We start from the raw sequence: 57,671 nt of genomic DNA on the forward strand, positions 1-57,671 counted from the left end.
GCAATGCCGAACGCGCCCCCGAACCAACATGCCGCGATGCCGGCGCCACCCTGCCAGAAGCCGGCGCGGTTGACGTAGTCGCCGGGCCGCCCGATCTGCGTGGCCACCGCGCGGTCGAAGCGCACATTGACACTGGCGCTTGCTGCCATGCCGACGGCATGCCAGCCATTGCCGGTCACCCGAACACCGGGCTGATCCATGGCCACAGCCGCAAGGCACGGTTCGCCAGCCGCGTTCCAACAGCTCACGACGGCGTGGCTCACGCTTGCGGCGCCCGAGCACCAGGCCTTGGTGCCGGTCAGGCGAACGCGATGGCCCTCTGTCGCGTCGAGCACCACACGCGCGTCGGGCGGCTCCGCGCACCAGGTGCCCCAGCGCGCACCCACGGGTGCGGCCGACGCGGCGCCGAGTTCGGCGAGGATGGCGAGAGCATCGGTATGCCCTTCGAACAGCTTCACCAACGAAAGGTCATGGGCTGCCACATCGGCCAGCACACGCCAGCGCGCCAGGGTCTGGCCGGCACCCGGTCTTGGCAGCACGTCGATGCCCGCGTCGACCAGATGCTTCAGCGCGAGGTCGCAACCGTAGCGAAGCTGCAGTTGCCGCAAGGCATCGGCGAGCGCGGGTTCGGACATGTGAAGTAGCGGCTATCGTTTGGAAGATCAAGCTTCTAGCACCCGCGCAATGACCCGCGCGTAGTCCATTCGCCCGCTTCGGCTGGATGTTTCCTTCGTCGGGCCCGGATTGTCCGTCGCCTACAGGACCGCCGCGCTTCTCCTGACGTGATGTGTCAGGCCCGCTCTCTATCTTCAGCGCTTGGCAATCCGATCTGCAACGACACGAGGGCTCGACCATGCTAGGTATCGTCATTCCGGCGCACAACGAGGAGCAACTGATTCGCGAATGTCTGTCTGCGGTGCGCACCGCATCGCAGCATCCCGCACTGATGGGAGAGCCCGTGGAGACGATCGTGACGTTGGACGACTGCACGGACGCCACCGGCATCCTGGTCTCTTGTTGCGGTGCCGCGACCGTGGCCATTCGCGCGCGAAATGTCGGCATGGCTCGGGCCGTGGGTGCGACGGCTCTCCTGGCAAGGGGAGCGAGATGGCTGGCCTTCACCGATGCCGATACGCTGGTTTCCGAAGACTGGCTTGCGGCTCAACTTTCTCTTCAGACGGACGTTGTATGCGGAACGGTGTCCGTGCTGGACTGGTCGCCTCACGGCCGCCATGCGGCGCTGCTCCAGACGCACTTCCAGGAGACCTATTTCGACCGGGAATCCCATCGCCATATTCATGGCGCAAACCTTGGCGTGTCAGCGGCGGCATATCTTCGCGTCGGCGGATTCAGGCACCTCGCGTGCAGTGAGGACGTCTCCCTGGTGAATGCGCTGGTCGGCGCCGGCTGCAGCGTTGCCTGGAGTTCGCTGCCGCGGGTTGTGACCAGCGCGCGCACCGATGCGCGGGCGCGCGGCGGTTTTGCAGGCGCGCTGCTGAACGCCGTGGCGCAACGCCTGGCCGAATCCACGGGTTGCGCGATGCGGCCGGCCATTGCTGCTGGCGCGTGATGCCATGACATTCCAAGATCGCAGCCGCGGGTGAGGCACTCCATTGGTCATGCCCGGGCAGCGGGGATCGATGATCAAGGAAACCGGATATGGATCTCGGGAAACTTGTCGTCGTAGAACGCGAGCCTTGCCTTCAGAGCCCGGTGCTCGTCGTACGGGTCCTCGTAGGTCCAGACGGCGTCTTCCAGCCGCCTTTCTCCGAGATTCAAGCCGTAGTAGTTCGCCACACCCTTGAACGGGCATTCGGTGGTCGTTTTCGAGCGTTCCAGTTTCTCCATGCGGACATCGGAGCGCAGGAAGTAGTAGCGCACGGGAGACTTGTCTTCGTCAACCTTGATGACGTCGCTCGAAGTGGCCAGGACAACACCCTCCACTTCGACTTCGACAGGCCGATGAAGGTGTTCTTCCCGGACCTGGTGATCGGGCCATTTTTGATGGCCAGGGGATTGGCTCATTTGCATGCTCCTAGTGGGACGGCTTCGCGCCGGAAGCTCGGCCTGGGCGAACTCGCTTCGACTGGCCACCGCCCGCCGCACCGCTTGCGGCCGATTGACTGGAGCGGTCGGGCTCGGCCGGCTGCGAAATTCGTGCGAGAGGCTCACCGGCTTGCGATGCCTGGCCTTTCGCGGCGGCATCGCCGAGGGACAGGACGCCGACCAGGCGCCTGTCCCGGTCGATCACCGGAAGACGGCGAATCTGTAACTCGCTCATCGTGCGCAGGGCTTCTTCAACGGTGCTGTCATCGAAACACCAGCGGACCTCTCCGGTCATGATCACGTCCAGATGCGTACGGTCAGGCGACAGCCTTTGGGCGACGCCACGCACCGCGATGTCGCGGTCGGTGATCACGCCGACGAGACGCTCCCCATCGCATACGGGCAACACGCCCACATCCAGTTCCTCCATTGCCTGTGCGGCATCGCAGAGCGTGTCCGTGGGGGCGGCCGTGCGAACACCGCGTGTCATCAATTCGTTGACTTGGGTCAAGGTGAACTCCTTGGGTCGATGCGTCCAGCCTCGCGGGCGACATGCCCGCGATGAGAAGCCGACGCAACTTCAGGCCACGGTAGCGGGGCGACGCGGCGCCGTTGTCAGGCCATGAATGGGGTCGAAGTGGGAATTGGCTGGCGTGTGCGAGCGTCGGTGGTGGCCTGTCGGTACCGCGCATCGGCGATGTCGCCACTTGTTGCGATGCGTGATTCGCACTGGTATGTGGATACGGAGCTCTCCTACACAGTTCGTTTTGTCGCCGTTTCATCGTCCGATTTCCCCGCAACTCGATTGGAGAGCCCACGATGCCCACTTCCCGACGCGCAGAGCCAGATGCCTGCAGCCTCCTCGACGCCGACCACCGCAGCGTCAAGAAGATGTTCAAGGAATACGAGGAACTCGCTCATTCGCGCGCCGCTTCCTCGGAGCGGAAAAAGCGCGAGCTTGCCGACGAGATTTGCATGGCGCTGACCGTCCACGCTCAGATCGAGGAGGAAATCTTCTATCCCTCGCTGCGCGAAGCCATCAAGGAAACGGACCTGCTCGATGAGGCCGAGGTCGAGCATGCCAGCGCCAAGGACCTGATCGTGCAGATCCAGGAGGCCACCGATGTCGACGAAAAGTTCGACGCCAAGGTGATGGTGCTGGGCGAATACATCGATCATCACGTGAAAGAAGAGCGCAACGAGATTTTCGTGAAGGCGCGCGCCGCCCGTGGCCTCGACCTGGTCGCCATGCGCGAGCAGCTGGCTGCCCGCAAGGAGGAGCTGATGGAAGAGCTTGGCGCCACGGCCTGAGTTCCTGTCGTCGCTTCACCAAGCCGGAAACGTGCAGGAGCGCAAGCTTGGCAAGACCATCCGGACGAACGGCGAGGCCGCGCGGCGAAATTCGCATCGGGATTTCCGGATGGCGCTACGCACCATGGCGCGGGCGCTTCTATCCACCCGGGCTGGCGCAGCGAAAAGAACTTGCTTTCGCCTCCCGGATGCTGCCGAGCATCGAACTCAACGGATCGTTCTATTCCCTGCAGCGCCCCGAGTCGTACCGGGCATGGCACGACGAGACGCCCGACGACTTCGAGTTCGCCGTCAAAGGGTCGCGCTACATCACGCACATGCGTCAGCTTGACGACGTGCACACGGCACTGGCCAATTTCTTCGCATCGGGCGTGCTGGCGCTGGGCAAGAAGCTGGGGCCTGTGCTCTGGCAGCTTCCGCCACGCATGCGCTACGACCCCGACCGGATGGAGCGCTTCCTGTCGCTCCTGCCGCGTGATGCGAAGTCGGCGGCGGCGTTGGCCCGGAAACACGACGATCAGGTGAAGGGCCGGTCTGTGCTGAAGGCGGCTCGCGGGCTTCGAATCCGGCACGCCATCGAGGTGCGAAATCGCAGCTTTGTCGATCCCGGGTTCGTTGCCACGCTGCGCCGCCATGGCGTGGCCCTGGTGGTGGCCGACACCGCGGGAAGGTGGCCCCTGCTGGAGGACATCACCGCGGATTTCGTTTATGTGCGGCTGCATGGCGACAAGGAGCTCTATGCCAGCGGATACAGCGATGCAGCACTCGATCACTGGGCGGCGCGCATCGACGCCTGGCGCAAGGGTCGCCAGGTGCCCGATGCCAGGCTGGCTTCGACCACCGCCGCGCGGCGCGGCAGGCGCGACGTGTATTGCTACTTCGACAACGACACCAAGGTGCGCGCTCCCTACGATGCCGCCCACCTGGCAATGCGCCTTGGCCTTGCCACCGGCCTGGGCGACGACGACAAGTTCGCGACGAAGTTCGATGCAGGCAGCACCGAACTTGCTGCGGCGTCCTACAAGAGCGCCTGATCTCGCGCTTTACGTTTTGACTCCCTTCGAACCCAACCACGTACAAAACCATGGCCAAACAACCCAAGGCGAGTGCGCCGCCTTCCGTCGCACTCGATGCAGCCCGCGCCGCGGCACGCAACACTGACAGCGGCCCCGCGCACCCGGCGCCGCCTGCTGCAGGCAAGGGCGACATTCCCGCGCAAAAGGCGATCGACACGCAGGCACTTGCCGCGGCAATGCCCGCCAACAGCAACAAGCCGCTCGAACACACACCGTCCGCGCCCGTCGGCCTCAGCGCAAAGCCAGCTTCGCGTCTGCCCACCGGCAGCACGCCGTCGGAGTCGAATGCATCCGGCAAGACGGGGGCGGTGGCGCCCGAAGGCACGAATGCCACCATCGGCACCCTGGACCGTGTGCGCGTCGATTCCAGTGGCGAACGGCTCACCACCAACCAGGGCGTGCCGGTTGCGGACAACCAGAACTCGCTCAGGGCCGGCGCGCGAGGGCCGGTGCTGCTGGAAGACTTCATCCTGCGCGAGAAGATCACGCACTTCGACCACGAGCGCATTCCCGAGCGCATCGTGCATGCGCGGGGCTCGGGCGCGCACGGCTTCTTCGAGTGCTACGAGCCGCTGACGAAGCACACCAAGGCAGCGCCGTTCCAGGCGGCCGGCAAGGTGACGCCGGTGTTCGTGCGCTTCTCGACCGTGGCCGGCGAGCGCGGCTCCAAGGACACGGCGCGCGACGTGCGCGGCTTCGCCGTCAAGTTCTACACCGACGAGGGCAACTGGGACCTGGTCGGCAACAACATGCCGGTGTTCTTCATCCAGGACGCGATGAAGTTCCCCGACCTCGTGCATGCCGTGAAGCCCGAGCCGCACCATGCGATGCCGCAGGCGGCCTCGGCGCACGACGCCTTCTGGGACTTCGTCTCGCTCATGCCCGAGAGCACCCACATGCTGATGTGGCAGATGAGCGACCGCGCCATTCCGCGCAGCTACCGCACGATGCAGGGCTTCGGCGTGCACACCTTCCGGCTTGTCAACGACGCGGGCGAATCTGTGCTCGTGAAGTTCCACTGGCAACCCAAGCTCGGCACGCATTCGCTGGTGTGGGACGAGGCGGTGAAGATCTCCGGCGCCGACCCCGACTACCACCGCCGCGACCTGTGGGAGGCCATCGACGCCGGCGAGTACCCCGAATGGGAACTGGGCCTGCAGATCTTCACGGAAGAGCAAGCTAGGCAATTCAGCTTCGACATCCTCGACGCCACCAAGATCGTTCCCGAGGAACTGGTGCCGGTGCAGATCGTCGGGAGGATGGTGCTCAACCGGAACCCCGACAACTTCTTCGCCGAGACCGAGCAGGTCGCGTTCTGTGCGGCGCACGTGGTACCCGGCATCGATTTCACCAACGATCCGCTGCTGGCGGGACGCATCCACTCCTACGTGGACACACAGATCACGCGCCTGGGCGGCCCAAACTTCCATGAGCTGCCCATCAATTCGCCGATTGCACCGGTTCACAACAACCAGCGTGACGGCATGCACCGCCAAGCTGTCCATCGCGGGCGCACGGCATACGAGCCCAATTCGCTCGGCGGCGGCTGCCCGTTCCAGGCCGGCGCTGCACAGGGCTTCGTGAGCATCGCGAAGCGTCTCGATGCCAAGGAGAGCAGCGACAAGGTGCGGGCCAAGCCAGAGAAGTTCGCCGACCATTACACGCAGGCCACGCTCTTCTTCGAGAGCCAGACGCCCGAGGAACAGGCACACATCGCCGCCGCCTTTCGCTTCGAGCTGTCCAAGGTGACGGTGCCAGCGGTTCGCGAGCGCGTCGTTGCAAGCCTGCTGAATGTGTCGTCCGAGCTTGCGGCCAAGGTGGCGCAAGGGCTGGGCATGGAACTGCCCGCGCCACTGCCCAGGGCGCTGGAAACACCGGCCACGCCCGAGGTCGACAGATCGCCCGCGCTCTCGTTGATGGCTCGCCCGGGCGAAGGTGGCATCCGAACGCGCAAGATCGCAATCCTCGTGGCCGATGGCGCAGAAGGCGCATCCATCGGCAAGCTGGTGACAGCGTTGGTGCAGGCGGGCGCCGTGCCACGGTTGATCGGGCCGCGCCTCGGTACCTACATCGCCGCGGGCGGAGAGAAGCTCGAAGCCGATGCCAGCATGGAGAACAGCCCCGGCTTCCTCTTCGATGCGCTGGTGCTGCCCGACGGCCTCGCGGCCACGGAGGCGCTGGCCGCCGTTGGCCACTCGATGGAATTCGTGAAGGACCAGTACCGACACTGCAAGACCATCCTCGCACTCGGTGCATCGCAGGCCCTGCTGGCCGAGGCCGGCATTCCGATGAGCTTGCCGGACGGATCGGCCGACCCGGGGCTGATCCTTGCGGATGCTGCGCATGCGGACACGGCCGCGAGCGACTTCATCGCCGCCGCAGGCATGCATCGCCATCCGGCACGTGATTCCGATCCGCCTCGGGTTTGAGCATCGCCGTGGAGAACCACCCGGCAACTGCGCCCGGGGCCGATGACCTCAGGCGGCCCGGCATGGCGCAAGGAACACGGGAGGCGTTGTCGGCAGAGCACCAGGGGTTCTGGAGGAAGCTCGGCCCCGGTCTGATCACCGGTGCGGCCGACGATGATCCCAGCGGCATCGCCACTTACACCCAGGCCGGCGCCAGGTTCGGCTACAGCTTGGGCTGGACGCTTCTGCTGACCTATCCACTGATGGCGGGCATCCAGCTCGCGAGCGCGCGCATCGGCCGGACCACGGGGCGCGGGCTGACCTCGGCCTTCGCTGTGCTCTGGCCGCGTCCGGTGGTGATGGCCGCAGTGATGCTGCTGCTCGTCGCCAACGTCGTCAATCTCGCGGCCGACCTGGGGGCCATGGCAGAGGTCATGCGACTCGCGATCGGCGGGCCGGAGGCCGCGTATGCACTGGCCTTCGGAGCGATCTCGCTCGGCTTGCAGGCCTGGCTGCCTTACCGCCGCTACGTGCGCATCCTGAAGTGGCTGACGTTATCGCTGCTCGCCTATGTCGGTGTTGCCATGGTTGCGAATGTGGACTGGGGGGCGGCGTTCGCGGGCGCCTTGCTGCCGCGCATTCAGTGGGACTCCGAGACGGTCAGGATGGTCGTGGCGATTCTTGGGACGACGATCAGTCCGTACCTTTTCTTCTGGCAGGCGGCGCAGGAGGTCGAGGAGATCGAACGGGTCACGCAGGACCAGCCGCTCACGAAGGCACCCCGCCAGGCACCGGCGCAGTTGCGGCGGCTGCGGTTCGATACCTGGCTTGGCATGGGCTTTTCCAACGGCATCGCTTTCTTCATGATGCTGGCGGCGGCCGCCACACTGCATGCGGACGGCCAACTGAATATCGAATCGACGGCGCAGGCCGCTGAGGCGCTGCGGCCGGTCGCGGGCGATGCGGCCTTCGTGCTGTTCGCGCTCGGCATCCTGGGCACCGGGTTGCTGGCCTTGCCGGTGCTTGCCGGGTCCGCAGCCTATGCCTGCGCCGAATTTCTGAAGGTGCGACGAGGGCTCGAGAAACCGGTGGGAGCCGCGCCGGCGTTCTACGCAATCCTCGCCGCGGCCATGGTGTGTGGCATCGGCATCAGTCTCGTCGGCGTCGATCCGATGAAGGCGCTGGTGTGGGCGGCCGTGATCAACTCGCTGATGTCGGTGCCGATCATGGTCGGCGTGATGCTTGCAGCGGGAAGTCGCAGGCTCATGGGTGAGTTGCTGCTGCCGCTGGGGTGGCGTGTGCTGGGTTGGGCCGCCACCGCCGCCATGGCAGCAGCGTCGGTCGCGTTCATCTTCATGAGCCTGGCTTCGTAGATGCCGTCTCGGGTTGGATATCGTACGCAAGCCGGACCTCCTCCAGGCATTGCTGCGCGTTCGCGAAACACTCTCGAAGGTGCTCTGGTGTTGGTTCAGGATAGCCAGGCGGGGGGCGCAAGGCGTTGCCGAGCCTTTCCCATGCAGCTTCCCACGACAGTTTGGCAATAGCACGCGACTCGGGAGAGGCAGGCATCAAGTGCTCCAACGATTGAAAGGCCGATGATGAGCGTGCCGGACGTATCAGGCAAGGGCGATGAAGAGGCCTCGAACGAGAGGCTTCACAGCGGCGTCTGCGCGATGGTGTGCACAAAGCAAAGCTTGTGCCCCTCGGGGTCGAGGCAATACGCCGCATAAAAGTCCGGCGCGTATCGTGGTCGGAGGCCCGGGGCACCCTGGTCCAAGGCACCGTGCGCGAGGGAAGTTGCCCAGGCGGCATCGAACACGGACCGCGAGGAGGCCAGAAAACTCACCTGACTGCCGTTGCCGCACGAGGGGGCTTGGCCGTTGACCGGAGCCCCGATGACGAACTGCGGCCAGCGCCGGCCCGGGTGCTGCCAGTAGACACCTGCCGCCCCGACGTGCGAAAGATCGACGGCCCGCCGGAGTTCGAAGTGCGCAAGCACGGGATCGTAGAACTCGCACATCCTCGCAAGGTCTCTCACGCCGATCTGTATGTGGGCGAACATGTTCAGCGTCACCTCTTGGCGGCTTTGCCCCGTAGCGGAACCAGGCGGATGCGCGACGCCGCCGTCGTAGGCAGCTTCTGGAACTTCTCCAGCTGGCGCAGCACGGTGTCGTTTCGCGCCACCGATTGCGAAGCCACGCAGTCCCGCGGCACCACCACGGCAAGATCGCGCATCACCGCCTCCATGGCCGTCGCGAGCACGCACTGGTCGCTGGCCACGCCGGTCAGGATCAGGCGGCGTGCTTTCAGGTGCTGCAGCAGCAGCTCGAGCGGCGTGCCGAAAAAGGCGGAGTGCTTGGGCTTCAGCACGAAGTAGTCGTCGGCCTGGGGCTGCAGCGCGCTCGTGATCGCGGCACCCGCTCCCCCCTCGTCCAGCGACAGTTCCACCAGCGACGGGAAGTCCGAGCGCCAGCGGCCACGGTTGTCGTTGGCATAGATGACGGGAACGCCTGCGTTGCGGCAGCGGGCCTTGAGCGCGGCGATGCGCGGCGCAATGGCCGCAGCGGGCGGCAAGAGCTTCTGCGCGTCGGGAAAATCCCAGCAGTTGATCATGTCGATGATCAACAGCGCGGTGTGTCCTGCCGCGTTTTCGGGAGCGAGTACGCCGGAGGATCTGGAAGAGCGCGCAGGCATGAGCGGCAGTTCCGACTTCAGGCCCGCCGCTCCTGCAGCCGCATCACCTTGTCGAGCGTCAGCGGGTAGTCGCGGATGCGCACGCCCGTGGCGTTGTAGACCGCATTGGCTACTGCGGCGCCCGCGCCGCAGATGCCCAGTTCGCCCACGCCCTTGATCTTCAGTGGGTTGGTCTTGTCGTCTACCTCGTCGAGGAACACGGCCTCCACCGCCGGGATGTCGGCATGCGCGGGCACGTGGTATTCCGCCAGGTCGTGGTTCACGAAAGCGCCGTATCGCGGGTCGATCACCGCGTCTTCGAAGAGTGCGGAGCCCACGCCCCAGATCATCGCGCCGGTGGCCTGGCTGGTGGCTGTCTTCATGTTCAGGATGCGGCCTGCGGCAAACATGCCGAGCATGCGGCGCAGGCGGATCTCGCCGGTGTCCATGTCAACCGCCACTTCGGCAAAGTGCGCACCATAGGCCTGCTGCGAGAACTTCTTGCCCATGTCGCCTTTGCCGATCTGTCCGTCGGCGCGCAGGCCGATGGTGCCGGCCAGCGCACCCAGCGTTTCGCAGCGGGTTCTGGTGCTGGCGCGTCCGTCTGCGAACACCACCTCGTCAGGCTTCGCGCCGAGCCGGCGCGCCAGCTGCCCGCGCAGATTGGTGCAGGCGTCGAACAGCGCCGAGCCCGCACTCGCCGCGCCCCATGAGCCGCCCGATCCGGGCGTTTCCGGAAAGTCGCTGTCTCCGAGTTCCATGCGAACGTTCTGCACCGGCAGGCCGAGCATCTCGGCCGCGACTTGCGTGAGCACCGTGTAGCTGCCCGTACCGATGTCGGTCATGGCCATGCGTGCCGTAAGCACGCCCTGACGGTCGAGCGATACCGTGCACTTCGCGTCCATCAGGTAGTTGTTGCGCGTGGCGGCGGCAAAGCCCATGCCGATCAGCCGGCGGCCTTCGCGCACCGTGCCCGGCACCGCATTGCGGCGGCTCCAGCCGAAGCGCTCGGCGCCCTCCCTCATGCAGCGCGCCAGCTGCCGCGTGGAGAACGGAATGTTCTTCTCCGGGTCCATGGCGGGCTCGTTGCGCAGCCGCAGCTCGATGGGGTCGAGCCTGAGCTTCTCGGCCAGCTCGTCCATGGCCTGTTCGAGTGCCAGCATGCCGACCGCCTCGCCGGGCGCGCGCGTGGAATCGGAAACCGGCAGATCGAGCTTGACGACCCGGTGCGTGGTGAGCCGGTTCGGCGCGGCGTAGAGCGAGCGCGTCTGGGCGCTGGCCGTTTCGTAGAAGTCGTCGAAGCGCGCGCTGTGCGAATGCGAGTCGTGTGCGATGGCGGTGAGCCTGCCGTCGGGCGTGGCGCCCAGGCGCAGGCGCTGGATCGTCTGGCTGCGGTGGGTGGTGAAGTGAAACATCTGCTGCCGCGTGAGCGCGGTCTTCACCGGGCGCTGCAGCTGCCGCGCGGCCATGGCGGAAAGCATCAGATCGCCGTACACCGGCAGCTTGCCTCCGAAGCCGCCGCCGATGTAGCGGCTCACGATGCGCACCTTGGAGGGCGGGATCTGCAAGGTGTTGGCAACGGCGTTCTGCGCACTTTCCAGCAACTGCGAGGCGCAATGCACCGTCACGCGGTCGCCGCTCCACCATGCGAGGGTGGCGTGCGGCTCCATCTGCGCATGGATGTGGTGGGGCGTGGTGTAGGTCGCATCGACCTGCACCGGCGCGGCCGCGAAGGCGCCGTCGAAATCGCCGATGCGGCTGTCGGCCTTCTGCATCTCGTCGTCCTTGGGCTTTTCGGCCTTGCCGCGCGCGGCGGCGAGATCGTATTCGCCAGGCTCGGCGTCGTAGCGGATGCAGATCAGCTGCGCGGCCGCGCGCGCGATCTCGAAGCTCTCGGCCACCACGAAAGCCACGGCCTCGCCGTAGTAGCGCACCTTGTCGTTCGCCAGTTGCGGCGTGGCGCGTGCGAAGCGGTCCTTGGCATCGATGGGACCCCACGGCGCCTGCTTCGGCGCATTGCGGTGCGTCATCACCAGCAGCACGCCGGGCGCCTTCTCGGCGGCCGAAGCATCGATCTCGGCGACCGTGCCCCTGGCGATGGTTGCTTCGACGATGAAGCCATAGGCTGGCTTGCCCGGCGCCTCCTGCACCTCGTGGGCGTAGGGCGCCTTGCCGGTCACTTTGAGGCGCCCATCGACGCGGTCGATGGGCTTGCCGATCAGGCTGCTGCGGTTTTCGTCGATCGGATTGCGGGCGGCGGGTGCTGTCATGTCCATGGCGTGTCTTTCTCAGGCTGTCCGTGCGGCTTCGTCGATGGTGATCTGCAGCGTGCGGCGCAGCAGCGGGAGCTTGAAGTCGTTGTGGCCGAAGCCGCGCGCACCCGCCAGCACGGTGTCGCTGGCAGCGTTGACGGTGGCTTCGTCGAGCACGGTGCCAGCGAGGCGGGCCTCGGCCGCTTCCACGCGCCACGGCTTGTGCGCGAGGCCGCCGAAGGCCATGCGCGCCGAACGGATGCGTCCGCCGCTGGCATCGACGATCGCAGCTACCGAAACCAGCGCAAAGGCATAGGAGGCGCGGTCGCGCACCTTGCGGTACACGTGGTGGCCGGGCAGGGGCGGCGGCAGGGTCACGGCGGTGATCATTTCGCCGGGCTGCAGGTTGGTGTCGATGTGCGGCGTGTTGCCGGGCAAGCGGTGGAAGTCGGCAATCGGAATCACGCGGCGCGTTCTGCTGGGCATCACCGTCTCCACCTGGGCGTCGAGCACGCGCATGGCCACCGCCATGTCCGATGGATGCGTGGCAATGCATTGGTCGCTCGCGCCCAGCACCGCATGCATGCGGTTGTAGCCCTGCAGTGCGGCGCAGCCCGAACCAGGCTGGCGCTTGTTGCAGGGGCGGGCGGTGTCGTAGAAGTAATAGCAGCGCGTGCGTTGCAGCAGGTTGCCGCCGGTGGTGGCCTTGTTGCGCAACTGGCCCGATGCGCCGGCAAGCAGCGCGCGGCTCAGCACCGCATAGTCACGGCGAATGCGCGCGTCCGCGGCCAGGTCCGAGTTGCGCACCATCGCGCCGATGCGCAAGCCGCCGTTCTCGCCGGGCTCGATGCGGTCGAGGCCGAGGCGGTTGATGTCGACCAGATGTGTCGGCGTCTCGATCTGCAGTTTCATCAGGTCGAGCAGGTTGGTGCCGCCGGCGATCATCCGTGCCCCGGGGCGGGCGGCCGCAGCCGCCGCGGCGGCGGGCGTGCCGGCGCGTTCGTAGGTAAAGGCCTTCATGAGCGCTCTCTCGATGCGTCCCTGATCGCGGCAACGATGTTCGGGTAGGCGCTGCAGCGGCATAGGTTGCCGCTCATGCGCTCGCGGATTTCCTCATCCGTCAGCGCGACGTTGCTGCTGTCCAGGTCGCGCGTGACATGGCTTGGCATGCCCAGCCTCGCCTCGGCCAGCATGCCCGCCGCCGAGCAGATCTGACCCGGCGTGCAGTAGCCGCACTGGAAGCCGTCGTGCTGAAGGAATGCTTGCTGGAGCGGGTGCAGCGTGTCGCCTTGCGCCATGCCTTCGATGGTGGTGACGGATTGGCCGTCATGCATCACGGCCAGTGTGAGGCAGGCATTGGTGCGGCGGCTGTCGATCAGCACCGTGCAGGCGCCGCACTGGCCATGGTCGCAGCCCTTTTTCGAGCCTGTCATGCGAAGGTTCTCGCGCAGGGCATCGAGCAGGGAGGTGCGGGTGTCGACTTCAAGGTGATGCGCCTGCCCGTTGATCTGCAACTGCACCTGCATACGCTGTGGCGGCAACTCGGCAGCTACCGGGGCTGCCGCGGGAGTGGCCTGCGCATGTGCCATCAAGGGGGCTTGGGCGCCCACGAGCAGCGCGCCTGACTGGAAGATGGCGCGGCGGGTCAGGCGGCCGGCACCGTGTTCGTCCGCGCCGACCAGGGGGGTCTCGAATTTCATGTGGGAATCTCCAGGCGGCGCGGGACGAAGGGGGCGAAAAACACGCGCCTGAAGAAAATCCTAGAAAGCGCCTCGCGGCCCGCAACGCGCGTTCGCGCTGTCGTGATGTAGGCACAGGCCGACGGTGGCGCCGTGCCTCGGGGGGCCCCTCTCAGGCGGGCATGCGCAGCCGAAGCGCATAGCGATCCAGGTAGCTTGAACGCGGCGCCTCGGGGTGACCATCGATGTGCTCCGGCATCTCAAAGATGCAGCTCGACCTCTACGCGCGAGGCGCGTTGCCGCGGCTCCTCGACGGCCACGACGATCCGGCCTTCCATCCGCTGGAATCGCAGGTCCAGATGGCTGCGCCCGACATTGAGCCGTTCGACGCGCACGTGCTCGATATCGGCGGGAAGCTGTGGCTTGACGATGCGCACCTTGTTTTCCATGGCATCGATGTCCAAGCCAAGGCAGGCTTGCAGCAGCCTGAACGCGGAGCCGGCTGCCCATGCGGCGGACCGGCAGGCTTGCCGCGGAGGCTCTAGCCATGGTCGAGCCCTACGTCGTGCCGGGGGTGAGCACGGAGACGCTCGACCGGATCTGCAACGACCACATCGTGAATGTCCAAGGCGCCATTCCAGCGAACGTGGGGTATCAGGGGTATCCGAAGACCGTCCTCACTTCCGTCAACCAGGTGGTTTGCCACGGCATCCCCTCGGCCGACAAGATTCTGAAGAAGGGCGACATCGTCAACATCGATGTCGCCGTCATCAAGGACGGCTGGTTCGGCGACACCAGTCGCATGTACTTCGTCGGAGCTCCCAGTGTGTTGGCTCGGCGCCTTGTGGAGACGACGTACGAAGCAATGCTGGCCGGAATCCGGCAGGTCAAGCCCGGAGCGACTCTGGGCGATGTTGGCCATGCCATCCAGTCGGTTGCCCACCGGGAGCAATTCAGCGTGGTGCGTGAATACTGCGGGCACGGCATCGGCCAGATCTACCACGATGAGCCGCAGGTGCTGCACTATGGGCGACGCGGGGAAGGGTTCAGGCTGGAGCCGGGGATGGTTTTCACCATCGAACCGATGCTCAACGCAGGCAAGCGCGAAACCAGGCAATTGCCTGACGGATGGACGGTGGTGACGAAGGATCGGTCTCTGTCCGCCCAGTGGGCGCACATGGTGGCTGTAACGCCCGAAGGCTATGAGGTGCTTACGCCCTGGCTTGGAGGCACAGGCGCCTACGCGCCGGTTTGATACTCAGCCTGGGCGAGAACGCTTCACTTTTCGTGTCGCGCGACAGCTGTTGAAATCCATGCCGAGCGGTTGAAAACTGCCAACGAATTCATTAAAAAAGAAAAGGCGCCCGGCATTGCCAGGCGCCTTTTCTTTTTCTTTTTTCTTACTCCGAGGCTCGTCCGCCTGAATTTTCCGCCTCCCCAAATTTGCAGGCCATGGTTTTACGCAAGCGCGCATTAGGCGGAATTACTACGTCGAGCAGGTCGTGTTTCAGCGGAAATCCGCGACCCTGTCTTGCACCTGAACGCCGTAGGGGAGACAGGATGTTGCACTTCAGATTTGACTCAGCCTTCTCTTTGAGTTTGCATAATAAGTTTTTGCCGAAAATGCGGCGCGGCTGCGTCGCCAAATTGGGCGAAAACAGAACAGATTTTCGTAATTGAATCGGCCAATCAATTCCGAAGTTCTCGTCTGTCTGCGTCAACAAATTTAAATAGTGCGTCATTTGTTGGCTGCCGCAATTACCGTGCTGCAGCGCGGAATAATCGTGCATCACCTCGCGGCCAGGCCGCGAAAAAACCCTAGCTCGCCACCCGCAGCAGCACCCGCGCTTCATTCATCGAGCGCGGGAATTTCAGAGAGCGCACGTTATGCAGGAAGTGACCGTGGAAGCCGCCGCGACTTCAACCCGTGACGACCCGGTCATGCCGCCGTTGCAACACGCGCCGTCGCGCGCGCGATCGACGTTCGCCTTGCTGTGGCTGAGCGAGACGGCCTTCGATCTCGGCACCACGCTGGTCAGCTTTGCGGTGGGCGTGTGGATTTTTTCCCGGACCGGCTCCGCGCAGGACTATTCGTTCTCGGTGCTCGCCGCCGCGCTGGCGGGCATGCTGGCCACGCCGTTCGCCGGCGCATTGGCCGATCGCCACGACCGGCGCTGGGTGGTGCTGTCGTGCGATGTTGCCGCCATCGCCGGCACCTTCGCGATCGTGCTGGCCCTGCTGTCCGGCCGGCTCGGCATCGGCGCGCTGTACGCCTACGCCGCGGTCGCGGCGGCGGTCGGCGCGCTGCGGCGTCCGTCGATCCGGGTGGCGGTCAGCCGCTTCGTGCCCAAGGACCGCTTCGCCCAGGTGGGGGGGCTGACCGGCATTTCGCGCGCGCTGGTGCAGGTCGGCGCGCCCGCCGCGGCCGGCTTCCTCATGGCGCGGATGGGCCTGCAGGGGGTGATGGCGACGCAGCTGTGTCTTTTGCTGGCAGGAGCCGCGCTGGTGTTCGCGGCATTGACCCGGGCCGGCGTGGACGTGCGCGGCGGGCCGCGCGCTGGCGAGTCGTCCACGCGCAGCACATCGCTGTGGCGTGGAGCGGGGGCCAGCTTTTCCGGTGCGCTGGCCTATCTGCGCGAGCAGCCGTTGATGGGCGCATTGCTGGGCTACGGCGCGCTGGTGCAGTGCCTGCTGGTGCTCGCGACGACCCTGCTCACACCGATGGTGCTGTCCACTCATTCCAGCGACGTGCTGGGCCTGGTGATGTCGGTCGGCATCGTCGGTGGCCTGCTCGGTTCGGTCCTGGTCGCCACCGCCTGGATCCGGCGCGGGCTGATGCAATGGATCCTGGCCTGCGACGCGCTGCAGTGCGCGGCGGTGCTGTTCGCCGGTTGCGTGACCACGCCAGCCCTGTGGTGCGCGGCGGCGTTTGTCTGCCTGTTCTGCGGCAGCACCTCGGTCGCCTGCTCGCATGCGCTGTGGATGCGCAAGGCGCCGATGGGCCGGCAGGGCAGCGTGTTCGCCCTGATCGCCGCGTCCAACATGCTGGTGATGTGCGTGGTGCTGCTGGCCGGCGGCTGGCTCGCCGACGCGGTGCTGGAGCCGGCGCTGCGCCCGGGCGGCGCGCTCGGCGCTACGGTCGGCGTCTGGTTCGGCACGGGGCCGGGCCGCGGCATCGGTTTTCTGTTCTTCGTTAGCGGCGCGGTCGGCCTGGTGCTGACCGTTGTCGCGCTCGCCCACCGGCGCTTGCGCCGCCTGGAAACGCTGGTGCCGGACGGCGGCGAATCGTGAGCAGCAAGGAAGTCCTCCATCCCCTGAGCTCGCCCCAGCAAGCGGTCTGGCTGGACCAGTCGCTGGCGCCGGACCTGCCTTGCTACAACATCGGCGTCGCGACCCGCCTCGACGGGCCGACCGACCCCGATCGCCTGGAGGCGGCGATCCGCTCGGTCGCCGGGCGCCATCAGGCGCTGCGCACCGTGCTCGAGCGCAGCGCCGGCGCCGATATTGGCGGGGCTGTGCAACAACGTTTCGCCGATACCGTGGATGCGCCGTCGCAGCGCTTCGATTTCACGGGCGAAGCCGATCCGGAGGCGAGCGCCTGGGCCCATCTGCGCGCCGCGTTCCTGACGCCGTTCGGGCTGTACGGCCAGCGGCTGTGGCGCATGCACTGGCTGCAGGTTGCGCCCGAACGCGGCTATTGGCTGGCGTGCTTTCATCACCTGGTCGCGGATGGCTGGTCGGTGTCGCTGATCGGCAATGCCGTGGTCGATGCCTACAACCGTCTCGGGCGCAAAGAGCCCGTGGCCGGTAGCGACAGTCATGACGACGCCGACTACGCAGACTTCATCCGCAAGGATGCCGAGTACCTGGCCTCTTCGCGCTATGCCAGCGACCGCGCATTCTGGCTGCAGCGCCATGCGCACCTGGCGGCACCGCTGTTCGAAGATGCGCACGCCCGGCGCGGCCGCTTCGATCGCAAGTTCGAACAGGCCGTATGGCAGCTGGACCGTGCCGACCACGACCGCCTGAGCGAAGTGGCCGCGGCGCAGGGCGCGTCGAGCACGCATTTCCTGGCGGCGTTGCTGGCGGTGTACTTCGCGCGCCTGAGCGGGCGCGAAGACGAAGTGGTGATCGGCATGCCGGTGCACAACCGCACCAGCGCGGCGCAACGGCGCATGCCCGGCATGTTCTCGGGCGCGATCCCGGTCGGCATCGCGGTCGATCCGCAGGAGACTTTCGCGGACACCCTGCGCAGGGTCGCCGCCGAACTGAAGCAGTGCTACCGCCACCAGCGCTACCCCCTGGCCGATCTGCACCGCGAACTGCTGGCCGGGGTGGGCGACCGCCGCGGCCTGTTCGACCTGTCGCTGTCGATGGAAAGCTTCCACGGCGACCTGGAGTTCGACGAAGGCATCCGCAGCTCGGTGTTTCCGCTGCACAACGGCTATGAGCGCCAGCCGCTGGCGGTCTATGTGCGCGACTACGAGCACGGGAGCCCGGTGCACATCGAGTTCAACTATGACCCGGCGCTGTTCTCCGCGCAGGAGATGGCTGCGCATCTGCGGCGGCTGCAAGCCCTGGCCAGGGCGGCGACCGATTCGCCAGACAAGCGCGTGTGCGACCTGCCGCTGATGGACGAGGCCGAGCGCGAATTGGTCGTGCATGGCTTCAACCGGCCGCGGCTCGACACCGGCGCGCCGTCGTTGATCCACGCGCTGTTCGAGCGCCAGGCCGAGCGTCACCCCGATGCCGTCGCGGTGCAGTTCGAAGATCGGCAGCTGAGCTACGGCGAACTCAACCAGCGCGCCAACCAGTTGGCTCATCATCTGCGAGGGCTCGGCGTCGGGCCCGACGATCTGGTCGCGATCGGCCTGGAGCGCGGGCTCGACATGGTGGTGGCGATCCTGGCCACGCTCAAGGCCGGCGGCGCCTACGTGCCACTCGACCCGGTATATCCGGACGAGCGCCTCGCACACATGTTGTGCGACAGCGCGCCCGTGGCGCTGCTCGGCGACGGCGCCTTGCTCGATCGCCTGCAACCGCCGCCGTCGTGCAGGCAGGTGCGCCTGGACCTGCCATGGGAGCAGGCGCCGTGGGCCGAAGCCACCGCCGACAACCCGCAAGTCGAGGGCCTCGCGCCCTCGCACATGGCCTATGTGATCTACACATCCGGCTCGACCGGCCTGCCCAAGGGCGTGATGGTCGAGCACGCCCAGGTCAATCGATTGTTCGACGGGACCCGGGCCTGGTTCGCGTTCGGCCGCGACGACGTGTGGACCCTGTTCCATTCCTTCGCTTTCGATTTCTCGGTGTGGGAGCTGTGGGGCGCGTTGATCCACGGCGGGCGCCTGGTGGTGGTGCCGCATGCGGTCAGCCGCGCACCGGCGGAATTCCATCGCCTGGTGTGCGAGCAGGGCGTGACCGTGCTCAACCAGACCCCGAGCGCGTTCCGCCAATTCGCCGCCGCCTGCCAGGCCAGTCCGGCAGAGCTGCCGCCGCATACGCTGCGCTGCGTGGTCCTCGGCGGCGAGGCGCTGGACACAGCGGCGCTCAAGCCCTGGTACGCGCAAGAGCGCAATGCGGGCACGCGCCTCGTCAACATGTACGGCATCACCGAGACCACCGTGCACGTTACGTACCGCGTGCTGGAGCCTGCCGACGCCGAACGCAGCGCCGGAGCGAGCCCCATCGGCACGCGCATTCCCGACCTGAGCCTGTACTTGCTCGACGCGCAGGGCCGGCCGCTGCCGGTCGGCTGCACGGGCGAGATGTATGTCGGCGGCGCCGGTGTCGCACGCGGCTATCTGCGCCGGCCCGAACTGGACGCGCAACGCTTCGTGCCCGATCCGTTCAGCGACGTGCCGGGCGCGCGCATGTACAAGACCGGCGACCTGGGCCGCTACCTTGCCGACGGCAGCCTGGAGTACCTCGGCCGCAACGACCACCAGGTCAAGATCCGCGGCTTTCGCATCGAACTGGGCGAAGTCGAGGCGCAGCTGATGCGGCTCGACGGCGTCGACGACGCCGTCGCAATCGCGCGCGAGGACACGCCGGGCGATACGCGCCTGGTGGCCTATCTCGTTGCCAGGGCCGCGTTCGATCCATCCGCCGCGCGTGCCGCCTTGCGCGAGCGCCTGCCGGACTACTTGGTCCCGGCAGCGTACGTCGTGCTGGACGCATTGCCGCTGACGGCCAACGGCAAGCTCGATCGCAAGGCACTGCCGGCGCCGGACCATCGAGCCTGGCACCAGCGCGACCATGAACCGCCGCAAGGAGCAGCGGAACAAGCGCTGGCACGGCTGTGGGCTGAAGTGCTCGGCGTCGAACAGGTCGGCCGCCACGACAATTTCTTCGAACTCGGCGGCCATTCCATCCTTGCCGTGCAACTGGTCGAGCGTATGCAGCGCGAAGGCCTGGAGGCCGACATCCGCCATCTGTTTGTCGAACCGACCCTGGCCGCACTCGCGGCCCGCGTGGCGCAAACAGGGCAGGGCGCGACACCAGTGCCGGCCAATGCGATTCCCGCGCAGTGCGAACGCATCACCCCGCAGATGCTGCCGCTGGTGCAACTGAGCCAGGCGCAGATCGAGCTGATCGCCAGCAACGTTCCGGGCGGCATGCGCAACGTTCAAGACATCTACCCGCTGGCGCCGCTGCAGGAAGGCATCCTGTTCCACCATCTGCTGCAGGGCGAGGGAGATGCCTACGTGCTTCCTGCCCTGCTGCGCTTCGACGATCGCGTGCGCCTCGATCGGTTCGTGGCCGCCTTGCAGCAGGTGATTGCGCGCCACGACATCCTGCGCACCGCCGTGCAGTGGGAGGGGCTGGACGCGCCAGTGCAAGTGGTCTGGCGCAGCGCCGCACTGACGCTGCACGAACTGCACTTCGATCCGGCCGGGGGTGACGTGCAGGCGCAGCTGCAGGCCCGCGCCGATGCGCGACAGGTGCGCCTGGACCTGCGTCGCGCGCCGATGCTGCAGGCCCATGCTGCTTTCGATCCGGTCTCGGGGCGCTGGCTCCTGCAGCTGCTGCACCATCACCTGACGCTGGACCACACCACCACCGAGCAGGTCCTGCACGAGGTGGTGGCGCTGCTGCAGGGACGTGCCGAGGCCCTGCCGGCGCCGGTGCCGTTCCGCGACTTCGTCGCACGGTCGCGCCAGGGCGTGAGCAACGCAGAGCACGAAGCGTTCTTCGGCGCGATGCTCGGCGATGTGGTCGAGCCGACCGCACCGTTCGGCCTGCTCGACGTGCAGGGCGACGGCTCGCAGGTCGAGCAGGCTCGCCTCACGCTGCCGGCAACGTTGTCGGCGCGGCTGCGCGCGCTCGCCATGCGCCATGGCGTGGGCGCGGCCAGCCTGTTCCACCTGGCCTGGGCCCGGGTGCTGGCCCTGTGCAGCGGGCGCGACGATGTCGTGTTCGGCACGGTGCTGTTCGGGCGCATGCAGGGCGGTGCGGGCATCGATCGCGCCATGGGCATGTTCATCAACACCCTGCCGGTGCGCATCGCGCTGGGCGGGCGCGCAGCGGTGCAGGGCTTGCGCGAGACCCATGCGGCGCTGAGCGGACTGCTGCGCCACGAGCACGCATCGTTGACTCTGGCCCAGCGCTGCAGCGGCCTGCCGCCGAACACGCCGATGTTCTCGGCGCTGCTCAACTACCGGCATAGCCGCAGCGAGAGCTTTGGCGACAGCGAGATCGCCGAGGGCATGCACTACCTCGGCGGCCGCGATCTCACCAACTACCCGTTCAGCCTGTACGTCGATGACCTGGGTGGCGACTTCGTGCTTACCGCCGAGATCCATGTGTCGGTTTCGGCCGAACGCATCGCCGGCTTCATGCAGCAGGCGCTGCACGCATTGGCACAGGCGCTGGAACAGGCGCCCGACACGCCGCTGCTGGCGCTCGATGCACTGCCGCCCGAAGAATGCGAGCGCGTGCTCCACAGCTACAACGACACCCGGCGCGAGTACACCGCGCCGGCGCTGGTGCACGAGGCCTTCGAGCAGCAGGCCGCCGCGCACCCGGAGCGCATCGCGCTGGAACTGGACGGCGCGCAGCTGAGCTATCGCGCCCTCAATGAGCAGGCCAACCGGCTGGCGCGGCACCTGTGCCGGCTCGGTGTTGGCCCGGACAGCCGCGTGGCGATCTGCGTCGAACGCAGCCTGGCGATGGTGGTCGCGGTCCTGGCCACGCTCAAGGCCGGTGGTGCCTGCGTACCAATTGATCCGATGTATCCCGACGAGCGACTGGCGCAGATGCTGCGCGATAGCGAGCCGGTGGTCGTGCTGAGCCAGCGCGGGTTGGCCGAGCGGCTTGATGCGACCTCGGTCCTGTTGGATGAAGCAGAACCGGCATGGGCCAATCTGTCCGCGGCCAATCTGCACGCAGTCGAGCTCGGCCTGCGCCCGGAACACCTGGCCTACGTGATCTACACCTCCGGCTCGACGGGCGTGCCCAAGGGCGTGGCGATGCCGCATCGCGGCCTGGTCAACCTGCTGGCCTGGCAGCGTGAGCAGCTGCCCGAGCCCGCGCGCACCCTGCAGTTCGCTGCGCTGGGCTTCGATGTCGCCTTCCAGGAGATCTTCAGCACGCTTGCCAGCGGCGGCACGCTGGTGCTGCTGCACGAAGCGTTGCGCCAGGACCTGCCGGCCCTGGCCGAGTGGCTGGCCCAGGAGTCGGTCGAACGCCTGTTCCTGCCGTACATCGCGCTGCACAACCTCAGTGAGCTGTGGTCGCAGCGCAGCGAGCCGCTGGCGATGCTGCGGGACCTGATCACGGCCGGAGAACAGCTGCGTATCACGCCGGCGATCCGCCGCGTGTTCGCCCGGCACCCGCAGGCGCGGCTGCACAACCATTACGGGCCGACCGAGAGCCATGTGGTCAGCGCGCACACCTTGAGCGGCCCCGCAGAACAGTGGGACGACCTGCCGCCGATCGGGCAACCCATTGGCAACAGCCGCATCTATGTGTTGGATGCGCAGCGCAATCCGGTGCCGGTGGGTGTGATGGGCGAGCTGTATCTGGGTGGGGTGCAGGTGGCGCGGGGTTATCTGAGCCAGCCCGAACTGAGCACCGAGCGGTTCCTCGCTGACCCGTTCGATGCCCGCGACGGTGCGCGCATGTACAGGAGCGGCGACCTGGGACGCTGGCGTGCGGACGGCAGCATCGAGTACCTGGGTCGCAACGACCATCAGGTGAAGGTGCGCGGCTACCGCGTCGAGCTTGGCGAGATCGAGGCACAGCTCGCGCGTCTGGACGGGGTGCGCGAGGCGGCGGTGATCGCACGCGAGGACCGGCCCGGCGACCTGCGCTTGGTCGCGTATCTGGTCGGTCACGCCGATGCATCGCAACTGCGCGCACAGTTGAGCCAACGCCTGCCGTCGTACATGGTCCCTGCCGCCTATGTCGTGCTCGATGCACTGCCGCTCAACGCCAACGGCAAGCTCGACCGCAAGGCGCTGCCTGCGCCGGAGGGAGAGGCCTACGGCCAGCGCGCCTACACAGCACCGCAAGGCGAAGTCGAACAGGCCCTGGCCGGCATCTGGTCGCAGTTGCTGGGCGTGCAGCAGGTCGGCCGCGACGACGACTTCTTCGAACTCGGTGGACATTCGCTGCTCGCCATCCGTCTGCTCGAACAACTGCGGCGGCGCAGTTGGTCGGCCGACATCCGCTCGCTGTTCGCGCATCCGAGGCTGGCCGCCTTGGCCGCGACGATCCGGCGCGACGATGCCACTACAGCGTTGGCAGTGCCTCCCAACCTGATTCCGCCCGGCTGCGAGGCGATCGAACCGGCGATGCTGACGCTGGTCGAACTCGACGCAGCCGCGATCGGCCGGATAGTCAGCGCCACGCCCGGCGGCGCGGCCAACATCCAGGACATCTATCCGCTGGCGCCGTTGCAGCAGGGCATCCTGTTCCATCATCTGCTGGAGCGCGACACCGACACCTATGTGCTGCCGACGCTGCTCGAATTCGACGGCAAGCCGCGCCTGGACCGTTTCATCGCGGCCCTGTCGCGAGTGATCGAACGCCACGACATCCTGCGCACCGCGATCCACTGGGAAAGCCTGGCCGAGCCGGTGCAGGTGGTGTGGCGGCGCGCCAGGTTCGCGGTGGACACATTGGATCTGGCGCCGGGCAAGGGCGCAGCAGCACAGCGCCTGCGCGAACATCCGCGCGTGCGCGACCTGCGCATCGACGTGCGCCGCGCTCCCATGCTGCATGGCTTCGCGGCTCGCGACGATGCCAGCGGGCGATGGCTGCTGCTGCTGTCCTATCACCACCTGGTGATGGACCACACCACGCTGGAGCGGTTGGTGGAAGAGATCGCCGCAATCGAGCGCGGCGATGCCGCCGGGTTACCAGCGCCGGTGCCTTTCCGCGACTTCGTCGCCCAGTCGCGCCTGGGCGTGAGCGAGGCCGAACACGAGGCGTTCTTCGGCGCGATGCTCGGCGACGTAGACGAACCGACCGCGCCGTTCGGCCTGCTCGACGTGCAGGGCGATGGCTCGCAGGTCGAGCAGGCCCGCCTCACGTTGCCGCAGGCGCTGTCGGCACAGTTGCGCGCGCTCGCCATGCGCCAGGGCGTAGGAGCGGCCAGTTTGTTCCACCTAGCCTGGGCCCGGGTGCTGGCCCTGTGCAGCGGGCGCGACGATGTGGTGTTTGGCACGGTGCTGTTCGGGCGCATGCACGGTGGCGCCGGTTCCGATCGTGCGGTCGGCATGTTCATCAACACCTTGCCGGTGCGCATCGCACTGGGCGGGCGCGGCGCGGCGCAGGGCCTGCGCGAAACCCATACAGCGCTGAGCGGATTGCTGCGCCACGAACACGCCTCGCTGGTGCTCGCGCAACGTTGCAGCGCAATGCCGGCGCATGTGCCGTTGTTCTCGGCCCTGCTCAATTACCGGCACAGCCGAGTTGCCCATGCCCAGGTGCTCGATGGCGTGCGATTGCTCGACGTGCGCGATCGCACCAACTACCCGTTCGGCCTGTACGTTGATGACGATGGGAGCGATTTCGAATTGACCGTGCAGGTCGATGCTTCGGTCTCGGCCGAACGCATCGCCGGCTTCATGCAGCAGGCGCTGCAGGTATTGGCACAGGCCCTGGAGCAGGCACCCGACACGCCGCTGCTGTCGCTCGATGCGCTGCCGGCCGGGGAACGCGATCGCGTGCTCCACGGCTACAACGACACCCGGCGCGAGTACACCGCACCGGCGCTGGTGCACGAGGCCTTCGAACAGCTGGCCGCCGCGCACCCGGAGCGCATAGCCCTGGAACTGGACGGTGCGCAGCTGAGCTACCGCGCCCTCAATGAGCAGGCCAACCGGCTGGCGCGGCACCTGTGCCGGCTCGGTGTTGGCCCGGACAGCCGCGTGGCGATCTGCGTCGAACGCAGCCTGGCGATGGTGGTCGCGGTCCTGGCCACGCTCAAGGCCGGTGGTGCCTGCGTACCAATTGATCCGATGTATCCCGACGAGCGACTGGCGCAGATGCTGCGCGATAGCGAGCCGGTGGTCGTGCTGAGCCAGCGCGGGTTGGCCGAGCGGCTTGATGCGACCTCGGTCCTGTTGGATGAAGCAGAACCGGCATGGGCCAATCTGTCCGCGGCCAATCTGCACGCAGTCGAGCTCGGCCTGCGCCCGGAACACCTGGCCTACGTGATCTACACCTCCGGCTCGACGGGCGTGCCCAAGGGCGTGGCGATGCCGCATCGCGGCCTGGTCAACCTGCTGGCCTGGCAGCGTGAGCAGCTGCCCGAGCCCGCGCGCACCCTGCAGTTCGCTGCGCTGGGCTTCGATGTCGCCTTCCAGGAGATCTTCAGCACGCTTGCCAGCGGCGGCACGCTGGTGCTGCTGCACGAAGCGTTGCGCCAGGACCTGCCGGCCCTGGCCGAGTGGCTGGCCCAGGAGTCGGTCGAACGCCTGTTCCTGCCGTACATCGCGCTGCACAACCTCAGTGAGCTGTGGTCGCAGCGCAGCGAGCCGCTGGCGATGCTGCGGGACCTGATCACCGCGGGCGAGCAGTTGCGCATCACGCCGGCGATCCGGCGCATGTTCGAGAGGCACCCCCAGGCGCGGCTGCACAACCACTACGGGCCGACCGAGACGCATGTGGTCAGCGCGCACACCTTGAGCGGTCCGCCCGAGGCGTGGGAAGACCTGCCGCCGATCGGACGACCGATCGGCAACAGTCGTATCTATGTGCTGGATGCGCAGCGCAATCCGGTGCCGGTGGGTGTGGTTGGCGAGCTGTACCTGGGTGGGGTGCAGGTGGCGCGGGGGTATCTGGCACAACCCGAACTCACGGGGGAGCGCTTCGTGCCCGACCCGTTCGACGGGCACGACGGCGCACGCATGTACAGGAGCGGGGATCTGGGCCGCTGGCGTGCGGACGGCAGCATCGAGTACCTGGGCCGCAACGACCATCAGATGAAGGTGCGCGGCTACCGCATCGAGCTTGGCGAGATCGAGGCACAGCTCGCGCGTCTGGACGGGGTGCGCGAAGCAGCGGTGATCGCACGCGAAGACCGGCCCGGTGACAAGCGCTTGGTCGCGTATCTGGTCGGCCACGCTGATGCATCGCAGCTGCGCGCACAGTTGGCGCGCAGCCTGCCGGAGTACATGGTCCCTGCCGCCTATGTCGTGCTCGGTGCGCTGCCGCTCAACGCCAACGGCAAGCTCGACCGCAAGGCGCTGCCCGCGCCGGAGGGAGAGGCCTACGGCCAGCGCGCCTACACAGCACCGCAAGGCGAAGTCGAGCGGGCCTTGGCCGGCATCTGGTCGCAGCTGCTTGGCGTGCAGCAGGTCGGCCGCGACGACGACTTCTTCGAGCTCGGTGGACATTCGCTGCTCGCCATCCGGCTCATCTCCCAGATCCGCGAGCGCTTCGATGCCGAACTCGCGCTGGCCACCCTGTTCGCACAGCCGCGCCTCGCCGCACTGGCCCACGCCGTGACAGCGGCTGGCCCCGGCGCGTTGGATGCCATCACGCCCGCCGACCGCAGCCGTCCGTTGCCGCTATCGCCGGCGCAGCAGCGCCTGTGGTTCATCGCCGGGATCGATGCCCAGGCCAGCGTGGCGTACCACATCCCTGGCGCGCTGCGCCTGCGCGGTGAGCTCGACTGCGTTTCCCTGCGCGCCGCGCTGGACGATGTCGTGGCCCGGCACGAAGCCTTGCGCACGCGTTTCATCGCGATCGACGGCCAGCCCTGGCAGCGCATCGACGCGCCGCACGGCTTCGAGTTGCGCGAGCAGGACGCGGGCGATTCGAGTCCGGCGCAGATCGAGGCACTGTGCCGCGAGGCTGCGGCCGAGCCCTTCGATCTCGCGGCCGGTCCGCCGATTCGCGGCCGCCTGCTGCGCATTGCCGAGCGCGATCACGTGCTGGTGGTTGTGATGCACCACATCGTCTCCGACGGTTGGTCGCTGAGCGTGCTGATGCGCGAGTTCGCCGCTGCCTACAGCGCGTTGCGCAATGGACTGAGGCCGATGCTGCCGCCGCTGCCGATCCAGTACGCCGACCATGCGGTGTGGCTGCACAAGCACCTGGAGGGCACGACCGCGCAAGTCCGGCTGCAGGAGTGGGTCGCACAGCTGCAAGGCGCACCGGCACGTACCGAGCTGCCATGCGACCGGCCGAGGCCGGCATTGCAGGACTACCGGGGCGCGAGCCTCGATGTCGGCCTCGATGCCGAAACCACGCGAGCCCTGCGCACGCTCGGCCAGCGCCACGGCGCGACCTTGTACATGGTCGTGCTGGCCGCCTGGGCCGCCGTGGTGGCACGCTACAGCGGCCAGCAGCAGGTGGTGATCGGCAGTTCGCACGCCGGCCGCGGGCGGGTCGAGATCGAACCGTTGATCGGCTGCTTCATCAACACCCAGGCGATGAAGATCGCGCTGGACGGCAGCCCGGGCGTGGCCGATCTGCTGGCCCAGGTGCGCCAGACTGCGTTGCAGGCACAGGCGCGCCAGGACGTACCGTTCGAGCGTCTGGTCGAGGCGCTGAACCCGCCGCGCTCCATGGCCCACCATCCGGTGTTCCAGCTGATGCTGGCTTGGCACAACACGCCCGCTGTCGCACTGGAGCTTGCCGGGCTGGATGTGGAACGGGTCGAGAGCCTTCCGGCCAGCGCGCAGTTCGACCTGGCGCTGGACCTGCAGGAAGACGGCGAGCGCATTACCGGCAAGCTCAACTACGCCACCGCCCTGTTCGACGAGGCCACGGTGCGCCGCCACTGGCACAGCCTGATGGCGATGCTGCGCGGCATGGCCGCCGACGATGGCCGGCCCGTCGATCGCATCGCGTTGCTCGACGCCGATGAGCGCGAGCTGCTGCTGCACGAGTTCGCCGAAGGCGCGCCAGCACAGCTTGCCCATGCGTTCGCGCATGCCGCGTTCGAACGGCAGGCTGCGTTGCAGCCGCAGGCGATCGCGCTGGAGCACGACGGCGAGCAGCTCAGCTACATCGAACTCGACCAGCGCGCCAACCGGCTCGCCCACCATCTGCGCAGCCTCGGCGTTGGCGTGGAGGACCGGGTTGCGCTGTGCCTGCAGCGCGGGCCCGACCTGATCGTCGCGCTGCTGGCCACGCTCAAGGCCGGTGCCGCGTATGTGCCGCTCGATCCGTCCCATCCGGACCAGCGGCTGGCCTGGCTGCTGGAAGACTGCGCGCCGGCGGTGCTGCTGACGCACTCCGGCCTGCGCCCGCGCCTGCAACCACCGTCGTGCTGCACGACCGTCGCGCTCGACGAACACTCGCCATGGGCGGCAGCGCCCATGCATACGCCCATACATGCGCCCGATCTGTGCGACCTGCCCAGCGACGGCTCGCACCTGGCCTACGTGATCTACACCTCTGGCTCCACAGGTACGCCCAAGGGCGTGATGGTCGAACACCGGCAACTCTCCAATCAGATCGCAGCGCTGCAGGCGCTCTATGGCTTCAGCGCCGAAGACCGGGTATTGCAGTTCTCCGGCCTGAGTTTCGACGTTGCCGGCGAGGAGATCTTCGGCGCGCTCAGCCATGGCGCGACGCTGGTGCTGCGCACCGACGAGTGGCTGGCGGAACCCCGGCGCTGGTGCGAACTGTGCGCCGCACACCGGCTCACCGTGGCCAATCTGCCGACGCTGTTCTGGCAGCGCCTGGCCCAGGCGCCCGATGAGGTGTTTCCGCCGTCGCTGCGGCAGATCGTGATCGGCGGCGATGCGGTGGGCGCCGCCGCGCTCGATGCCTGGTGGCAGCGCGACGGCCATCGACCGGCGCTGGCCAACGCCTACGGTCCGACCGAAACCACGATCAACGCCACCGTCGCGCGTTGCAGTGCTGAAGACTCGCCGCTGGGCATCGGCCGTCCGGTCGCCAATGCGCGCGTCTATCTGCTCGATGCCCATGGCGAGCCGGTGCCGGTTTGCGCCGTCGGCGAAATCTGGATCGGTGGCGCCGGTGTGGCGCGCGGCTACCTGCATCGCGCTGAACTCACCGCGCAGCGCTTCGCAACCGATCCGTTCGTGACCGCCGCTGCGGACACGCCACCGCGCATGTACCGCAGCGGCGATCTCGGCCGCTGGCGCGGCGACGGTTCAATCGAGTTCCTCGGCCGCGACGACCAGCAGGTCAAGATCCGCGGCTTCCGCATCGAGCCGGGTGAGGTCGAGGCTGAACTGATGCGGCTGGACGGGCTGCGCGAAGCGGCGGTGGCTGTGCAAGGGCAGGGCGACGACAAGCGCCTGCTGGCCTATGTGGTTGCGCATCCCGATCGCGCGCCACCCGACCCTGCGCAACTGCGCGCGCGCCTGGCTGAACGCCTGCCCGACTACATGCTGCCGGCGGCCTTCGTGCTGCTGCATTCGCTGCCCCTCAACGCCAACGGCAAGCTCGACCGCGCCGCGCTGCCTGCGCCGGACGGCGAGGCCTACGCGCAGCGCGGCTACCAGGCGCCGCAGGGCGAGTTCGAGCAGGCGCTGGCGCAGACATGGGCGTCGTTGCTCGGCATCGAACGCATCGGCCGCGACGACGGCTTCTTCGAGCTGGGCGGGCATTCGCTGCTGGCGGTGCGGATGCTCTCGCAGCTGCGCCAGCGGTTCGGCATTGAGCTGGCGCTGACGGCGGTGTTCGCGCGACCGCGGCTGGCGGACCTGGCTGCCGAGATGGCGCGGGCCGCACCCGGCGCAGTCGATCCGATCGTGCCGGCGGATCGCAGCGCACCGCTGCCGTTGTCGCACTCGCAGCAGCGCCTGTGGTACGTGACCCGTATCGACGCACAGGCCAGCGCGGCCTATCACCTGCCTGCCGCATTGCGCCTGCGCGGTGCGCTGGACCGCATCGCGCTGCAGCACGCGCTGGACCGGATCGTCGCTCGCCACGAGTCGCTGCGTGCGCGCTTCGTCGTCATGGGCGGCGAGCCGCGCCAGCGCATCGAACCGGCGCACGGCGTTGCCCTCGACTACCGCAAACTCGATGGACTTGGCGACGCCGCCTTGCGCGCCCTGTGCCAGGCCGAAGCCGCAGCACCGTTCGACCTCGAGCGCGGCCCGCCACTGCGGGTGCAGTTGCTGCGCCTGGCCGAAGACGAGCACGTGCTGCTGGCCACGATGCACCACATCGTCTCCGACGGATGGTCGCTGAGCGTGCTGGCGCACGAGTTCTCTGCGCTGTACGGGGCGTTCCGCCGCGGCGAACCCGATCCGTTGCCGGCATTGCCCGTCCAGTACGGCGACTACGCTGCATGGCAGCGACGCCGCCTTCAGGGCGAGGCCGTGCAGGCGCAGTTGCAGTACTGGGTCGAGCGCCTGCGCGATGCGCCGCCGCTGATCGGCCTGGCCACCGACCGGCCACGGCCGCCGCAGCAGGACTACCGTGGCGCCAGCATCGAAGTCGGACTCGACGAGACGTTGACCCGTGAACTGGGCGCGCTGGCGCAGCGCCACGGCGTCACCGCGTACATGGCCGTGCTCGCGGCATGGGCGGCGGTGCTGGCGCGGTTGAGCGGCCAGTCGCGCGTGGTGCTCGGCAGCGCCATCGCCGGGCGCGACCGGGCCGAGCTCGAACCGCTGATCGGGTTCTTCGTCAACGCCCAGGCCCTGCGTTTCGACATCGACGACGGTCTCGACGCAGGCAGCCTTCTGGTGCAGGCCCGGCAGGTCGCGCTGCAGGCTCAGCAACATCGCGACGTGCCGTTCGAGCAGGTGGTCGAGGCGCTCAATCCGCCGCGCTCGAGCGCCTTCAACCCGGTCTATCAGGTCCGGCTGGCGTGGCAGAACACGCCGCCTGCGCAGCTGCAACTGGAAGGGCTGGAGTTCGACAACCTTGCCAGCCATGCAGGCAGCGCGCAGTTCGATCTTTCGCTCGACCTGGAACCGGTCGGCGAACGCATCGTCGGCCAGTTCAACTACGCCACCGCCCTGTATGACGAGGCCACGGTGCAGCGCCACTGGCATGCGCTGGTGGCAATGCTGCGCGGCATGGTCGCCGATGCCGCCGCACCGGTGGCCCGCATCGACCTGCTGGCCCCGGACGAACGCGAGCAGGTGCTGCACGTGTTCAATGCCAGTGGAAGCGTCGATTGCGATGGCCTGCTGCATCGCCTGTTCGAGGCGCAGGCCGCAGCGCAGCCAAGCACCCTGGCGCTGGCCTGCGAAGACCAGGCGCTGGACTACGGCGAACTCAACCGTCGGGCCAACCGCATCGCCCACCACCTGCGCGGCCTGGGGCTGCGGCCCGACGACCGCGTTGCGCTGTGCCTGGAACGCAGCGTGGACATGGGCGTCGCACTGCTGGCCACGCTCAAGGCCGGCGGCGCCTGCGTGCCGCTGGACCCGGTGCATCCCGACGATCGCCTTGCCCGCATGCTGTTTGACAGCGCGCCGGTGGCGGTGTTGACCCAGGCCCGCCTGCTTGGGCGGCTGCGGGTGCCTGAGGGATGCGCGGTACTGATGCTCGACGACGAGGCATCGCCCCCGCCCTGGACCGATGCGCCCACGCATGACCCCGATCCCGAAGCGATCGGCCTGCTTCCAGCCCACCTGGCCTACGTGATCTACACCTCGGGCTCGACCGGCATGCCCAAGGGCGTGATGGTCGAGCACCGCAACGTGCTTAACTTCCTGCACGGGCTGGAGCAGCGCATCCACGGCCCGGCGCCAGACTGCCGGCGGGTGGCGTGGAACTCATCGTTCGGCTTCGACATGGCGGTCAAGGCCTGGGGGCAGCTGGCGTTCGGCCGCAGCGTGTTCCTGCTGCCAGAGCGCACCCGCCTGGACGCGGAGGCCTTGCTCGACTTTCTGGAGCGCCACGCAATCGAGGCGATGGAGTGCACGCCCTCGCATCTGCGCATGCTGCAGTCGGCCGGCTTTGCGCAACGGCGCCCCGGCTCGCTGCGCAAGCTGTTGCTCGGCGGCGAAGCGCTCGATGCCTCGACGTGGCGCGGCCTGGCCGAAGCCGAAGGGATGCAGTTCCACAACATGTACGGCCCGACCGAATGCAGCGTCGATGCCACCTGCGGCCCGGTCACCGGTGCGGTGCCGCATATCGGCCGCCCGATGCCGGGCGCGCGCGTCTATCTGCTCGATCCGCATGGCGAGCGGGTGCCGATCGGCGTGGCCGGCGAGATTCACATCGGCGGCGCCGGGGTCGCGCGCGGCTACCTGGGGCGCCCGCAACTCACCGCCGAGCGCTTCGTGCCCGATCCATTCGATGGGCGCGACGGTGCACGCATGTACAGGACCGGCGACCTCGGCCGCTGGCGCGCCGACGGCAGCATCGAGTACCTGGGCCGCAACGATTTCCAGGTCAAGGTTCGCGGCTACCGCATCGAACTCGGCGAGATCGAGGCGCAGCTGGCGCGGCTCGATGGCGTGCGCGAGGCCGTGGTGCTCGCCCATGCCGAACTGCCTGGCGAGCCCCGCCTGGTCGCCTACCTGCTGCCGCAGCCGGGCGCCGCACTGGGGCCCTCGGTGCTGCGCGAGCAACTCGGCGCGCAGTTGCCGGATTACATGCTGCCCGGCGCCTACGTCACGCTCGCGGCCTGGCCGCTGAACGCGAGCGGCAAGCTCGACCGCAAGGCACTGCCGCTGCCGGACGACGACGGCTTGGCGCGGCAGGACTACGCCGCTCCGGAAACCGACATGGAAATCCGTTTGGCGGTGCTGTGGGGCGAGCTGCTCGGCGTCGGGCAGGTCGGCCGCCACGACAACTTCTTCGAGCTCGGCGGGCATTCGGCGCTGGCCATCCAGCTGATCCACGCCATGAGCGAACAACAACTCCAGGTCGACGTGCAGATGGTGTTCAACGCGCCGACCTTGGCAGACCTTGCCGCAGCCACGGTGCAACTGGAGGAGATCGTTCTATGAACCATGCATCGCAACTGCTCGACACGCTGGCCTCGCGCGGCCTCACGCTGCGCCTGGACGGCGAGCGGCTGGCGTTGCAGGGAGACTCGCGCCTGCTGGCGGATGCAACGCTGGTGCAGGCATTGCGCGATCGCAAGCCGGAGCTGATTGCCCTGCTGCGCGAACGCCAGGGCAGCGATCCACTGACCTACCGCATCGACGAAGTGGCTGATGCAATCACGCCTGCGATGCTGCCGCTGCTCACGCTCGACCAGCGCGCAATCGACCGCCTCGTGGCGCAGGTGCCGGGCGACGTGCGCAACGTGCAGGACATCTATCCGATGGCGCCGCTGCAGGAGGGCATCCTGTTCCATCACCGGCTGCATGGCGAAGGTGAGGGTGGCGATGCCTACGTCATGCCGACCCTGCTGCGCTTCGACAGCCGCGAACGGCTGGACCGGTTCGCGCAGGCCCTGCGCGAGGTGATCGCGCGGCACGACATCCTGCGCACCAGCGTGCACTGGGAAGGGCTGGAGCAGCCGGTGCAACTGGTGCAGCGCCAGGCTGGCCTGGACATCGAGATGCTCGCCGCCGCGCCCGCGGAAGATGCACTGGCACGCCTGCAGGCCCTGGCGGATCCGCGCCGCAGCCGGCTCGACGTGCGCCGCGCGCCGATGCTGCGCGGCCACTCGATCCAGGAAAGCGACAGCGGGCATTGGCTGCTGCAGCTGCTGCACCACCACCTGATCCTCGACCACACCGCCTCGGAATTGCTGGTGCAGGAAATCATGCTGATCCTGCAGGGTCGGCGCGAGCACTTGCCTGCACCAGTGCCGTTCCGTCGCTTCGTCGCGCAGGCCCTGCAGGGCGCGGCGGAATCCGGGCACGAAGCCTATTTCCGCGCCGCGCTGGGCGATGTCGAGGAAACCACCGCACCGTTCGGCCTGAGCGACGTGCGCGGCGACGGCAGTGGCGTGGCGCAGGCGCGCAGCGAACTCGATCCCGCGCTGGCGCGTCGCCTGCGCGAACAGGCGCGGCTGCGTGGGGTGGGCGCGGCCAGCGTGTTCCACCTGGCCTGGGCGCTGGTGCTCGCACGTTGCAGCGGCCGCGACGACGTGGTGTTCGGCACGGTGCTGTTCGGCCGCCTGCAAGCTGGCGCCGAGGCGACGCGGGCGATGGGCATGTTCCTCAATACCCTGCCGCTGCGCGTGCGCCTTGGCGCTGCCGGAACCGAAGCGGCGCTTCGCCGCGTGCACGCCGATCTGGCCGAGCTGCTGCGCCACGAGCATGCCTCGCTGAGCCTGGCCCGGCGCTGCAGCCGGTTGCCGGCCGATGCGCCGCTGTTCACCAGCCTGCTCAACTACCGCTACAGCCGACGCGACACCGAAGCCACGAGCCTGCCGGGCATCGAATTGCTCGGTGGACACGACCGCACCAACTACCCATTCGTGCTGCACGTGGACGACCATGGCGACGGCTTCGGCATTACCACCGAGATCGATCGCAGCCTCGATGCGTGGCGCGTCGGCGGCTTTGTGCGGCAGACCCTGCACGTGCTGGTCGATGCATTGGAAAGCGAGTCGCAGCGGCCGCTGCGCCGCATCGATGTCTTGCCGGAAGACGAGCGCCGGCAGGTGTTGGCCGATTTCAACGCCACCGCCACCGAGTACCCGCACGGCGTGCTCCTGCACCAGTTGTTCGAGCATCGGGTCGCGCAGCGCCCCGACGCGATCGCGCTGGTGTTCGAAGACCGCCAGTTCAGCTACGCCCAGCTCAACGCACGCGCCAATCGCCTGGCACGGCAACTGCGCGTGCTGGGCGTCGGCCCGGACGCCCGCGTGGGTGTGCTCATGCAGCGCAGCGAATCGCTGGTGGTGGCCTTGCTGGCGACCCTCAAGGCCGGTGGCGCCTACCTGCCGCTCGACCCCACCCATCCACCGGAGCGCCTGCGGCACATGCTCGACGAGGCCGTTGCGGTAGTGGTGCTGGCCGACCCGGAACTGGCGCTGAGCGTGCCGGGCGTGCGTACCCTGGTGCCCGCTCGCGACACGCACACGGCCACGTTCGCCGACCGCAATCTCGATGCTTCAGAAACCGGCCTCCACGAAGGCCGCCTGGCCTACGTGATCTACACCTCCGGTTCGACCGGCGCGCCCAAGGGGGTGATGAACGAACACCGCGGCATCGTCAACCGCCTGCATTGGATGCAGCAGGCCTACGCGCTGACTCCGGATGACGTCGTGCTGCAGAAGACGCCGTTCGGCTTCGATGTGTCGGTGTGGGAGTTCTTCTGGCCATTGATGGCCGGTGCACGGCTGGTGCTCGCGCGGCCGGATGGACATAAAGACCCGGCCTATCTGGGCGAGCTGATCCGCAGCAGCGGGGTGACGACGCTGCATTTCGTGCCGTCGATGCTGCAGGTCTTTCTTGCCCGGCCTGACGCCGTGGCCGGCTGCGCCAGCCTGCGGCGGGTGGTGTGCAGTGGCGAAGCGCTTTCGGCCGGGCTGGCACGCCAATGCCGCGAACGCCTGCCACATGCGCGCCTGTACAACCTGTACGGCCCGACCGAAGCGGCGGTGGATGTCAGCGCCTGGACCTGCGGGAGCGACGATGGCGATTCCATACCGATCGGACGGCCGATCGCCAACACCCGGCTCTACCTGCTCGACGATGCGCTGCGCCCGGTGCCGGTCGGCGTGGCCGGCGAGCTGTACATCGGCGGTGCGCAGGTGGCGCGCGGCTACCTGAACCGGCCGGAGCTGACCGCGCAGCGCTTCATCGCCGATCCTTTCGTCGAGGGTGGCCGCCTGTACCGCACCGGCGACCTCGGCCGCTGGCGCGCCGATGGCGCGATCGAGTACCTGGGCCGCAACGACTTCCAGATCAAGCTGCGCGGACAGCGCATCGAGCCGGGTGAGATCGAAGCGCAGCTGCGCGCGCTCGACGGCATCGCCGAGGCTGCGGTGCTGGCGCGCGAAGACCGCTCCGGCGCGCTGGCGCTGGTCGCCTATGTGGTGCCGACCTCGCCCGATGAAATGCCGGAGCCTGCACAACTGCGCAGCCAGCTCGGCGAACACCTGCCCGAGCACATGCTGCCCGCGGCCTACGTGCGCCTGGCGGCACTGCCTTTGAGCGCCAACGGCAAGCTCGACCGCAAGGCGCTGCCTGCACCGCAGGACGAGGCCTTCAGCCGCCAGGCCTTCGCGCCACCGCGGGGCGAGACGGAGCAGGCCCTGGCCGCGATCTGGTCGCAGCTGCTCGGTGTCGAGCGCATCGGTCGCCACGACAGCTTCTTTGCGCTCGGCGGGCACTCGCTGCTGGCGATGCAGTTGCTCGAACACCTGCGCCGGCGCGACTGGACGATCGACGTGCGCGCGGTCTTCGACCGACCCGAACTGGCCGCGATGGCCGCCGCCGTGCGCACCGCACCGACAACCGAGATCCCGCACAACGCCATCCCGGTGCGCTTTGCCGCGCCGGACGACGAATCAGAAGAAACCGAGGAGTTCAGACTGTGAATGTGGAAGTCGCGAGCATGAAATCGCTGGATGCGCCGGCCCTGATCGGCCTGCTCGAGCAGCGCCGGTTCGAAGCGCGGATCGAGCAGGGCGAACTGGTGGTGAAGGCGCCTCGCGGCGTGCTGACCCCGGGCGTGATGGCATCGCTGAAGCTGCACAAGCAGGCGCTGTTGAGCTGGGTCGCGGCCAACGGCGAACGCGCCGCGCCGGCACCGGCGGCGCAGCAGGCGCGAATCACCCCGCAGATGTTGCCGCTGGTGCGGCTGGAGCAGGCCCAGATCGACCGCATCGTGGCCGCCACTCCGGGCGGGGCCGGCAACGTGCAGGACATCTATTCGCTGGCGCCACTGCAGGAGGGCATCCTGTTCCATCACCTGCTGCAGCAGCAGGGCGATGCCTACCTGACCCGGCTGCTGATGGGTTTCGACAGCCGCGAGCTGCTGGACCGCTTCGTCGCCGCGATGAACGAGGTGATCGCGCGGCAGGACGTGCTGCGCACCGCGGTGCAATGGGACGGCCTGGCCGAGCCGGTGCAGGTGGTGTGGCGGCAGGCGCAGCTTGAAGTGGAGACGCTGGAGTTCGCCGACGAAGTGCAGGCGCGATTGCAGGCCCACGCCGATCCGGGGCGCTATCGCCTCGATGTGCGACAGGCGCCGATGATGCGTGGCTTTGCTGCCTTCGATGCCACCTTCGAGGCCAGTGGGCGCTGGCTGTTGCAGATGCTCTACCACCACCTGGTGATGGACCACGTGACCATGGAGCTGCTGGTGCACGAGGTCGGCCTGGTGATGCAGGACCGCCGCGCCGAACTGCCCGAGCCGGTGCCGTTCCGCAACTTCGTCGCGCAGGCACGGCTGTCCGCGCGCGAGGCCGAACACGAGCAGTTCTTCCGCGCGATGCTCGGCGACGTCGAGCAGCCGACCGCGCCCTTCGACCTGCTCGACGTGCGCGGCAACGGCAGCGATGCGGTGCAGGCGAAGCTCCGGCTCGAGCCTGCACTGTGCGCTGACGTGCGCCGGGTCGCGCGAGCGCACGGGGTCAGCCCTGCCTGCGTGTTCCACCTGGCGTGGGCGCAGGTGCTGGGGCGTTGCAGCGCGCGCGAAGACGTGGTGTTCGGCACGGTGCTGTTCGGGCGTCTGCAGGGGGGCGCTGGAGCCGATCGCGCCATGGGCATGTTCATCAATACCTTGCCGCTGCGGGTGCGACTGGATGGACGCAGCGCCGCCACCGCGCTCGAAGAGACCGCGGCCAGCCTCGCCGGATTGCTGCGCCACGAGCACGCGCCGCTGACGCTGGCCCAGCGTTGCAGCGGACTGGCCGCGAACACGCCGCTGTTCTCGGCGCTGCTGAACTATCGCCACAGCCGCGACGAGCCTGCACAAGGCGAAGAAGGCATCGCCGGCATCCGTTATCTCGACAGCCGCGACCGCACCAACTATCCGTTCGTGCTGCACGTCGACGACCATGGCGATGGTTTCTCCGTCACCGCCGAAATCGTCGAGCGCGTGGACGCCGCGCGCATCGCCGGCTGGGTGCGCGAAACCCTGGAGCATCTGAGGCACGCGCTGGACCAGGCGCAGGACACGCCGATGCATGCGATCGAGACCCTGCCGCCGGCCGAACGCGCACAGGTCCTGCAAGGCTTCAATGCCACTCACCGCGACCACAGCGGCGATGGCGAACTGGTGCATGCGCTGTTCGAGCGCCAGGCCGGGCGCGACCCGTCCGCATTGGCTTTGGAGTTCGGCACGCAGCGGCTGAGCTACGGCGAACTGGAGGCGCAGGCGAACCAGCTGGCCCGGCATCTGAGCAGTCTTGGCGTCGGCCCCGACGAGCGCGTCGCGATCTGCCTGGAGAGCGGTCCGGCGCTGGTGGTCGCGATCCTGGCTACGCTCAAGGCCGGCGGCGCGTACGTGCCGCTGGACCCCGCTCACCCTGACGAACGGCTGGCGCACATGCTCGGCGACAGCGCGTCGCGCGTGCTGCTGACGCAGGAGCGGCTGGTCGAGCGACTGCATCCACCAGCGGCTTGCGAATGCGTGCTGCTCGACGATATCGGCCAGGCGCCGTGGGCGCAGACCGCGGCGCAGCGCCCCGACCCGCATGCGCTGGGCCTGCGCGGCGAGCACCTGGCCTACGTGATCTACACATCAGGATCGACCGGCCGGCCCAAGAGCGTGGCGATGCCGCATCGCGGCCTGGTCAATCTGCTGGCCTGGCAGCGCGGGGTGCTGCCGGGCGCGGCGCGCACGCTGCAATTCGCCGCACCCGGCTTCGATGTCGCGTTCCAGGAAATCTTCTCGACGCTGGCCGGCGGTGGCACCCTGGTGCTGCTGCACGAAGACTTGCGCCGAGACCTGCCCGCCCTGGCCGACTGGCTTGGCGAGCAGCACATCGAACGGCTGTTCCTGCCCTGCATCGCGCTCAACGCCCTGAGCGAGCTGTGGTCGCAGCGCGAAGCGCCGCTGCCGGCGCTGCGCGACCTGGTCGTCGCCGGCGAGCAGCTGCGCATCACGCCGGCGATCCGGCGTCTGTTCGAAGGCAGCAGCGGCTCTCGCCTGCACAACCACTACGGCCCGACCGAAAGCCACGTGGTCACCGCCCACACGCTGGTTGGCGCGGCGGAGGATTGGGACGACCTGCCGCCCATCGGCACGCCGGTCGACAACTGCCGGATGTACCTGCTCGACGCACAGCGCCGGCCAGTGCCGCGCGGTGTAGCTGGCGAGATCCACATCGCAGGCGTGCAGGTCGCGCGCGGTTACCTCAACCAGCCCGAACTGAGCGCCGAACGGTTCCTGGCCGACCCCTTCGCGGGAGACGCGCACTCGCGCATGTACCGTTCCGGCGACCTCGGCCGCTGGCGCGACGACGGCACCATCGAATACCTCGGCCGCAACGATTTCCAGGTCAAGATTCGCGGCCATCGCGTCGAGCTGGGCGAGATAGAGGCGCGTCTGAACGAACTGCCCGGCGTGCGCGAAGCCGCGGTGATCGCGCGCGAAGACGTGCCCGGCGACAAGCGCCTGGTCGCCTACATCGTGGGCGATGTGAGCGATGCGCAGGCGACAGACCCCGCCGAGCTGCGCCAGCGCCTGGCCGCGCAGTTGCCTGACTACATGCTGCCGGGCGCGTTCATGCCGCTCGAGGCCCTGCCGCTCACCCCGAACGGCAAGCTTGACCGCAAGGCCCTGCCGGTGCCGGACGGCCTGGCCTTCGTCCACCGCGCCTACGAGGCGACGATCGGCGAGATAGAGGACACGCTGGCGCAGATCTGGTGCGAGCTGCTCGGCATCGAACGCGTCGGGCGGCACGACAACTTCTTCGAGCTCGGCGGCCATTCGCTGCTCGCGATGCGTCTGATCTCGCAGTTGCGCGAGCGGCTCGGCGTCGAGCTACCGCTGCCGGTGCTGTTCACCCACCCGCAGCTGGCCGACCTCGCCCAGGACGTGGCCGAGGCAAGCCAGAACACGCTCAGCGCGATCACCCGCGCCGACCGCTCGGCGCCCTTGCCGATGTCGTTCGCGCAGCAGCGCCTGTGGTTCATCGCCCGGGTCGATCCCGAGGCAAGCAAGGCCTATCACGTGCCCGATGCGGTGCGGCTGCGCGGCCCGCTCGATGTTGCTGCGCTGCAAGCCGCGTTCGACCGCATCGTCGAACGCCACGAGGTGCTGCGCACCCGGTTCGTCGGCATCGGCGGCCAGGCGCTGCAAGTCATCGACGAAGCCCGCGGCTTCGCGCTGCAGCGCGAAGACCTGCGCGGCGCTACCGATGCCGAGCTGGAGCCGGTCCTTCGCGAAGAGGCGCTGCGTTCGTTCGACCTCGCCCTGGGGCCGCTGATTCGCGGCCGCCTGCTCGCGCTTGGCCCGGACGACCACGTGCTGCTGGTGACCATGCATCACATCGTTTCCGACGGCTGGTCGGGCGGGGTGCTGGCGAACGAGTTCTCGACGCTGTACCGCGCCTTCCGCGAAGGCCGGCCCGATCCGCTGCCGCCGCTGGCCATCCAGTACGCCGACTTCGGCATGTGGCAGCGCCAATGGCTGCAAGGGCCGCTGCTGCAGCAGCAGTTGCAGCAATGGGTGCAACAGCTGCGCGGTGCGCCGAGCTTGCTCGATCTGCCGACCGACCGGCCGCGTCCGCCGGTGCAGGACTATCGCGGCGCCAACATCGCCATCGCGCTCGAGGCCGGGCTCAGCCAGGGCCTGCGCGCGCTCGGCCAGCGCCATGGCACCACGCTGTACATGACCATGCTCGCGGCCTGGGCGGTGGTGCTGGGCCGGCTTGGCGGACAAGACCAGGTGGTGATCGGCAGCTCGCACGCCGGCCGCAGCCGCATCGAGGTCGAGCCGCTGATCGGCTTCTTCGTCAACACCCAGGCCCTGAAGATCGACCTGTCCGGCAGCCCCAGCGTGCAGGCGCTGCTGACCCGGGCGCGGCAGACCGCGGTGCAGGCGCAGAGCCTGCAGGACGTGCCGTTCGAACGGCTGGTCGAGGCGCTCAACCCGCCGCGCTCACTGGCCCACCATCCGGTGTTCCAGGTCATGCTGTCGTGGCACAACACGCCCAAGGCCGAACTCGACCTGGCCGGCCTGCAGGCGCAGAGCCTTGGCGGCGGACCCGACAGCGCGCAGTTCGAGCTGTCGCTCGAACTGCGCGAGAGCGAAGACGGCATCGGCGGCCAGCTCAACTACGCCACGGCCCTGTTCGACGAGGCCACGGTCTGCCGCCAGTGGCGCTGCCTGGAGGCGGTGCTGCGCGCGATGGTTGCCGACGACAGCCAGCAGGTCGATCGCATCGATCTACTGGATGAGCAGGAGCGCGAGGCCATCGTGGAAGGCTTCAACGAAAGCCACGTTGCTGCCGCCAGACCGGTACTGGTGCACGCGCTCATCGAAGAGCAGGCCGCGCGGCAGCCTGACGCACAGGCGATCGAGTACGCGGGTGAGGCGCTCAGCTACGCCGAGCTCAACGCCCGCGCCAACCGGCTCGCCCATCACCTGCGCGCGCTCGGCGTGAAGCCCGACGACCGCGTCGCGATCTGCGCTGAGCGCAGCCTGGAGCTTGTCGTGGCGATGCTGGCCACGCTCAAGGCCGGCGGCGCCTACGTGCCACTCGACCCGGTCTATCCGGACGAGCGCCTGGCGCACATGTTGGCCGACAGCGGTGCGGTCGTGCTGCTGACGCTGCAGCGGTTGGACGCACGGCTGCAGACGCCCGGGCGCTGCGTTCGCATGATGCTCGATGCAGAGCAGCCAGACTGGGCCGAGGCCTCGTCCAGCAACCCGGACCCGGCCGCCGTCGGCCTCACGCCCGCGCACCTGGCCTATGTGATCTACACCTCCGGCTCGACCGGCACGCCCAAGGGCGTCATGGTCGAGCACCGCAACGTGGCGTATTTCCTCCATGCAATGGAAGCCTGCATCCACGGCGTGGCACCCGATTGCCAGCGCGTGGCGTGGAACTCATCGTTCGGTTTCGACATGGCGGTCAAGGCCTGGGGGCAGCTGGCTTTCGGCCGCAGCGTGTTCCTGCTGCCCGAGGCGGCGCGGCTCGGCGCGGAGGATCTGCTCGGCTTTCTGGAGGCGCATCGCATCGAGGTGATGGAGTGCACGCCATCGCATCTGCGGCTGATGCAGGGCGCAGGCCTGCTGCAGGGGCGCGCGCCGAGCCTGCGCAAGCTGCTGCTCGGTGGCGAGGCTATCGACGCGGCCACCTGGGGCGCATTGGCTGCCGTCGACGAGCGCCTGTTCTTCAACATGTACGGCCCGACCGAGTGCAGCGTCGATGCCAGCTGCGGCGTGGTCGACGGGCGCCGTCCGCACATCGGCCAGGTCATGCCGGGCGCACGCATCTATCTGCTGGATGAGTCCGCGCAGCCGGTGCCGGTCGGCGTGGCCGGCGAGATCCACATCGGCGGCGCCGGCGTGGCGCGCGGCTACCTGGGCCGCCCTGAACTCACCGCCGAACGCTTCCTGCGCGACCCGTTCGCGGGCGACGCGCAGGCGCGCATGTACCGCACCGGCGACCTCGGCCGCTGGCGCGAGGACGGCACGCTCGAATATCTCGGCCGCAACGACTCGCAGATCAAGCTGCGCGGCTTCCGCATCGAGCTGGGCGAGATCGAAGCACGCCTGGCGCAACAGGGGTGCGTGCGCGAGGCGGCGGTGATCGCGCGCGAGGACAGCCCCGGCGACAAGCGCCTGGTCGCCTACGTGGTCGCCCATGCGGTCGATGCGGTGGACCCGGCGCAGCTGCGCGCCGGCCTGGCCGCGCATCTGCCCGAATACATGCTGCCCTCGGCCTTCGTCGCCCTCGACGCGCTTCCGTTGACGCCCAACGGCAAGCTCGACCGCAAGGCGCTGCCGGCACCGGACGGGCAGGGCCTGGCCCTGAGCCGCTACGAGCCGCCACAGGGCGAGGTGGAGTGCGCCATCGCCGCACTGTGGTCGGAACTGCTCGGGGTCGAACGCGTCGGCCGCCACGACAACTTCTTCGACCTGGGCGGCTACTCGCTAATGGTGTTCCAGGTCATCGAGGGGTTGAAGCAGAAGGGCTACGAAGTCGCGCTGCAGGACGTGCTGCTGGCGCAGCAGTTGAGCACGCTGGCGGCTTTGATCGGTAAGCCGCGCGATGGCGTTGACGCCATGGCGAACGCGCAATGGGTGACCATCCGCAAGGGCGGTTCGCGGCGTCCGCTGGTGTTCATCCACGAGCCCAGCGGCGAAGTGCTGTCTTACGAGCGGCTGGCACAACGCATCGATCCCGAGATCGGCTTGTACGGCATCCGCGCCGACCGCCATGCGGTGCATGCCGACAGTCGCTATGAAGATCTGGCCGCGGGCTATGTGCGCCTGATCCGCGAGGCGCTGCCGCAGGGGCCGTACCGCCTGGCTGGCTGGTCGGCCGGTGGCGTGCTCGCCTTCGAGGTCGCGCAGCAACTGCTCGCACTGGGCGAGCGGGTCGAGTTCCTCGGTTTGATCGACAGCTGGCACCGCGGCGAGGGCGAGCGCGGCATCTCCGAACTGGGCTTGCACGACAGGAAGCTGCTGCTGGTGGCCTTCGCCGAGTACTACGGGCGCAAGCTGCAGGCGGCCGAGATCGCGCGGATCCTCGCCACCGAAGACCTGCCTGGGGCGATTGCGCTGGCGCGTGGCGAAGGGTGGCTGAAGAAGGACATGAGCCCGGCCGAGTTCGAAGCACGCGCCATGCTCTGGTTCAACCTGCGCGCCGCGGCGCATCGCTATTACGCACAGCCGCTGGAGATCGATACGCATCTGTTCGCGGCCCAGCCGGCTGATGCGGGTGATGCGGGCGATCCGTCCAACGGCTGGAGCGGGTTGCTGGGCAATCGCCTGCAGGTGCATCCTGTAGGCGGCGACCACTGGAGCATCATGATGGACGCAGAGCGCGCCGGCCGGGTCGGCGGCGCGATCGCTTCTGTGCTGGCCCGCCTCGACGGCATGGCGCCGAAGCCGGGCGGCAGTGCCCGCTCGCCCGCACCGGGCGCGGCAGTGACCATCCGCACCGGCAATGCGCAAACGCGCAAGGTGTTCTGCCTGCCGGGCGCAGGCGCCAACGCCACTTCGTTCCTCGACTTTGCTGCGCGCAGCCCCGGCGACGCCGGCTTCATCGGCCTGGAAGCGCCCGCGCCGCTCGGCCGCGATGGCGAACCGCCGACGCTGCAGGAGGCGGCGCGGCGCTATGTCGATACGATCCGCAGCCTGCAGCCGGAGGGGCCTTATCACCTTGTCGGCCATTCGTTCGGCGGCTGGGTCGCGCTGGAGGCGGCCAGGCAGTTGACAGAGGCCGGCGTCACGGTCGCGCCGGTGGTGCTGGTCGACACCCAGGCACCGCGAGCAGAGGGGCACGGTGATCGCGGCTACGCATTGCGCGAGTACCTGGCGTTGATCGAACTGCAAAGCGAGCAGGAGCACGGGCTCGATGCCGACACGCTGGCCGAGCTGCCACCCACCGAACAGGCGCGGCCGATCTTCGAGGCGATGCGCCGCGGCCGGCTGCTGCCGGCCAATGCGCGGCTCGAAGACTTCGTGCCCGTGCTGGAGATGTTCTGCCGCCAGTGCGCGATCGGCTATCGGCCACAGGGTGCGTTCGGCGGCCTGGCGTTGCTGCTGCGCGCCGTTCCCGGCGAAGCCGTCGATCTCGACGCCTGGCGCCAGCACGAGCCGCAACTGCGCAGCTTCGATGTGCCCGGCAGTGACCACCTGTCGATCCTCAAGCCGCCGCACGTCGATCGCGTGATCGAGATCGTCGGCCGCCACTGGTACCTGGGGCGATGAGCATGAGCGAGACCGATGAAAGCATCGGCAGCGGCTTTCCGCATTGCATCCATGCCGACTCCGCTCTGGCCGGGCGCGGCGCGGCGGAAGCCGGGGCCTGGTTCGCACAGACGATGCCGCGGCTAGAGCCGGTGCTGCTGCGTGCCGGTGCGCTGCTGTTTCGAGGCTTCCCCCTGCGCGAGGCCGAAGACTTCCGTCGCGCGGTTGCGGCGATGGCGCCGCAGCTGCGCGGCTATGCAGGCGGCACTTCGCCGCGCAGCCAGGTGGCTGAAGGCATCTACACCTCGACCGAATATCCGAAGCAATTGGAGATTCCGCTGCACAACGAGATGTCGTACAGCGCGCGCTGGCCGCAGCGGCTGTACTTCTTCTGCGCGACCGCGCCGCAGACCGGCGGCGAAACGCCGTTGGCCGACTCGCGGCGCATCCTGCAGGCAATGCCGGCGCCTATCGTCGAGGAGTTCGAGCGCCGCCAGCTGATGTACGTGCGCAACCTGGCGCCGGCGCAATCGCGCTACAACGCTTGGAGCAAGGCCTTCGAGACGCAGGACCGCGAGCGGGTCGAGGCCTGGTGCCGCGACATGGACATCGGCTGCGAATGGCAGCCTAGCGGCGGCCTGCGCATTCACGAGCGGCGGCCGGCCACGCGCCTGCATCCGCTGACTGGCGAGCGGGTCTGGTTCAACCAGGTGCACCTGTTCCACGCCTCCAACACACCGATGGCCAGCACGGTCGATGCGCGCATCGAGGCCGGCCTGCCGATGGCGGCGTACTACGGCGACGGCGGCCGGATCGACAACGCCACCCTGGCCAGCGTGCGCGAGGTGCTGCGCGCGCAGCGGCGTACTTTTCGTTGGCAGCAGGGCGATCTGCTGGTGGTCGACAACGTGCTGGCGGCGCACGGGCGACTGCCGTTCGACGGCGCGCGGCGGATTCTCGTGGCCATGTCCTGAACAGTGCCGCTCGCTCCTCTTTCCAAACCCATCGCAAACCGAGCCCATGCAAATCACCTCTGCTTCGCGCGAACCGCTCGCGCCCTGGATACGCCAACACCGCGAGCGCATCGACGAAGCGCTGTGGAGCGACGGCCACGTGCTGTTCCGCGATTTTGACGTCGGCGGCCTCGACGGCTTCGAGGCCTCCGCCGCCTCGGCCTGCGACGCGCTGTACAGGCACTACGGCGACCTGCCATTGGCCAGCGCCAGCGAGAACGTCTACTTCGCGACGCCGTACCCCAGGCACCTGGAGATCCGCTTCCACAACGAGGCTTCGCATACCCAGACCTGGCCATCGCGCCAGTTGTTCTTCTGCCTGGAGCCGGCGTCCGAAGGGGGTGAGTGGACCCTGTCGGACGGGCGCAAGGTCATCGAGTGCCTGCCTGCAGAAATGCTCGATCGGTTCCGCGAACTGGGTCTGGTCTACCGGCGCCGCTTCATCCGTGGCCTGGATGCCTCGTGGGAGCAGTTCTTCAAGGTCGGCAGCCTGCAGGAACTGCGCGAGAAGATCGCGCCGACCGGGCACGAGATCGACGCGATTTCGGAGAACGACCTGACCGTGTCGTACCGCACCCACGCGCTGCTGCAGATTCCAGAGCGCGACACAGAGGCATGGTTCAACCAGATCCTGCTGCACCACCCCGACGCGCTGCCAACCGAAGTCGATGCCCTGCTGAGCAAGCACTTCCGGCGCGACCAGTTTCCGCGCACGGTGTTCTTCGGCGACGGCAGCCCGATTCCGGCCGGGTGGGTGCGCACCATCGACCGGGTGCTGACCGAATGTTCGATCAGCATCCAGACCCAGGCCCACGACGTGCTGCTGGTCAACAACCTGCTGATGGCCCACGGGCGCCTGCCGTACAGCGGCAACCGCCAGGTTCGCGTTGCCCTGGGCGACATGCGCGACCACGCCGCGGCCACCGCTGCCGCCATGAAGGAGCCGGCATGATGAAACGCCAGCACGTCGTCAGCGACTTCTTTCCCGAGGCCGAGGCCATGCGCACGGCCTACGACGGCAAGGTCAAGAATGCCTACAGGCAGACCGTGCATTGGCAATACTTCTGCGAGCCGCAGATGTACACCTACCTGCGCACGGTGCCGCAGCAGGTGTTTCCCGAGGCGCTGTGGGCGCGCTTCGACCAGCACCTGAAGCAGTGGTGCATCGACCACGTCGGCCTGATTCCGACCGGCGCGCCGAACCTGCACCTGATGGTCAACGGCTGCACCCTGGGCCTGCACAGCGACTTCCACAACGGCACCTGCGGCTTCGTCTACTCGCTCACGCGCTGGCAGACCCGCAAGTTCTCCGGCGGCGAAACCCTGCTGATGCGCGACGGCGTGCCGAGCTACAAGAAGCACCACGTGCAGGGCGAGGTGCTGTACGAGCTGGTGCCGGCGCAGTTCAACCAGCTGCTGCTGTTCGACGACCGCATCGTCCATGGCACCCCGACCATCGAGGGCAGCATGGACCCGCTGGAAGGGCGCATCGCACTGGTCGGCCACCTGCGCGCCACCTCGCCGGTGGTAACCGGACCGCTCGACGCCGCTGCCGCGCGCAAGGTGGTGTTCGAGTTCCATCGCTCGCTTGCCGAACCGGTTGGGCCGTTCAAGGAAGTGCAGGGCGTGATGAGCTTTCGCATGGCTGTGACAGCAGACGGCAGCGTGGAGTCGGTCGATGTGCTGACCGACAACTTCGTCACCGTGCAAAGCGGCTACGAGGCCAACGACGAAGTCGCCGCAGCCCGGGCGCTGGTGCTCGATGCCGCCGCCGGGCTGCGCTTTCCTGGCGCGCGCGGGCCGTCGAAGGTCATCGCCGCGGTGCTGCTGCCGCTGCCGGACCTGCGGCCCATCGAGATATCCATACCGCACGCCGGGCGCCCGGCCAGGCTGCAGGAGTCCCTGAAGGCGCAGTTGAAGGAAGGCGAGGCGCTGGGCTTCAGGATCGACGTGCAGGGCGACAGCTTTGCGGTGCGCGAGCCGCTGGCCGGCACGATCCGCATCGAGAGCAATCGCATCGTCGCCTCGTTCGATCCGCCGATGTGGGTGCCCTCGCAGCGCGAACAATTCCAGGCCGGGCTGAGCGAGAAGCTGGGCATGCTCGCCAGGTACGGCGGCTGAGCTGGCGATGTCAGCACTGGATGGCGCGATCGTCCTGGTCGCAGTTGGCCTGGCCCTGGTCGCGGTGGCGACGAGGCGGGTCGGCGCGCGCGTCATCGTCGCTGTGCTGGCGGCGTTGTTGGTCGCCTGCCTCGTTCAGGTGTGGCGCGAGGGCTTCTACTGGCAGTACGTTGCCATCTACGCATTGCTTGCAGGGCTGGCGGTGCTGGCCTGGAGGCGTCGTGGGCCGCCGCCACGGCGGAGCGCGCTCGCATGGCTGGGGCGCTGTGGTGTGGCGGGGCTCGCCGCAGTTGCGTTGCTCGCGTGGAGTTTCGTGCCGGTGCCTGAGCTGCCCGCGCCAGGCGGACCTTATGCGGTCGGCAGCGAGGTATTCCGATGGATCGACAGCGATCGCGACGAAGCCGCGACCGCCGACCCGCACGATCACCGCAACGTCGTGGTCCAGGCCTGGTATCCGGCCGTTCCCGCCGTTCCCGGCGAGGGCGCTGGGTCGCGCTACATCGACGGCCTCGGCAGCTTGCCGACGTACGTTTCGCTGATACCTGGCCCGGTGATGCAGCGCTACGACCGCATCGACACCCATGCCCGCGCCAACGCGCCGGTGGCCACGCAACAGGCGCGCTGGCCGGTGGTGCTGTTCTCGCCGGGCTACGGCGCGTCGCGTGCGTTCTACTCCGGGCTGCTTGCCGATCTGGCCAGCCGCGGTTTCGTCGTGCTCGCGCTGGACCATCCCTACGAAGCCCCTGTGGTGGAGCTGGCCAATGGCCGCCTTGCGACACCGATTGAGCGCTTCCTGCCGGACGACCCCGACCGCACGCGCTACATGGGCGCACAGCAGGCGGTGCGGGCAGCGGACCTGCGCTACGTCGTCGATCAGATCGGCCGGCCGGGCGCGTTCGGTCCGCGGCTGTCGCAGCGGCTCGATCCGCAACGCATTGCCGCGATCGGCCATTCCTTCGGCGGCGCTAGCGCTGTCGAGGCGGCGATGAGCGACACTCGCATCCGAGCAGCCGCCAACCTCGACGGCACCCTGTACGGCCGCGCGGCCAGCGACCCGATGCCGGTGCCGTTCCTGCTGCTGGAAAGCGACCACCGCGAGACCCGGCATTCGCAGAACTATCTGCAGGGCAACGCCGCTCTTGAACAGCACTTGCGCGCCGGTGGCTACCGCTACCAGATCGCCGAGGCCAATCACTACAGTTTTACCGACGTGCCGCTGTACCTGTCTGGCCCGGTGCGTTTCGCGCTGGCCGCATTGATCGGCGGGTCGCGCGGCCCCGCCGGGAGCCAGGCTGCCAGCAACGATGTGTTGGCGGCGTTCCTGAGTGGCCCCTTGCGGGACGCGCCCGGCGACGTTGCCGCGGCGGCGAGGCGGCATCCGGGGGCGAGTGGCGGAGTGTCGAGCCGGGAGCGTTCAAGAGCTCAGGTATCGCTCCATTTGCAAAGCAGGTTGTGATACGTGCCCACCAGCGTGCGGCGCGCCGATTCGTCGGCACCGCTCTGGTTCAGGCGCTGGACCGCGTTGTCCATGTCGAACAGCAATGCGCGGTCGCCTGCGTCCGCAAGCTGCGCACCGACCTGTCGGCCACGCTCTTCCTGTCGGACGCCGACAGCTACGACGGCGGCGAACTGCAGATGGAAGACACGCACGGCATGCAGACCGTGAAGCTCGCAGCCGGCGACATGGTGCTCTACCCCGCCACCAGCCTGCACCAAGTGACGCCCATCACGCGCGGCGTGCGGCTCGCGTGCTTCTTCTGGGTGCAGAGCCTCGTGCGCGACGGTGCGAGGGTCGATGCGCACGCCGCCGTCTACGTGCAGGCCGAAGCGCATGCCTTCGCTGTAGCGGTTGAACATCGGCGGGTACAGCGGGTTGGGCAGCGCCGCGCTGATGAAGGTCGGATGGCGTTCGAGCGCGCTCGCCACGATGGCCTGGCATTCGTGCGCCACCGCCGAGCCTTCGTCGATCTGCTGGTTGAACTTGACCGGCGCGCCCTGGTGTCCCGCGGTGACGCGGCCGTCGACCCAGGCGTCGCCGGCCGCATCGAGGCGCGCGCGAACTGCCGCGAGCGCTTCGCGGTCGAGGACGCCGGGAATGCAGACCAGCATGTTGTGTCGAATGCTCCTGGGGAAACTCAGAGCCGGTAGGTGAGCGACAGCGTGGCGGCGCGACCCGAGCCCGGCACCGCACGGCCGCCGTCCGATGGGATCAGCGCGTCGGCGTCATGGCGGTTGGCCAGGTTGAACAGGTTCAGCCGGAGGTCGTACTTGGGCTGATGGTAAGCCACCATCGCATCCAGCTGGGCATAGCCGCCGACCTGCACGAGGTCGGTGTTGTTGGCAAAGCGCTTCGCTCTGTAGGTGGTGCGCAGCCTATGGCAGCGTGTTGACGATGATGCGCAGCACCTCGATCCGCTGTGGCAGTTCGATCAGGAACTCCGCGTCGCGCGGCAGGTGATGGACCACGTTCGGGTCACCGCCGGTGAACTCGCTCATTGAGGGGATGTCGGGCCAGTAGGAGGTCGTCACGAACTCGGTTTCGGCTGCACGGTCTTCCCGGAACAACTGCACCGCGAGGGCGGTCTTGCGCAGCGGAGGAATGCCTTCCGCCAGCAGGTAGCGCTCGTAGGCGTCGGCCTTGCCCGGCGCAACCCGGCCACGCCAGATGCGCGCGGTCCTGGGTTCTGTCGATGAGCGATGATCCTGCGTCATGAGAGGCCTCCGCGCCGCGACCGGATCTGCCGGTTGCCGCCGCCGACGTGGCTCTCGCGATCGTGCCTGCTCTCGGGCGTACGGCGTGGCTCATTGCGAGGGGTGGGTTCCTGATGGCCGGCCTTGTTGTGTTCGGAAGAAGGTTTGCCGGCGTCGCGTTCGTCGCTGTCGTGCTTGCGGGTGGTCGAGTCCGTCATCGCTGGTCCTTGGTCGGGTTCGAAAGCCTCTTTCTCATCCCATGGGATTTTTTCTTGTTGCCCCCTCCTGTGGGAAGTCTATGCCTCGCGGGGCGCGAACCTTCCAGCTTGTCTTCGGACAAGGCTTACAACCGTCATCGCGTCGAGACGACAGAATGCGGGCCGAGTCTTGCCAACCATGAGGCTCATTGCGGTTTTCCTTCCTCTTCCTGGAACCGACCCGCCTTCGCAGTGACCGACTCTTCGTGGAGCAACTCATGGCCAGCGATATCAGCGCAATCTCCACCGCTGCAGAAGCGGTGCCGAACGAGGTGGTCGACGTTCTGAACGAACTTCTGGAGAGCTCGCGTGACCGCCAGTACGGCTTCCGTGCATGCGCGGAAGAAGTGAACTCGGCGCAACTCAAGAAGGTTTTTCAGAGCCGCGCATCGCAGTGCGCCAGCGCGGCATCCGAACTCGCCGGGCTCATTCGCCAACTCGGCGGCAAGCCCGGCGATGGTGGCACGGTCAGCGGTGCGATGCATCGCGGCTGGTTGCACGCGAAGGGGTTTGTCGGCGCCGAAAGTCCGGTGTCGATGCTCGAGGAATGCGAACACGACGAGGACGCCGCCATCGCGCGCTATCGCAAGGCGCTTAAGGAAAACCTGCCGACCGGCGTGCGCGCGATCGTGCGGCGTCAGGCCGAGGGCGCCCAGCGCAACCGCGACCAGATCAAGGCGCTGCGGGAAACCGCTCGGGCGACCGGCAAGGCCAGTTCTGAGCTCTGAGAAGTTCCGGGATATGGAAAGGAGCGCGTAATGACCCATCCCATGCAGGCAGCCCCCCGGCCGCCGTTCGACACGCCCAGGCAATCGTCGCCGGGGCTGGAGTCGGCAATGATTCCGCGCCCGGATTTCGGCGAATCCTCTTACGTTGGGTCCGGCAAGCTCTCGGGCAAGTCCGCCCTGATCACCGGGGGCGACAGCGGCATTGGCCGCGCCGTTGCGCTTGCCTTCGCGCGCGAAGGGGCGGATGTGCTGATCTCCTATCTTCCCCAGGAAGAGCCCGACGCGCAGGTCACTGCTCGGCTCATCGAGGGCGAAGGGCGGGTGTGTGTTGCCGTGCCGGGAGACATCTGCGAAGAAGACCACTGCACGCGGCTGGTCGACATGGCGGTGGGACGCTTCGGCAAGCTCGATATCCTCGTCAACAATGCTGCGTTCCAGATGGCGCACAAGGACTTGGGCGAGATCACGGCTCAGGAACTGGACCGGACGTTTCGCACCAACGTCTATGCGAATTTCTTCCTTTGCAAGGCGGCGGCCGCCTGCATGAAGCCGGGCAGTTCCATCATCAGCACCGCATCAATTAACGCCGACAAGCCCAATGCGACGCTTGTAGCCTATGCCGCGACGAAGGGGGCGATCCAGAACATGTCTGGCGGCATGGCCCAACTGCTGGCCGAAAAGGGCATTCGCGTGAACTGCGTGGCCCCCGGCCCCTTCTGGACGCCGCTGATTCCCTCGACGCTGCCGTCGGACAAGGTGAAGAACTTTGGCCAGCAGACGCCGATGAAGCGACCCGGGCAACCAGCCGAGTTGCAGGCGGTATATGTGCTGCTCGCTTCCGACCAAGCGAGCTATATCTCGGGCGCGACCATTGCGGTCACTGGCGGCGTGCCATTCATCTGAGGTGCAGGAAGCCAGGCAGCCACTGTAAGTCGCGTCGATAAATGCGAATCTGCCAAGGAGCTATTGCCTGCCGCCGCTTCATGGTCCGATTCAGGCGCTGGGGCAGGGCTCGAGGCGCATGAGGGGCATCTTCATATCATTTCTTCTGCCTCTATCCAGATCTTGTTGAAAAGCGATTCCAAGGTCTTCTTGAAGACGACGCATGAACGCTGTGCGACGGCAGGCTCTATCTTGGTCGTCTTGCCAAAGTCGGCGCTGGAAACCCAGCCTGTGTCAGACGCCACAGGGATCACTTTGGCGTTGTTGTTGTCATGCTGCGCTATGCGTATGTGAGGCGGCTTCTGCAATTTTGCGGGCTCAATTTTTCCTCCGGCACGTCGGCGAATGTCGCTGAAGACGGACTCTGCTGACCTTCAACTGGTACGCCTGATGGCGGGCAGGTCAGCTGAGCCCCATTAACTTGGGTCGAGTCCAAAGATGACGCGCGACACGACGTCGCTGCGGCCGGGCGTCGCGTCGGCTGGCGCATGCCCTGGCACGGGTGGTTTCTTCGTCGGTGCTCCACATCTCCGCCGCCTACAAGCTACCGAAGCCCTCGCCGACACTGCACCAATGCTGTTCGTTCTAGGTTGAGCACCGACTCGCAGAAGGTCTCTCTCGACGAGGCTGATCGTTGCAGCCACGCCCGCGTGGGATGCCTAGCGACCCTCGTCATTCGTTCCAGGACGACATGAAGCATGAGTGAAATCGCCGATCTTTTCGCCCGCGAATTTCCCGTGTGGCACATGGTGGTGCGCGGCACGGTCGTGTACTGGTTCCTCCTCCTCGTGTTCCGCTTCGTGCTGCGCCGTGACATCGGCTCGATGGGCGTGGCCGACCTGCTCTTCGTGGTACTGGTCGCGGATGCATCGAGCAACGCGATGCAGGGCGAATACAAGTCCGTCGATGACGGGCTGGTGTTGCTCGCGACGCTGGTCGCGTGGAACTTTGCGCTGGACTGGCTGAGTTTTCGCTTCGAGCCGGTCGCCCGTTTTCTGGAGCCGCCCGCCGAAGTGCTCATTCGCAATGGTCGGCTGAATCGGCGTGCCCTCAAGCGCGGGATGATCAGGACGGACGAGCTGCGCGGCAAGCTGCGCGAGCAAGGTGTGGCGGATTTTTCGGAGGTGCGCGTCGCTAGACTGGAAAGCGATGGCACTCTCAGCGTGTTCAAGAGGACGAAGAACAAGAATGACGACGAAGCCGCCGATCGCCATCGACCACCAGAGGCCTCGAAGCCCCCAGTTCAATGACGCAGCTTGTGGACTGGCTCGTCGCCAAGCGGCGGAACTCCCCCTTGGCAAGTGGCTGCCCGGACGCAGGTGGTCCTTCCATGCGCCGGTGATCGACCGCGAATCTGCGTGGCGCCTTGCTTGAGCAGCAAAGTCCCTTCGATGCCGGCATCGCTGTGCTGCTGTGGGCATCGTTGAGTCGAGGCCTCTCTCCGTTGTGAAGCACCGTAGCCGCCGACGTGGCACCAGGGAGCACACATCGTATTTTCAAAACGTAGGATCTATCCGACACGCAGAGTCCAGGACCATGTCTTAAATTTCGGCTCCTGCGGAGCTATCCGCAGGCTTGCTGTAAACCTCCGCCCGGCCCTCAGCGGCCGGGCTTTTTTTTAAGCGCGCCGCGGGCTCGGGGGGCGGTGCTGGATGTCGAAATTTCCCTCTTGAAATCGCGCACGGGCTCTCCTATCTTCTCTTCCGTCGGAAATTGGTCAACCGAAAAGGAGGTATTGAAATGACCATGAACTTGCTCAAGCAAATCGCCGGCTCTCGCCTGCCCGTTACGTTCTATCGCGCCGAGGACATCGACCAGGTCAGGATTCTGCGGGCCGCCGGGCTCGTCGTCGCCCTGGTGCCATCGCCCTCGAATCCGCTCTCCATGGCCGGACCCGCCTCGGCGGCGCAGGTGCTGGCCATCACCCAGAAGGGACGGGAGGAACTGGCGAAATTCAACTATCCGGAATCGCGCCCTCCGCGCTGGCGAAGCCGCTCGCCGCGCATCACCGCATGGCGCCGTCCGGATGCCGGCGGCCCTTCACGGGAGGCCAGCTCGCATCGCCTGCCTCAGTGAGGATCTCGGCCCATCTCTCGTTTACTTCATTCAAGATTTGGAGATTCGAACATGTACCGATCATTCTTTCCGCGCGACATGCTTGCAGAAATGGATCGCCTACAGCGGGACATGCAGCAGGCGTTCGACCTGGCGCCCACCATCCGTGGCTACGGCAGCAATGGATTTCCTGCATTGAATGTCGGCGCCACGCCGCAGACGGTGGAGATCTATGCGTTTGCGCCGGGCATCGATCCGGCGACGCTGGAGGTCCACCTCGAACGCGGCCTTCTGACCATCGCGGGCGAACGCAAGAGCGTGTTGCCCGAGGGGGATGCGAAAGCAGCAGTTCACATCAATGAGCGCTTCGACGGCCAATTCCGCCGGATGCTTACGCTGCCCGACGATGCCGACCCAGAGGCGGTTGACGCCAAGCTGCGCGACGGCGTGCTGCGCATTACCGTTCGCCGTCGTGCGTCGGCTCAGCCGCGTCGCATTGCTGTCCAATGAGCCAAGGAGACGAACACCATGAGCAAAGACATTCAGACCCGTTCGCCTGATGCGCCCGAAAGCGCCGACCCGAAGCAGGAGACGCTGCGCTATGGCAACGCGGCATTGACCCCACCTGTCGACGTGGTCGAAGACTCGGGTGGCATCACCCTCTACGCGGACCTGCCGGGCGTCTCGCGCGAGAAGCTGAATCTTCATGTCGAGGCGGAGACCCTGACCATCGAGGCCGAGTCGAGCTTGACGGTGCCTGACGGCCTGAAGACCAGTCACACCGAGGTGGGGCTCGGGAGGTTCCGTCGCGTGTTCACGCTCAGCAAGGAGCTGGACACGGAGAAGGTGTCGGCCGAGCTCACGCAAGGCGTGTTGAAGCTGCGGATTCCCAAAGCCGAGCATGCGAAGCCCAGGCGGATCGACGTTAGTTTGGCTTGAGGGGTGCGTCGATGAGCGTGCAGCCGACACGGCTGCACGCATCGCGCGGTGTATGTGCCTCTACGGACCAACAGGGGCGGGGGCGCTCCCGCCCGTGCATTGGCCGACTGAGCGCTATCGGGGGGCAATAGGGCGACCGAGCAGGTGTGTGCGTGCGTCCAACGACAGCGCCTGGTTCATCTCAACTTAAGGAGGTGCAACGGCGATGCCGATGAATTTCCTGCGGCGCATTGAGGATGCGTCGTTTCCCCTGGTCATCCACGAAGAGAGCGACATTGAGTGCGCGGCCGTCTTGGCCGCTGCCGACCTTGTCGAGGCGAATCTCGCTGAGGCGGGCGATGGCACCGGCCGGGGGGAGTGATTTTGCGCATCACGCCACGGGGTAGGTCAGAGTTGAACAGGCTGCGCGCAGACTCGGAGTGAAGGCGCGCGCGCCGCGCAGCGGTGTGCCCTGTCAACGCTCTGAAGATTGCGATGCCGGCCAGTGCGGCAGGCGTATATCAGGTGCCGTCGTTGGAAGGATCGGCTGATCGGGCGCGTTCGGCTCGATGCCTTTAGGCGGTGTCCGGCTGTTGAGCGCGTCGAGGTAAGCCCTGACGCGGTCGAGAGAGCTTCCCACAGCCCGGACTGCGATTCGAAGTTCCGCAACCGTGCACCCCAGACGCGTCGCCCATGCTTTTGCGTCGGCCGCCGTGGCTGCGGAGATGTTTATCGTCTTCGTACGGCGAGTCATATTGGCGACGTCAACAAACGGTTACGAGAGTGGGCCGCGACGGACATACCAGGCGAGCTTTCGCCAGGTGCACAGCAGGGCGTAGAGAGCCATCGCGATACCTCCTAAGCGCCATCGCTCCCGACCGGGGATGCTTCTTCGTGGTCACTCGAAGCTCGCGGGCCTATGCGTTCGTCGGGGACATATCCCAACAGCGCCTTCGTGCCAGCCTGGAGTGCGTCGAGCCACATGTCACAGGGCTCGTTCGCTGACTCGAGCTCGCCCCACTGCGAGGCGTCGTTGCCTTCTTCCATGAGCACCCAGTAGAAGCGCCGAGGTTCCGGCTCCTCGACGTGGATCGAGATCCGGCGGATTGGAGACATCACTTTTCTTTCCCCGAGAGGTACTTTCGCACCGCGTCGGCGGAGTTGCCGACCGCTTTCACGGCGTCTCGCAGTTGAGCCTCGGTGCAGCCCAGTGATTCGGTCCATGAGCGCACCTCGTGCGGTTCGCCGAGGTTAACGAGCTTGCGATCAAGGCCGGTCTTCTTCGGGTCGTCTGCCATACGTTGGATCTCCATGAAAGCCGGCACCGCGCCAGCCAGAACTCACAGAGTGTCCTCAAGGAGAAGCGACGGACATCTCCAAAATGCGCTATTGGTTGACGGCATCTTTCCTACGCATGGGAACTCGCTGAGCGAGCGCGAACTCGAGGTGGAGGCCGAAAAGAATCAGCATTTCCATCGGGACATTTCTTCAAAGCACGTGCGAAGCTCGGCACTGGCGCGTCAATGAACGAGCCGCACGAATGGACGCCTGCTCAGCTTTTCTTTGGCATCGGCATGCATACAGCACCCAAGCGCGCACCTCTCCACGAAGCATGCATCGCTCAGGCGGGGAACGGATCGTGGGACTGATCAGACGCATGCGGAAATCGGTGCTGCAGTGTTACCTTGGAGTTCCGGCTGGTGTGGAAACCGGTCGCAATATCTGATGGCGGAAGCGCCGGCCTGTGGTTTTGCGCAGTTAAGCGATCTGGACGGCGTGCCAGCAGCCCGGCATGCGCTTCGTTCCCGTCAAGACCGAGGCTCAGCAGATTGTGCTGTCGCTGCACCGGCTGCGCGCGCAACTCATGAAGACCCGCATCATGCAGACGAACGAACTTCGGGGGCTGCTCTCTGAGTTCGGCATCGTGCTGCCGGAAGGTCAACGCGGCACTGCTCAAAGCATTGCCTGACGCCATGTGCGATGCGAAGACCCGGCTGCCAGCGATGCTCATGGATAGCCTGGGGCCGGTCGGTAAATCGAGCGAAGGTGGAATGTGCTTTGGCTTGACGCCGCGCAGGTGCTCTGGCCTCAGATGGGTGTATCGCTTGAGCATCTTCCAGTCCTTGTGCCCGGTCACAAGCGCAGCTTGTTCGATGGTGAACCCGGCCTCGAAAAGGCGACTGGCTGCTTCGTGCCGTAGATCATGGAACTTGAGGTCCTTGATCCTCAATTCCTTGCAGGCCCGCCGGAAAGCGGTCCCGACAGAGCGCCCGTTGTACGGAAAGACAAGGCTGCTGTTCCCGGAGAACGGTTTCTGCTCCTCGAGAATGGCCCAGGCATCGAAGCCCGTGACATCAAGCAATGGCACCTTCT

At 67.3% G+C, this 57,671-nt stretch carries 37 protein-coding genes and 4 pseudogenes (1 of these 41 running past the window's edge); 23 read left to right on the top strand and 18 right to left on the bottom strand.

All coding sequences use genetic code 11. From position 1 onward, the window contains the following. On the bottom strand, positions 1-635 hold a 635-nt coding region (locus ACZYSP_RS32320), incomplete at its 3' end, for an acyl-CoA dehydrogenase family protein (RefSeq protein WP_489018607.1). 218 nt (positions 636-853) lie between these two features. On the opposite strand from ACZYSP_RS32320, the gene ACZYSP_RS32325 reads away from it, so the two are divergent. After that, positions 854-1,570 (top strand): glycosyltransferase family 2 protein, encoded by a 717-nt coding sequence (locus ACZYSP_RS32325; RefSeq protein WP_489018609.1) that lies wholly within the window; start codon positions 854-856, stop codon positions 1,568-1,570. Between the two features lie 74 nt (positions 1,571-1,644). On the opposite strand, the gene ACZYSP_RS32330 is transcribed toward ACZYSP_RS32325, so the two are convergent. Next, positions 1,645-2,025, bottom strand: coding sequence for a DUF427 domain-containing protein (locus tag ACZYSP_RS32330; RefSeq protein WP_093082954.1), 381 nt, complete (start codon positions 2,023-2,025; stop codon positions 1,645-1,647). Between the two features lie 10 nt (positions 2,026-2,035). Then, positions 2,036-2,557 carry a CBS domain-containing protein gene (locus ACZYSP_RS32335; protein ID WP_354337810.1) on the bottom strand — a complete coding sequence of 174 codons (522 nt, stop codon included), beginning with the start codon at positions 2,555-2,557 and terminating at the stop codon, positions 2,036-2,038. Between the two features lie 308 nt (positions 2,558-2,865). On the opposite strand from ACZYSP_RS32335, the gene ACZYSP_RS32340 reads away from it, so the two are divergent. From ACZYSP_RS32340 to ACZYSP_RS32355, 4 genes are all read left to right on the top strand, one after another. Then, positions 2,866-3,357 (top strand): hemerythrin domain-containing protein, encoded by a 492-nt coding sequence (locus ACZYSP_RS32340; RefSeq protein WP_489018612.1) that lies wholly within the window; start codon positions 2,866-2,868, stop codon positions 3,355-3,357. A gap of 47 nt (positions 3,358-3,404) precedes the next feature. Next, on the top strand, positions 3,405-4,391 hold the full coding sequence (locus tag ACZYSP_RS32345; protein ID WP_489018614.1) for a DUF72 domain-containing protein: 987 nt from the start codon (positions 3,405-3,407) through the stop codon (positions 4,389-4,391). 50 nt (positions 4,392-4,441) lie between these two features. After that, positions 4,442-6,862, top strand: coding sequence for a catalase (locus ACZYSP_RS32350; RefSeq protein ID WP_489018616.1), 2,421 nt, complete (start codon positions 4,442-4,444; stop codon positions 6,860-6,862). Positions 6,863-6,924: 62 nt separating this feature from the next. After that, a complete protein-coding gene (locus ACZYSP_RS32355; RefSeq protein ID WP_093082969.1) occupies positions 6,925-8,214 on the top strand; it encodes an Nramp family divalent metal transporter in 1,290 nt (429 codons plus the stop codon). Positions 8,215-8,495: 281 nt separating this feature from the next. On the opposite strand, the gene ACZYSP_RS32360 is transcribed toward ACZYSP_RS32355, so the two are convergent. The 6 genes from ACZYSP_RS32360 to ACZYSP_RS32385 all read right to left on the bottom strand — a co-directional run bounded on the left by ACZYSP_RS32360 (position 8,496) and on the right by ACZYSP_RS32385 (position 13,909). After that, positions 8,496-8,915 (bottom strand): VOC family protein, encoded by a 420-nt coding sequence (locus ACZYSP_RS32360; RefSeq protein ID WP_489018618.1) that lies wholly within the window; start codon positions 8,913-8,915, stop codon positions 8,496-8,498. Continuing rightward, a complete protein-coding gene (locus tag ACZYSP_RS32365) occupies positions 8,912-9,535 on the bottom strand; it encodes a cysteine hydrolase family protein (RefSeq protein WP_093082974.1) in 624 nt (207 codons plus the stop codon). Before ACZYSP_RS32365 ends, ACZYSP_RS32360 begins: the two co-directional genes overlap by 4 nt. Before the next feature lie 17 nt (positions 9,536-9,552). Beyond that, positions 9,553-11,790 (bottom strand): xanthine dehydrogenase family protein molybdopterin-binding subunit, encoded by a 2,238-nt coding sequence (locus ACZYSP_RS32370; protein WP_489018621.1) that lies wholly within the window; start codon positions 11,788-11,790, stop codon positions 9,553-9,555. A 12-nt stretch (positions 11,791-11,802) separates the two neighbouring features. Then, a complete protein-coding gene (locus ACZYSP_RS32375; protein ID WP_093082980.1) occupies positions 11,803-12,786 on the bottom strand; it encodes an FAD binding domain-containing protein in 984 nt (327 codons plus the stop codon). After that, entirely contained in the window at positions 12,783-13,466 is a 684-nt protein-coding gene (locus ACZYSP_RS32380; protein WP_489018623.1) for a 2Fe-2S iron-sulfur cluster-binding protein, read from the bottom strand. The genes ACZYSP_RS32375 and ACZYSP_RS32380 overlap by 4 nt, the downstream gene beginning before the upstream one ends. A 239-nt stretch (positions 13,467-13,705) precedes the next feature. Next, positions 13,706-13,909 (bottom strand): hypothetical protein, encoded by a 204-nt coding sequence (locus ACZYSP_RS32385; RefSeq protein ID WP_093082985.1) that lies wholly within the window; start codon positions 13,907-13,909, stop codon positions 13,706-13,708. Positions 13,910-13,992: 83 nt separating this feature from the next. On the opposite strand from ACZYSP_RS32385, the gene map reads away from it, so the two are divergent. Further along, positions 13,993-14,700, top strand: coding sequence for a type I methionyl aminopeptidase (map, locus tag ACZYSP_RS32390; RefSeq protein WP_436318375.1), 708 nt, complete (start codon positions 13,993-13,995; stop codon positions 14,698-14,700). Between the two features lie 145 nt (positions 14,701-14,845). Here the strand turns inward: map and ACZYSP_RS32395 are convergent, their stop codons facing one another. Continuing rightward, on the bottom strand, positions 14,846-15,235 hold the full coding sequence (locus tag ACZYSP_RS32395; protein WP_143062653.1) for a hypothetical protein: 390 nt from the start codon (positions 15,233-15,235) through the stop codon (positions 14,846-14,848). Positions 15,236-15,332: 97 nt separating this feature from the next. Here ACZYSP_RS32395 and ACZYSP_RS32400 point away from each other — a divergent pair, with 97 nt between their 5' ends. The 8 genes from ACZYSP_RS32400 to ACZYSP_RS32435 are packed head-to-tail and all read left to right on the top strand — an operon-like array spanning position 15,333 to position 49,163. Next, complete coding sequence (locus tag ACZYSP_RS32400; RefSeq protein ID WP_093082460.1) at positions 15,333-16,736, top strand: MFS transporter; 1,404 nt, start codon at positions 15,333-15,335, stop codon at positions 16,734-16,736. Next, positions 16,733-32,797 carry an amino acid adenylation domain-containing protein gene (locus ACZYSP_RS32405; RefSeq protein ID WP_489018627.1) on the top strand — a complete coding sequence of 5,355 codons (16,065 nt, stop codon included), beginning with the start codon at positions 16,733-16,735 and terminating at the stop codon, positions 32,795-32,797. The genes ACZYSP_RS32400 and ACZYSP_RS32405 overlap by 4 nt, the downstream gene beginning before the upstream one ends. Then, a complete protein-coding gene (locus tag ACZYSP_RS32410) occupies positions 32,794-36,294 on the top strand; it encodes a non-ribosomal peptide synthetase (protein WP_489018629.1) in 3,501 nt (1,166 codons plus the stop codon). Before ACZYSP_RS32405 ends, ACZYSP_RS32410 begins: the two co-directional genes overlap by 4 nt. Before the next feature lie 17 nt (positions 36,295-36,311). Continuing rightward, on the top strand, positions 36,312-44,594 hold the full coding sequence (locus tag ACZYSP_RS32415; RefSeq protein WP_489018631.1) for a non-ribosomal peptide synthetase: 8,283 nt from the start codon (positions 36,312-36,314) through the stop codon (positions 44,592-44,594). Positions 44,595-44,596: 2 nt separating this feature from the next. After that, positions 44,597-45,547: a TauD/TfdA family dioxygenase gene (locus ACZYSP_RS32420; protein ID WP_177192906.1), complete on the top strand. Its 951-nt coding sequence runs from the start codon at positions 44,597-44,599 to the stop codon at positions 45,545-45,547. A 46-nt stretch (positions 45,548-45,593) separates the two neighbouring features. After that, positions 45,594-46,538, top strand: coding sequence for a TauD/TfdA family dioxygenase (locus ACZYSP_RS32425; protein ID WP_093082472.1), 945 nt, complete (start codon positions 45,594-45,596; stop codon positions 46,536-46,538). Continuing rightward, positions 46,538-47,707, top strand: coding sequence for a hypothetical protein (locus tag ACZYSP_RS32430; protein ID WP_489018634.1), 1,170 nt, complete (start codon positions 46,538-46,540; stop codon positions 47,705-47,707). Before ACZYSP_RS32425 ends, ACZYSP_RS32430 begins: the two co-directional genes overlap by 1 nt. Positions 47,708-47,714: 7 nt before the next feature. Next, positions 47,715-49,163, top strand: a complete 1,449-nt coding sequence (locus tag ACZYSP_RS32435) for an alpha/beta hydrolase family protein (protein WP_489018636.1) — start codon at positions 47,715-47,717, stop codon at positions 49,161-49,163. On the opposite strand, the gene ACZYSP_RS32440 is transcribed toward ACZYSP_RS32435, so the two are convergent. Next, positions 49,130-49,237 (bottom strand): hypothetical protein, encoded by a 108-nt coding sequence (locus tag ACZYSP_RS32440; protein ID WP_177192908.1) that lies wholly within the window; start codon positions 49,235-49,237, stop codon positions 49,130-49,132. The genes ACZYSP_RS32435 and ACZYSP_RS32440 overlap by 34 nt on opposite strands. Before the next feature lie 33 nt (positions 49,238-49,270). On the opposite strand from ACZYSP_RS32440, the pseudogene ACZYSP_RS32445 reads away from it, so the two are divergent. Continuing rightward, positions 49,271-49,561: pseudogene (locus ACZYSP_RS32445) on the top strand (2OG-Fe(II) oxygenase); the annotation flags it as partial. Between the two features lie 281 nt (positions 49,562-49,842). Here ACZYSP_RS32445 and ACZYSP_RS32450 read toward each other — a convergent pair. The 3 genes and pseudogenes from ACZYSP_RS32450 to ACZYSP_RS32460 all read right to left on the bottom strand — a co-directional run. Beyond that, positions 49,843-50,070, bottom strand: a pseudogene (locus tag ACZYSP_RS32450) (TonB-dependent siderophore receptor); the annotation flags it as partial. A 10-nt stretch (positions 50,071-50,080) separates the two neighbouring features. Then, complete coding sequence (locus ACZYSP_RS32455; protein WP_489018639.1) at positions 50,081-50,419, bottom strand: hypothetical protein; 339 nt, start codon at positions 50,417-50,419, stop codon at positions 50,081-50,083. After that, positions 50,416-50,616: a hypothetical protein gene (locus ACZYSP_RS32460; RefSeq protein WP_489018641.1), complete on the bottom strand. Its 201-nt coding sequence runs from the start codon at positions 50,614-50,616 to the stop codon at positions 50,416-50,418. Before ACZYSP_RS32460 ends, ACZYSP_RS32455 begins: the two co-directional genes overlap by 4 nt. A 257-nt stretch (positions 50,617-50,873) precedes the next feature. Here ACZYSP_RS32460 and ACZYSP_RS32465 point away from each other — a divergent pair, with 257 nt between their 5' ends. The 7 genes from ACZYSP_RS32465 (at position 50,874) to ACZYSP_RS32495 (ending at position 55,680) form a co-directional block, all read left to right on the top strand. Then, positions 50,874-51,383: a ferritin-like domain-containing protein gene (locus ACZYSP_RS32465; protein ID WP_489018643.1), complete on the top strand. Its 510-nt coding sequence runs from the start codon at positions 50,874-50,876 to the stop codon at positions 51,381-51,383. Positions 51,384-51,413: 30 nt separating this feature from the next. Continuing rightward, positions 51,414-52,286 (top strand): SDR family oxidoreductase, encoded by an 873-nt coding sequence (locus ACZYSP_RS32470; protein WP_489018645.1) that lies wholly within the window; start codon positions 51,414-51,416, stop codon positions 52,284-52,286. 737 nt (positions 52,287-53,023) lie between these two features. Beyond that, the gene (locus tag ACZYSP_RS32475) at positions 53,024-53,575 is read left to right on the top strand and encodes a DUF421 domain-containing protein (protein ID WP_489018647.1); all 552 of its coding nucleotides are present in this window, start codon (positions 53,024-53,026) and stop codon (positions 53,573-53,575) included. A 490-nt stretch (positions 53,576-54,065) separates the two neighbouring features. Then, positions 54,066-54,401, top strand: a complete 336-nt coding sequence (locus ACZYSP_RS32480) for a polysaccharide deacetylase family protein (protein WP_093082495.1) — start codon at positions 54,066-54,068, stop codon at positions 54,399-54,401. A 51-nt stretch (positions 54,402-54,452) separates the two neighbouring features. After that, the gene (locus tag ACZYSP_RS32485; protein ID WP_093082496.1) at positions 54,453-54,890 is read left to right on the top strand and encodes an Hsp20/alpha crystallin family protein; all 438 of its coding nucleotides are present in this window, start codon (positions 54,453-54,455) and stop codon (positions 54,888-54,890) included. Between the two features lie 18 nt (positions 54,891-54,908). Next, positions 54,909-55,319 (top strand): Hsp20/alpha crystallin family protein, encoded by a 411-nt coding sequence (locus tag ACZYSP_RS32490; protein ID WP_489018650.1) that lies wholly within the window; start codon positions 54,909-54,911, stop codon positions 55,317-55,319. A 205-nt stretch (positions 55,320-55,524) separates the two neighbouring features. Next, on the top strand, positions 55,525-55,680 hold the full coding sequence (locus ACZYSP_RS32495; RefSeq protein ID WP_256217013.1) for a hypothetical protein: 156 nt from the start codon (positions 55,525-55,527) through the stop codon (positions 55,678-55,680). Between the two features lie 93 nt (positions 55,681-55,773). On the opposite strand, the gene ACZYSP_RS32500 is transcribed toward ACZYSP_RS32495, so the two are convergent. From ACZYSP_RS32500 to ACZYSP_RS32510, 3 genes are all read right to left on the bottom strand, one after another. Continuing rightward, positions 55,774-56,052, bottom strand: coding sequence for a DUF3606 domain-containing protein (locus ACZYSP_RS32500; RefSeq protein ID WP_093082501.1), 279 nt, complete (start codon positions 56,050-56,052; stop codon positions 55,774-55,776). Positions 56,053-56,156: 104 nt separating this feature from the next. Continuing rightward, positions 56,157-56,414 carry a hypothetical protein gene (locus ACZYSP_RS32505; RefSeq protein WP_489018652.1) on the bottom strand — a complete coding sequence of 86 codons (258 nt, stop codon included), beginning with the start codon at positions 56,412-56,414 and terminating at the stop codon, positions 56,157-56,159. Continuing rightward, complete coding sequence (locus ACZYSP_RS32510; protein WP_489018654.1) at positions 56,414-56,596, bottom strand: DUF3606 domain-containing protein; 183 nt, start codon at positions 56,594-56,596, stop codon at positions 56,414-56,416. The genes ACZYSP_RS32505 and ACZYSP_RS32510 overlap by 1 nt, the downstream gene beginning before the upstream one ends. 464 nt (positions 56,597-57,060) lie before the next feature. Here ACZYSP_RS32510 and ACZYSP_RS32515 point away from each other — a divergent pair. Further along, positions 57,061-57,319 (top strand): annotated as a pseudogene (locus tag ACZYSP_RS32515) (IS110 family transposase); the annotation flags it as partial. Positions 57,320-57,390: 71 nt separating this feature from the next. On the opposite strand, the pseudogene ACZYSP_RS32520 reads toward ACZYSP_RS32515, so the two are convergent. After that, a pseudogene (locus ACZYSP_RS32520) lies at positions 57,391-57,671 on the bottom strand (site-specific integrase); its annotated part runs 517 nt beyond the window's last position; the annotation flags it as partial.

This window comes from Variovorax sp. F042 (assembly GCF_057814215.1).

Excerpts from the sequence above, each read along its gene's own strand:
- ACZYSP_RS32435 (WP_489018636.1), top strand. The coding sequence starts at position 47,715 with ATGTCAGCACTGGATGGCGCGATCGTCCTGGTCGCAGTTGGCCTGGCC.
- ACZYSP_RS32410 (WP_489018629.1), top strand. The coding sequence starts at position 32,794 with ATGAACCATGCATCGCAACTGCTCGACACGCTGGCCTCGCGCGGCCTC.
- ACZYSP_RS32350 (WP_489018616.1), top strand. The coding sequence starts at position 4,442 with ATGGCCAAACAACCCAAGGCGAGTGCGCCGCCTTCCGTCGCACTCGAT.
- ACZYSP_RS32395 (WP_143062653.1), bottom strand. The coding sequence starts at position 15,235 with ATGCACGATTATTCCGCGCTGCAGCACGGTAATTGCGGCAGCCAACAA.
- ACZYSP_RS32380 (WP_489018623.1), bottom strand. The coding sequence starts at position 13,466 with ATGAAATTCGAGACCCCCCTGGTCGGCGCGGACGAACACGGTGCCGGC.
- ACZYSP_RS32475 (WP_489018647.1), top strand. The coding sequence starts at position 53,024 with ATGAGTGAAATCGCCGATCTTTTCGCCCGCGAATTTCCCGTGTGGCAC.
- ACZYSP_RS32400 (WP_093082460.1), top strand. The coding sequence starts at position 15,333 with ATGCAGGAAGTGACCGTGGAAGCCGCCGCGACTTCAACCCGTGACGAC.
- ACZYSP_RS32440 (WP_177192908.1), bottom strand. The coding sequence starts at position 49,237 with ATGGACAACGCGGTCCAGCGCCTGAACCAGAGCGGTGCCGACGAATCG.
- ACZYSP_RS32495 (WP_256217013.1), top strand. The coding sequence starts at position 55,525 with ATGCCGATGAATTTCCTGCGGCGCATTGAGGATGCGTCGTTTCCCCTG.
- ACZYSP_RS32430 (WP_489018634.1), top strand. The coding sequence starts at position 46,538 with ATGAAACGCCAGCACGTCGTCAGCGACTTCTTTCCCGAGGCCGAGGCC.
- ACZYSP_RS32375 (WP_093082980.1), bottom strand. The coding sequence starts at position 12,786 with ATGAAGGCCTTTACCTACGAACGCGCCGGCACGCCCGCCGCCGCGGCG.
- ACZYSP_RS32325 (WP_489018609.1), top strand. The coding sequence starts at position 854 with ATGCTAGGTATCGTCATTCCGGCGCACAACGAGGAGCAACTGATTCGC.
- map (WP_436318375.1), top strand. The coding sequence starts at position 13,993 with ATGGTCGAGCCCTACGTCGTGCCGGGGGTGAGCACGGAGACGCTCGAC.
- ACZYSP_RS32365 (WP_093082974.1), bottom strand. The coding sequence starts at position 9,535 with ATGCCTGCGCGCTCTTCCAGATCCTCCGGCGTACTCGCTCCCGAAAAC.
- ACZYSP_RS32355 (WP_093082969.1), top strand. The coding sequence starts at position 6,925 with ATGGCGCAAGGAACACGGGAGGCGTTGTCGGCAGAGCACCAGGGGTTC.
- ACZYSP_RS32425 (WP_093082472.1), top strand. The coding sequence starts at position 45,594 with ATGCAAATCACCTCTGCTTCGCGCGAACCGCTCGCGCCCTGGATACGC.
- ACZYSP_RS32500 (WP_093082501.1), bottom strand. The coding sequence starts at position 56,052 with ATGACTCGCCGTACGAAGACGATAAACATCTCCGCAGCCACGGCGGCC.
- ACZYSP_RS32465 (WP_489018643.1), top strand. The coding sequence starts at position 50,874 with ATGGCCAGCGATATCAGCGCAATCTCCACCGCTGCAGAAGCGGTGCCG.
- ACZYSP_RS32510 (WP_489018654.1), bottom strand. The coding sequence starts at position 56,596 with ATGGCAGACGACCCGAAGAAGACCGGCCTTGATCGCAAGCTCGTTAAC.
- ACZYSP_RS32505 (WP_489018652.1), bottom strand. The coding sequence starts at position 56,414 with ATGTCTCCAATCCGCCGGATCTCGATCCACGTCGAGGAGCCGGAACCT.
- ACZYSP_RS32420 (WP_177192906.1), top strand. The coding sequence starts at position 44,597 with ATGAGCGAGACCGATGAAAGCATCGGCAGCGGCTTTCCGCATTGCATC.
- ACZYSP_RS32455 (WP_489018639.1), bottom strand. The coding sequence starts at position 50,419 with ATGACGCAGGATCATCGCTCATCGACAGAACCCAGGACCGCGCGCATC.
- ACZYSP_RS32330 (WP_093082954.1), bottom strand. The coding sequence starts at position 2,025 with ATGAGCCAATCCCCTGGCCATCAAAAATGGCCCGATCACCAGGTCCGG.
- ACZYSP_RS32485 (WP_093082496.1), top strand. The coding sequence starts at position 54,453 with ATGTACCGATCATTCTTTCCGCGCGACATGCTTGCAGAAATGGATCGC.
- ACZYSP_RS32490 (WP_489018650.1), top strand. The coding sequence starts at position 54,909 with ATGAGCAAAGACATTCAGACCCGTTCGCCTGATGCGCCCGAAAGCGCC.
- ACZYSP_RS32415 (WP_489018631.1), top strand. The coding sequence starts at position 36,312 with ATGAAATCGCTGGATGCGCCGGCCCTGATCGGCCTGCTCGAGCAGCGC.
- ACZYSP_RS32340 (WP_489018612.1), top strand. The coding sequence starts at position 2,866 with ATGCCCACTTCCCGACGCGCAGAGCCAGATGCCTGCAGCCTCCTCGAC.
- ACZYSP_RS32480 (WP_093082495.1), top strand. The coding sequence starts at position 54,066 with ATGACCATGAACTTGCTCAAGCAAATCGCCGGCTCTCGCCTGCCCGTT.
- ACZYSP_RS32470 (WP_489018645.1), top strand. The coding sequence starts at position 51,414 with ATGACCCATCCCATGCAGGCAGCCCCCCGGCCGCCGTTCGACACGCCC.
- ACZYSP_RS32370 (WP_489018621.1), bottom strand. The coding sequence starts at position 11,790 with ATGGACATGACAGCACCCGCCGCCCGCAATCCGATCGACGAAAACCGC.
- ACZYSP_RS32460 (WP_489018641.1), bottom strand. The coding sequence starts at position 50,616 with ATGACGGACTCGACCACCCGCAAGCACGACAGCGACGAACGCGACGCC.